Annotated in this window: 52 protein-coding genes, 1 tRNA gene and 1 riboswitch (2 of these 54 running past the window's edge); of the genes, 29 read left to right on the top strand and 24 right to left on the bottom strand. The window is 67.3% G+C overall.

What is annotated here, in order from left to right; all coding sequences use genetic code 11:
• Positions 1 to 686: the 5' portion of a DMT family transporter gene (locus ACN5KJ_RS08135; protein ID WP_418593216.1), read on the bottom strand. Its footprint begins 229 nt before the window's first position; only the first 686 of its 915 coding nucleotides appear in the window; the start codon lies at positions 684 to 686; the stop codon falls past the left edge of the window.
• 589 nt (positions 687 to 1,275) lie between these two features.
• On the opposite strand from ACN5KJ_RS08135, the gene ACN5KJ_RS08130 reads away from it, so the two are divergent.
• From ACN5KJ_RS08130 to ACN5KJ_RS08100, 7 genes are all read left to right on the top strand, one after another.
• Entirely contained in the window at positions 1,276 to 1,587 is a 312-nt protein-coding gene (locus ACN5KJ_RS08130; RefSeq protein WP_347165701.1) for a co-chaperone GroES, read from the top strand.
• 81 nt (positions 1,588 to 1,668) lie between these two features.
• Complete coding sequence (gene groL / locus ACN5KJ_RS08125; protein WP_418593215.1) at positions 1,669 to 3,312, top strand: chaperonin GroEL; 1,644 nt, start codon at positions 1,669 to 1,671, stop codon at positions 3,310 to 3,312.
• Between the two features lie 493 nt (positions 3,313 to 3,805).
• The gene (locus ACN5KJ_RS08120; RefSeq protein ID WP_418593213.1) at positions 3,806 to 4,117 is read left to right on the top strand and encodes a hypothetical protein; all 312 of its coding nucleotides are present in this window, start codon (positions 3,806 to 3,808) and stop codon (positions 4,115 to 4,117) included.
• A 56-nt stretch (positions 4,118 to 4,173) separates the two neighbouring features.
• Entirely contained in the window at positions 4,174 to 4,803 is a 630-nt protein-coding gene (locus tag ACN5KJ_RS08115; RefSeq protein WP_418593211.1) for a ribonuclease HII, read from the top strand.
• Positions 4,804 to 4,892: 89 nt separating this feature from the next.
• On the top strand, positions 4,893 to 5,990 hold the full coding sequence (locus ACN5KJ_RS08110) for a site-specific DNA-methyltransferase (protein WP_418593565.1): 1,098 nt from the start codon (positions 4,893 to 4,895) through the stop codon (positions 5,988 to 5,990).
• 187 nt (positions 5,991 to 6,177) lie between these two features.
• Positions 6,178 to 7,080, top strand: coding sequence for a DMT family transporter (locus tag ACN5KJ_RS08105; protein ID WP_418593210.1), 903 nt, complete (start codon positions 6,178 to 6,180; stop codon positions 7,078 to 7,080).
• Between the two features lie 178 nt (positions 7,081 to 7,258).
• On the top strand, positions 7,259 to 9,115 hold the full coding sequence (locus ACN5KJ_RS08100) for a methyl-accepting chemotaxis protein (RefSeq protein ID WP_418593209.1): 1,857 nt from the start codon (positions 7,259 to 7,261) through the stop codon (positions 9,113 to 9,115).
• 140 nt (positions 9,116 to 9,255) lie between these two features.
• Here the strand turns inward: ACN5KJ_RS08100 and aroC are convergent, their stop codons facing one another.
• On the bottom strand, positions 9,256 to 10,356 hold the full coding sequence (aroC, locus tag ACN5KJ_RS08095) for a chorismate synthase (RefSeq protein WP_347165696.1): 1,101 nt from the start codon (positions 10,354 to 10,356) through the stop codon (positions 9,256 to 9,258).
• 95 nt (positions 10,357 to 10,451) lie between these two features.
• Positions 10,452 to 10,606: riboswitch (TPP riboswitch) on the top strand.
• Between the two features lie 44 nt (positions 10,607 to 10,650).
• Here aroC and ACN5KJ_RS08090 point away from each other — a divergent pair.
• From ACN5KJ_RS08090 to ACN5KJ_RS08080, 3 genes are read left to right on the top strand one after another with little or no spacing between them, the layout of a single operon-like run.
• Positions 10,651 to 11,628 (top strand): thiamine ABC transporter substrate-binding protein, encoded by a 978-nt coding sequence (locus ACN5KJ_RS08090; RefSeq protein WP_418593207.1) that lies wholly within the window; start codon positions 10,651 to 10,653, stop codon positions 11,626 to 11,628.
• Positions 11,604 to 13,118: a thiamine/thiamine pyrophosphate ABC transporter permease ThiP gene (locus ACN5KJ_RS08085; protein WP_418593205.1), complete on the top strand. Its 1,515-nt coding sequence runs from the start codon at positions 11,604 to 11,606 to the stop codon at positions 13,116 to 13,118. Before ACN5KJ_RS08090 ends, ACN5KJ_RS08085 begins: the two co-directional genes overlap by 25 nt.
• A complete protein-coding gene (locus ACN5KJ_RS08080; RefSeq protein ID WP_347167936.1) occupies positions 13,105 to 13,803 on the top strand; it encodes an ATP-binding cassette domain-containing protein in 699 nt (232 codons plus the stop codon). The genes ACN5KJ_RS08085 and ACN5KJ_RS08080 overlap by 14 nt, the downstream gene beginning before the upstream one ends.
• Positions 13,804 to 14,140: 337 nt before the next feature.
• Here ACN5KJ_RS08080 and ACN5KJ_RS08075 read toward each other — a convergent pair whose 3' ends face one another.
• The 3 genes from ACN5KJ_RS08075 to petA are packed head-to-tail and all read right to left on the bottom strand — an operon-like array spanning position 14,141 to position 16,888.
• The gene (locus ACN5KJ_RS08075; protein ID WP_347165694.1) at positions 14,141 to 14,917 is read right to left on the bottom strand and encodes a cytochrome c1; all 777 of its coding nucleotides are present in this window, start codon (positions 14,915 to 14,917) and stop codon (positions 14,141 to 14,143) included.
• Positions 14,918 to 14,935: 18 nt separating this feature from the next.
• Complete coding sequence (gene petB, locus ACN5KJ_RS08070; protein WP_418593203.1) at positions 14,936 to 16,276, bottom strand: cytochrome b; 1,341 nt, start codon at positions 16,274 to 16,276, stop codon at positions 14,936 to 14,938.
• A 12-nt stretch (positions 16,277 to 16,288) separates the two neighbouring features.
• The gene (gene petA, locus ACN5KJ_RS08065; RefSeq protein WP_418593201.1) at positions 16,289 to 16,888 is read right to left on the bottom strand and encodes a ubiquinol-cytochrome c reductase iron-sulfur subunit; all 600 of its coding nucleotides are present in this window, start codon (positions 16,886 to 16,888) and stop codon (positions 16,289 to 16,291) included.
• A gap of 218 nt (positions 16,889 to 17,106) precedes the next feature.
• Here petA and ACN5KJ_RS08060 point away from each other — a divergent pair, with 218 nt between their 5' ends.
• Complete coding sequence (locus tag ACN5KJ_RS08060) at positions 17,107 to 17,754, top strand: outer membrane protein (RefSeq protein ID WP_418593199.1); 648 nt, start codon at positions 17,107 to 17,109, stop codon at positions 17,752 to 17,754.
• Between the two features lie 189 nt (positions 17,755 to 17,943).
• Here ACN5KJ_RS08060 and ACN5KJ_RS08055 read toward each other — a convergent pair whose 3' ends face one another.
• The 3 genes from ACN5KJ_RS08055 to ACN5KJ_RS08045 form a co-directional block, all read right to left on the bottom strand.
• On the bottom strand, positions 17,944 to 18,549 hold the full coding sequence (locus tag ACN5KJ_RS08055) for a glutathione S-transferase (RefSeq protein ID WP_418593197.1): 606 nt from the start codon (positions 18,547 to 18,549) through the stop codon (positions 17,944 to 17,946).
• 100 nt (positions 18,550 to 18,649) lie between these two features.
• Entirely contained in the window at positions 18,650 to 19,573 is a 924-nt protein-coding gene (locus ACN5KJ_RS08050) for a tyrosine recombinase XerC (RefSeq protein ID WP_347165691.1), read from the bottom strand.
• Between the two features lie 84 nt (positions 19,574 to 19,657).
• Entirely contained in the window at positions 19,658 to 20,365 is a 708-nt protein-coding gene (locus ACN5KJ_RS08045) for a DUF484 family protein (RefSeq protein WP_347165690.1), read from the bottom strand.
• Between the two features lie 194 nt (positions 20,366 to 20,559).
• Here ACN5KJ_RS08045 and ACN5KJ_RS08040 point away from each other — a divergent pair, with 194 nt between their 5' ends.
• Positions 20,560 to 20,877, top strand: a complete 318-nt coding sequence (locus ACN5KJ_RS08040; protein WP_418593194.1) for an antibiotic biosynthesis monooxygenase family protein — start codon at positions 20,560 to 20,562, stop codon at positions 20,875 to 20,877.
• 30 nt (positions 20,878 to 20,907) lie between these two features.
• Here ACN5KJ_RS08040 and ACN5KJ_RS08035 read toward each other — a convergent pair whose 3' ends face one another.
• The gene (locus tag ACN5KJ_RS08035) at positions 20,908 to 21,597 is read right to left on the bottom strand and encodes a winged helix-turn-helix transcriptional regulator (RefSeq protein ID WP_418593192.1); all 690 of its coding nucleotides are present in this window, start codon (positions 21,595 to 21,597) and stop codon (positions 20,908 to 20,910) included.
• A 336-nt stretch (positions 21,598 to 21,933) separates the two neighbouring features.
• Between ACN5KJ_RS08035 and ACN5KJ_RS08030 the strand changes: the two genes are divergently transcribed.
• From ACN5KJ_RS08030 to ACN5KJ_RS08015, 4 genes are all read left to right on the top strand, one after another.
• On the top strand, positions 21,934 to 22,485 hold the full coding sequence (locus ACN5KJ_RS08030; RefSeq protein ID WP_418593190.1) for a hemerythrin domain-containing protein: 552 nt from the start codon (positions 21,934 to 21,936) through the stop codon (positions 22,483 to 22,485).
• A 186-nt stretch (positions 22,486 to 22,671) separates the two neighbouring features.
• Positions 22,672 to 23,652: a glycosyl hydrolase family 8 gene (locus ACN5KJ_RS08025; protein ID WP_418593188.1), complete on the top strand. Its 981-nt coding sequence runs from the start codon at positions 22,672 to 22,674 to the stop codon at positions 23,650 to 23,652.
• A gap of 114 nt (positions 23,653 to 23,766) precedes the next feature.
• Positions 23,767 to 24,939: an HlyD family secretion protein gene (locus tag ACN5KJ_RS08020; RefSeq protein ID WP_418593186.1), complete on the top strand. Its 1,173-nt coding sequence runs from the start codon at positions 23,767 to 23,769 to the stop codon at positions 24,937 to 24,939.
• Positions 24,939 to 26,918 (top strand): glycosyltransferase, encoded by a 1,980-nt coding sequence (locus tag ACN5KJ_RS08015; protein ID WP_347165683.1) that lies wholly within the window; start codon positions 24,939 to 24,941, stop codon positions 26,916 to 26,918. The genes ACN5KJ_RS08020 and ACN5KJ_RS08015 overlap by 1 nt, the downstream gene beginning before the upstream one ends.
• A gap of 5 nt (positions 26,919 to 26,923) precedes the next feature.
• On the opposite strand, the gene ACN5KJ_RS08010 is transcribed toward ACN5KJ_RS08015, so the two are convergent.
• From ACN5KJ_RS08010 to ACN5KJ_RS07995, 4 genes are all read right to left on the bottom strand, one after another.
• The gene (locus tag ACN5KJ_RS08010; RefSeq protein ID WP_418593184.1) at positions 26,924 to 27,487 is read right to left on the bottom strand and encodes a hypothetical protein; all 564 of its coding nucleotides are present in this window, start codon (positions 27,485 to 27,487) and stop codon (positions 26,924 to 26,926) included.
• 68 nt (positions 27,488 to 27,555) lie between these two features.
• Complete coding sequence (locus tag ACN5KJ_RS08005) at positions 27,556 to 28,761, bottom strand: cache domain-containing protein (protein WP_418593182.1); 1,206 nt, start codon at positions 28,759 to 28,761, stop codon at positions 27,556 to 27,558.
• 477 nt (positions 28,762 to 29,238) lie between these two features.
• Positions 29,239 to 29,451, bottom strand: coding sequence for a hypothetical protein (locus ACN5KJ_RS08000; protein ID WP_418593180.1), 213 nt, complete (start codon positions 29,449 to 29,451; stop codon positions 29,239 to 29,241).
• A 349-nt stretch (positions 29,452 to 29,800) separates the two neighbouring features.
• The gene (locus ACN5KJ_RS07995) at positions 29,801 to 30,667 is read right to left on the bottom strand and encodes a LysR family transcriptional regulator (RefSeq protein ID WP_418593178.1); all 867 of its coding nucleotides are present in this window, start codon (positions 30,665 to 30,667) and stop codon (positions 29,801 to 29,803) included.
• Positions 30,668 to 30,772: 105 nt separating this feature from the next.
• Here ACN5KJ_RS07995 and ACN5KJ_RS07990 point away from each other — a divergent pair, with 105 nt between their 5' ends.
• A complete protein-coding gene (locus tag ACN5KJ_RS07990; RefSeq protein WP_418593176.1) occupies positions 30,773 to 31,447 on the top strand; it encodes an RraA family protein in 675 nt (224 codons plus the stop codon).
• Positions 31,447 to 32,130, top strand: a complete 684-nt coding sequence (locus ACN5KJ_RS07985) for a LuxR C-terminal-related transcriptional regulator (RefSeq protein ID WP_418593175.1) — start codon at positions 31,447 to 31,449, stop codon at positions 32,128 to 32,130. Before ACN5KJ_RS07990 ends, ACN5KJ_RS07985 begins: the two co-directional genes overlap by 1 nt.
• Here the strand turns inward: ACN5KJ_RS07985 and ACN5KJ_RS07980 are convergent.
• Positions 32,112 to 32,882, bottom strand: coding sequence for an HpcH/HpaI aldolase family protein (locus ACN5KJ_RS07980; protein ID WP_418593173.1), 771 nt, complete (start codon positions 32,880 to 32,882; stop codon positions 32,112 to 32,114). The two genes, ACN5KJ_RS07985 and ACN5KJ_RS07980, sit on opposite strands and share 19 nt — an antisense overlap.
• A 125-nt stretch (positions 32,883 to 33,007) precedes the next feature.
• On the opposite strand from ACN5KJ_RS07980, the gene ACN5KJ_RS07975 reads away from it, so the two are divergent.
• From ACN5KJ_RS07975 to catB, 8 genes are all read left to right on the top strand, one after another.
• Positions 33,008 to 33,913 carry a proline iminopeptidase-family hydrolase gene (locus tag ACN5KJ_RS07975; protein ID WP_418593171.1) on the top strand — a complete coding sequence of 302 codons (906 nt, stop codon included), beginning with the start codon at positions 33,008 to 33,010 and terminating at the stop codon, positions 33,911 to 33,913.
• Positions 33,910 to 34,740 carry a carbon-nitrogen hydrolase family protein gene (locus tag ACN5KJ_RS07970; RefSeq protein ID WP_418593169.1) on the top strand — a complete coding sequence of 277 codons (831 nt, stop codon included), beginning with the start codon at positions 33,910 to 33,912 and terminating at the stop codon, positions 34,738 to 34,740. The genes ACN5KJ_RS07975 and ACN5KJ_RS07970 overlap by 4 nt, the downstream gene beginning before the upstream one ends.
• Before the next feature lie 123 nt (positions 34,741 to 34,863).
• Positions 34,864 to 35,718, top strand: coding sequence for an alpha/beta hydrolase (locus ACN5KJ_RS07965; RefSeq protein ID WP_418593167.1), 855 nt, complete (start codon positions 34,864 to 34,866; stop codon positions 35,716 to 35,718).
• Positions 35,715 to 36,806 (top strand): ABC transporter substrate-binding protein, encoded by a 1,092-nt coding sequence (locus ACN5KJ_RS07960; protein ID WP_418593166.1) that lies wholly within the window; start codon positions 35,715 to 35,717, stop codon positions 36,804 to 36,806. The genes ACN5KJ_RS07965 and ACN5KJ_RS07960 overlap by 4 nt, the downstream gene beginning before the upstream one ends.
• Before the next feature lie 58 nt (positions 36,807 to 36,864).
• Positions 36,865 to 38,598 (top strand): ABC transporter permease, encoded by a 1,734-nt coding sequence (locus tag ACN5KJ_RS07955; protein ID WP_418593165.1) that lies wholly within the window; start codon positions 36,865 to 36,867, stop codon positions 38,596 to 38,598.
• Positions 38,591 to 39,664, top strand: coding sequence for an ABC transporter ATP-binding protein (locus tag ACN5KJ_RS07950; protein ID WP_418593163.1), 1,074 nt, complete (start codon positions 38,591 to 38,593; stop codon positions 39,662 to 39,664). The genes ACN5KJ_RS07955 and ACN5KJ_RS07950 overlap by 8 nt, the downstream gene beginning before the upstream one ends.
• A 10-nt stretch (positions 39,665 to 39,674) precedes the next feature.
• On the top strand, positions 39,675 to 40,304 hold the full coding sequence (locus ACN5KJ_RS07945; protein ID WP_347165670.1) for a GntR family transcriptional regulator: 630 nt from the start codon (positions 39,675 to 39,677) through the stop codon (positions 40,302 to 40,304).
• A 501-nt stretch (positions 40,305 to 40,805) separates the two neighbouring features.
• A complete protein-coding gene (gene catB, locus ACN5KJ_RS07940) occupies positions 40,806 to 41,441 on the top strand; it encodes a type B chloramphenicol O-acetyltransferase (RefSeq protein ID WP_418593161.1) in 636 nt (211 codons plus the stop codon).
• Between the two features lie 340 nt (positions 41,442 to 41,781).
• On the opposite strand, the gene ACN5KJ_RS07935 is transcribed toward catB, so the two are convergent.
• The 3 genes from ACN5KJ_RS07935 to ACN5KJ_RS07925 all read right to left on the bottom strand — a co-directional run bounded on the left by ACN5KJ_RS07935 (position 41,782) and on the right by ACN5KJ_RS07925 (position 43,311).
• A tRNA-Arg gene (locus ACN5KJ_RS07935) sits at positions 41,782 to 41,858 on the bottom strand.
• A gap of 50 nt (positions 41,859 to 41,908) precedes the next feature.
• Positions 41,909 to 42,394 (bottom strand): GNAT family N-acetyltransferase, encoded by a 486-nt coding sequence (locus ACN5KJ_RS07930; RefSeq protein ID WP_418593159.1) that lies wholly within the window; start codon positions 42,392 to 42,394, stop codon positions 41,909 to 41,911.
• Complete coding sequence (locus ACN5KJ_RS07925) at positions 42,391 to 43,311, bottom strand: MYG1 family protein (protein WP_418593157.1); 921 nt, start codon at positions 43,309 to 43,311, stop codon at positions 42,391 to 42,393. The genes ACN5KJ_RS07930 and ACN5KJ_RS07925 overlap by 4 nt, the downstream gene beginning before the upstream one ends.
• A gap of 378 nt (positions 43,312 to 43,689) precedes the next feature.
• Between ACN5KJ_RS07925 and ACN5KJ_RS07920 the strand changes: the two genes are divergently transcribed.
• On the top strand, positions 43,690 to 45,342 hold the full coding sequence (locus ACN5KJ_RS07920; RefSeq protein WP_418593156.1) for a thiamine pyrophosphate-binding protein: 1,653 nt from the start codon (positions 43,690 to 43,692) through the stop codon (positions 45,340 to 45,342).
• 166 nt (positions 45,343 to 45,508) lie between these two features.
• Here the strand turns inward: ACN5KJ_RS07920 and ACN5KJ_RS07915 are convergent, their stop codons facing one another.
• The 3 genes from ACN5KJ_RS07915 to ACN5KJ_RS07905 are packed head-to-tail and all read right to left on the bottom strand — an operon-like array spanning position 45,509 to position 49,398.
• Positions 45,509 to 46,624, bottom strand: coding sequence for a sensor histidine kinase (locus ACN5KJ_RS07915; protein ID WP_418593154.1), 1,116 nt, complete (start codon positions 46,622 to 46,624; stop codon positions 45,509 to 45,511).
• On the bottom strand, positions 46,621 to 47,064 hold the full coding sequence (locus tag ACN5KJ_RS07910; protein WP_418593152.1) for a response regulator: 444 nt from the start codon (positions 47,062 to 47,064) through the stop codon (positions 46,621 to 46,623). The genes ACN5KJ_RS07915 and ACN5KJ_RS07910 overlap by 4 nt, the downstream gene beginning before the upstream one ends.
• 12 nt (positions 47,065 to 47,076) lie before the next feature.
• Positions 47,077 to 49,398, bottom strand: coding sequence for a sensor histidine kinase (locus ACN5KJ_RS07905; RefSeq protein WP_418593150.1), 2,322 nt, complete (start codon positions 49,396 to 49,398; stop codon positions 47,077 to 47,079).
• 390 nt (positions 49,399 to 49,788) lie between these two features.
• Here ACN5KJ_RS07905 and ACN5KJ_RS07900 point away from each other — a divergent pair, with 390 nt between their 5' ends.
• Positions 49,789 to 51,036: a lytic murein transglycosylase gene (locus ACN5KJ_RS07900; protein WP_418593149.1), complete on the top strand. Its 1,248-nt coding sequence runs from the start codon at positions 49,789 to 49,791 to the stop codon at positions 51,034 to 51,036.
• A gap of 410 nt (positions 51,037 to 51,446) precedes the next feature.
• The gene (locus ACN5KJ_RS07895) at positions 51,447 to 52,091 is read left to right on the top strand and encodes a Pr6Pr family membrane protein (protein WP_418593147.1); all 645 of its coding nucleotides are present in this window, start codon (positions 51,447 to 51,449) and stop codon (positions 52,089 to 52,091) included.
• Here ACN5KJ_RS07895 and ACN5KJ_RS07890 read toward each other — a convergent pair.
• The 4 genes from ACN5KJ_RS07890 to rnc form a co-directional block, all read right to left on the bottom strand.
• Positions 52,033 to 52,362 (bottom strand): DUF1491 family protein, encoded by a 330-nt coding sequence (locus ACN5KJ_RS07890; protein ID WP_418593145.1) that lies wholly within the window; start codon positions 52,360 to 52,362, stop codon positions 52,033 to 52,035. The genes ACN5KJ_RS07895 and ACN5KJ_RS07890 overlap by 59 nt on opposite strands.
• Positions 52,363 to 52,598: 236 nt before the next feature.
• Positions 52,599 to 53,507: a GTPase Era gene (gene era / locus ACN5KJ_RS07885; RefSeq protein WP_418593143.1), complete on the bottom strand. Its 909-nt coding sequence runs from the start codon at positions 53,505 to 53,507 to the stop codon at positions 52,599 to 52,601.
• Positions 53,508 to 53,895: 388 nt separating this feature from the next.
• On the bottom strand, positions 53,896 to 54,777 hold the full coding sequence (locus tag ACN5KJ_RS07880; RefSeq protein WP_418593141.1) for a DMT family transporter: 882 nt from the start codon (positions 54,775 to 54,777) through the stop codon (positions 53,896 to 53,898).
• A gap of 181 nt (positions 54,778 to 54,958) precedes the next feature.
• Positions 54,959 to 55,007, bottom strand: the 3' portion of a protein-coding gene (gene rnc, locus ACN5KJ_RS07875; RefSeq protein WP_418593139.1) for a ribonuclease III. Its footprint extends 638 nt past the window's final position; the window shows 49 of its 687 coding nt (coding positions 639-687); its start codon lies beyond the right edge, outside the window; it ends in the stop codon at positions 54,959 to 54,961.

The raw sequence follows: 55,007 nt of genomic DNA, 5'->3' as shown, positions 1-55,007 counted from the left end.
GCGGCCAGCCCCGCCGCAACGGCCCATGACCGGGCGTCCGCGGGCCAGACCCAGACGAAGGGCAGCATGGATGTCGCGACGACGGTCGCGGTCAGCGAGGTATAGGCGATGGTCGTGCCGATGCCGTCCTCGCCCGACAGCCAGCGCGACAGGATCTGGCGGAAGGCGAACATGAAGGCGGCGACGACGATGAACAGGATCGCCGGATGAAAGACGCCCATGCCGGGGCGGATCACGATCAGCATGCCGCAAAAGCCCACCGCCACGGCGATCCAGCGCCGCGGTCCGACCGGCTCGCGCAGGAAGAGCGCGCCGAAGATGGTCACGAGGAAGGGCGCGATGAAGGTCACCGCCACCGCATCGGCCAGCGGCACGTAGCTGACCCCGATGATGAAGGAGATCGCCGAGACGGTCGCCGTCAGGCCGCGTCCGATCTGCAGCAGCGGCCGGGCGCTGCGCAGGTGGTGCAGCCCGCGCAGCCCGAGAAAGACCACCACGCCGAGAAACAGGCCCATCATGCGGAACCAGACGATCTGCACCGGGTGCAGCGTGTCGGTCAGGAACTTCGCCTGTGCGTCGCAGGCGGCGAAGAAGAAGAAGCCCAGCAGCATCAGGGCGATTCCGCGCAGGTTGTCGACATGCGGGGAAGGGGGCGCCGTACGGAAGGGCGCAGAGGGCTGGGGCATGAACGGGATCCGATAGTTTCGGCGCGACAGCGCGCCCGGGCCAAGGAACCAAAGTCCGGCGCGGATTGCACGCGGAAAATGCATGTTCAGGGCATGAATTTTCGCGAAAGCCGAAAGGATGACCGTCGGGGGGGGGGGCGGATGGGGCGGGCGCTGCGTGCATGGCGGGCGCCCGCGGTTCCGCCTGTCCCGTCGGCCTGCGTCGCGGTCCTTGCCTGCGCCGATGGGGGTGGGGTTGCCGCGATGCCGGATGCGGCTTCGGGTCTCGAAGAGGACCGTCGGGGGCCGTCTCCGTCTACGGGGCCGCCGCTGCCGGGGGCGCCGGGATGCAAGCGCGGCCCCGCCGCCCGGGAACAGGCGGCGATCCCCCGTGCCGGTTGCGTGTTCCGCGCGGCGTTCCCATGTTTCCCCTGCGCGTGCCGGGGCGGGGCCGGAGGCCATCGTCCGGCCCGAAAATTCCAGCGCCGCGCTGTTGACACGACTCACCGCGATCCCTAGCTAAAGGCCGTTAGCACTCGGGGAGCCTGAGTGCTAACGCCTCGCCCGACAGGGGAGGCGATGGAAAACTTTGAGCCAGGAGAACTCAGAGATGGCATTCAAACCGCTTCATGACCGTGTGCTGGTTCGTCGCGTTGAGTCCGACGAAAAGACGGCTGGTGGGCTGATCATTCCCGACAGCGCCAAGGAAAAGCCGGCTGAAGGCGTGGTCGTCGCGTGTGGCGAAGGCGCGCGCAAGGACAGCGGCGAGCTGATCGAGATGGCCGTGAAAGAGGGTGACAAGGTCCTCTTCGGCAAGTGGTCGGGCACCGAGGTCAACGTCGGCGGCGAAGAGCTGCTGATCATGAAGGAAAGCGACATCCTGGGCATCATCACCGATGACGCCGCGGCTGCCGCTGCCTGAAAGCCCACGGTGATCGACGGCGGGACGCCCTAGCGCCGCCGCGACCCCTTTGACACAAACGATCAGATCAGGAGAACGCAGATGTCTGCAAAAGACGTGAAGTTCGACACCGACGCCCGCAACCGCATGCTGAAAGGCGTGAACATCCTCGCCGACGCGGTGAAGGTGACCCTCGGCCCGAAAGGCCGCAACGTCGTGCTCGACAAATCCTTCGGCGCCCCGCGCATCACCAAGGACGGTGTGTCCGTGGCGAAGGAAATCGAACTGGAAGACAAGTTCGAGAACATGGGCGCGCAGATGGTGAAGGAAGTCGCTTCCCGCACCAACGACGAAGCCGGTGACGGCACCACCACCGCGACGGTTCTGGCCCAGGCCATCGTCAAGGAAGGCATGAAGGCGGTTGCCGCCGGCATGAACCCGATGGACCTCAAGCGCGGCATCGACCTCGCGACCGCCAAGGTCGTCGAATCGATCAAGAACGCGGCACGCCCCGTCGACAACTCCGACGAAGTTGCCCAGGTCGGCACCATCTCTGCCAACGGCGAGGCCGAAATCGGCCGTCAGATCGCTGACGCGATGCAGAAGGTCGGCAACGAAGGTGTCATCACCGTCGAAGAGAACAAGGGCCTCGAGACCGAGACCGATGTCGTCGAAGGCATGCAGTTCGACCGCGGCTACCTGTCGCCCTACTTCGTGACCAACGCCGACAAGATGATTGCAGACCTCGAAGACTGCATGATCCTGCTGCACGAGAAGAAGCTCTCCTCGCTCCAGCCGATGGTTCCGCTGCTCGAGCAGGTGATCCAGTCGCAGAAGCCGCTGCTGATCATCGCCGAAGACGTCGAAGGCGAAGCGCTGGCGACCCTCGTGGTCAACAAGCTGCGCGGCGGCCTGAAGATCGCAGCCGTCAAGGCACCGGGCTTCGGCGATCGCCGCAAGGCCATGCTGCAGGACATCGCGATCCTGACCGGCGGCCAGGTGATCTCGGAAGACCTCGGCATGAAGCTCGAGTCCGTGACCATGGACATGCTGGGCACTGCCAAGAAGGTCACCATCACCAAGGATGAGACCACCGTCGTCGACGGCGCAGGCGAGAAGGCCGAGATCGAGGCACGCGTGTCCCAGATCCGCACGCAGATCGAAGAGACCACCTCGGACTACGACCGCGAGAAGCTGCAGGAACGTGTGGCCAAGCTGGCGGGCGGCGTTGCCGTCATCCGCGTCGGCGGCATGACCGAAGTCGAAGTGAAAGAGCGCAAGGACCGCGTCGATGACGCCCTGAACGCGACCCGCGCGGCCGTTCAGGAAGGCATCGTGGTCGGTGGCGGCGTTGCCCTGGTTCAGGGTGGCAAGGCTCTCGACGGTCTGACCGGCGCCAACGCCGACCAGAACCGCGGCATCGACATCGTGCGCACCGCGCTCGAAGCACCGCTGCGTCAGATCGCGCAGAACGCAGGCGTCGACGGTTCCGTCGTGGCTGGCAAGATCCGCGAATCCGGCGACCTGAAGTTCGGCTACAACGCCCAGACCGACGAATATGGCGACATGTTCAAGTTCGGCGTCATCGACCCGGCCAAGGTTGTCCGCACCGCGCTCGAGGATGCCTCCTCGGTTGCCGGCCTGCTGATCACGACCGAAGCCATGGTTGCCGACAAGCCCTCCAAGGAAGGCGCAGCCGCCGGCGGTGGCATGCCCGACATGGGCGGCATGGGCGGCATGATGTAATCACCCTTCCCTCTGGGAAGCGTGAGGGTGGCTCTTGCGAGCCACGCCGCAGAAGCCAAAGCAAAGGCGCCCCCCCGGGGCGCCTTTGTCACGTTCGGGGGCATGGGCCGCGACCACACTGGCATCCCGGCCCGATGGGAAAACGCCCGGCCCGCCCGGCGGGATGTCGGCGACGGACACCGGGGAAGGGCCGTCGTCGGCCCCGGCACCGGTGCCGGCATCGGAGCGGCCACGGTGCCACCCATAGGTCAAGATCGCGTGCAGCGCGTCGGTGGTCGCGTCATGGCCCATGGCAGGCTGCCTTCGCCCTGAACGGCAGGTGTAGGCTGGCGGGCCATGTCCGGGATGCGGCCAGGTCGATGATTTCAGGCAGGGCAGGGGGCGGCCTGCGGGGGGCTTCACGGGCGCGCCATTGCGGGCAGGGCGCCTTTTGCTGTCGCTTCCCGGGGCAGGGTCGCGGTAGGGTGCCGCCGTAGTGCTGTCAGGGACCCCCATGAGCCGACGCGACCCCAGAAAGGCCCTGGCCCTCGCCATTCCCGGACCGATGCGCCAGGCGCTGGTGCGCACGACCGCCGCGCATCTGCCGCTGGCCTACCTGCTGCGCCAGAGCCTGCGGCGCGCATTGGATGCGGGGCGGGGCTGGGAGACGACGGTAGAGCCCGGCGGCACCCGGGCGATCCTGCTGCAACTCTCTCCGGAAGAGCAGGCGGGTCTGGATATGTGGCGGACCGCCCGCGATGTTCCGGCGGATGTGGCAATCCTGTCGCTGGTGCAGCGACAATTGCAGGACGAGGGCCTGCTCTGACGCATTCCGGCAACCGAATCCTTGCGACTCGGCAGGCTTTGCGCTTTCACCGCCGCATGGCACTGGGACTGGACCTGGAAGAGGCGCTTTGGGCGCAGGGCGCGACGCGGGTCGCGGGCGTCGACGAGGTCGGGCGCGGGCCGCTGGCCGGGCCGGTGGTGGCTGCGGCGGTGGTGCTGAACCGCGAGTCGATCCCCGAGGGGTTGAACGACTCCAAGAAGCTGACCGCCAGGCGTCGTGCCTTCCTTGCGCCGCTGCTGCGGCAGTCGGCAGAGGTTTCGGTCGGTGTCGCCTCGGTCGAGGAAATCGACCGGCTCAATATCCTGCAGGCCAGCCTTCTGGCGATGCGCCGCGCGGTCGAGGGGCTGCCCCATGCGCCGGACCACCTGCTGATCGACGGCAACCGGGTTCCACCGGATCTGAGTTGCCCGGCGACAACCGTCGTGGGCGGCGACGCGCGGTCCCCGTCGATCGCGGCGGCCTCAATTGTGGCAAAAATCTGGCGGGATGATGTCATGCGGGAGGCGGCGACACAGTGGCCGGGATATGGTTGGGAGACAAACGCCGGATATCCGACAAAGTGTCACAAATCTGCCCTCCGAGATCTGGGGGTGACCCCTTTCCATAGACGTTCGTTCCGGCCGGTGCGCGATATCTTGTGGCAAGGTGAAATCGCAAGTGACTGATTCAATTTAATAATTGACCGCGATTCCCGCATGAATCATCCTCTACTCAACCAATGAGTGCCAAAAAGGCACCGGGACTGAGGCAGATGATGAAGACAAAGACCAAAACGGGCGCAGCACCCACGCTGCCGCTCAACCAAATTGTTGCGGGTGACTGCATCGAGGTGATGAACAGCCTTCCCGAAGGCTCCGTCGACCTTATCTTTGCGGATCCGCCCTATAACCTTCAGTTGCGGGGTGATCTTCATCGCCCCGACAACTCTCGCGTGGACGCGGTTGACGACCACTGGGACCAGTTCAGCAGTTTCGCGGCCTATGACAAGTTCACCCGGGACTGGCTGAAGGCGGCGCGCCGCCTGCTCAAGCCCGACGGGGCGATCTGGGTGATCGGCTCTTACCACAACATCTTCCGGGTCGGCTCCGCACTTCAGGATGCGGGCTACTGGATCCTGAACGATGTGGTCTGGCGCAAGGCCAACCCGATGCCGAACTTCCGCGGCAAGCGCTTCACCAACGCGCACGAGACGATGATCTGGGCCTCGAAGGGCGAGGGCGCGAAATATACCTTCAACTACGAGGCGCTGAAGGCCCTGAACGAGGGCATCCAGATGCGCTCGGACTGGGTTCTGCCGATCTGCAACGGCGGCGAGCGTCTGAAGGACGAGAACGGCGACAAGGCCCATCCGACGCAGAAGCCCGAGTCGCTGCTGCATCGCGTGCTGGTCGGATCCACCAACCCCGGCGACGTGGTGCTCGATCCCTTCTTCGGCACCGGCACCACAGGCGCCGTGGCCAAGATGCTGGGCCGTGACTTCATCGGCATCGAACGCGAGGCCGCCTATCGCAAGGTCGCGGCAGAGCGCATCTCGCGCGTGCGGCCCTTCGAGAAATCCGCGCTGGAGGTCACGCAGTCCAAGCGGGCCGAACCGCGCGTGCCCTTCGGCCAGCTGGTCGAGCGCGGCATGCTGCGCCCCGGCGAGATGCTGATGAACGCCCGCGGCCAATCCGCCAAGGTGCGCGCCGACGGCACGCTGATCGGCGACGACATCAAGGGCTCGATCCATCAGGTCGGCGCCCATCTGGAAGGCGCACCCAGCTGCAACGGCTGGACCTACTGGCACTTCAAGCGCGAGGGCAAGGTTGTGCCCATCGACGTCCTGCGCCAGCAGATCCGGTCCGAGATGTAAGCGCGCCTCCCGCAACCCACTACAAAGTTCCTGAACGGACACCGCCGGTGCCCTTGCAGGCTTATGCCGCGGGCACCCTACTGGCCCCGTCTGCGCTGGTCGCAGGCGGGGCATTTTTGACTGTGGGCGCAGGACGGCCCTGAAAAACGCGCTTTCGTCCGGCGCCGTTTGAAAATATGCCTTTGGCATGGATATGCGCGCGATCTTGATGGGGCTGGCCTTCGCGGCCATGTGGTCTTCGGCATTTACCTCGGCGCGGATCATCGTCGCCGCCGCGCCGCCCCTGGGGTCGCTGGCCCTGCGCTTCCTGATCTCGGGGCTGATCGCCGTCGCCCTCGCAAGGGCAATGGGCCAGACATGGCGCCTGACGCGCGGCCAGTGGCGGGCGACGATCCTCTTCGGCATCTGCCAGAATGCGCTGTACCTCGGCTTCAACTTCGTCGCCATGCAATGGGTCGAGGCCTCGCTGGCGGCCATCATCGCCTCGACCATGCCGCTGGTGGTGGCGCTGGCGGGTTGGCTGGTGCTGCGCGAGCCGCTGAAGCCGGTGGCCATGGCGGGCCTTCTGGCGGGGGTCGTGGGGGTGGCGATCATCATGGGCACCCGGTTCGGCGGCGGCATGGACCCGCTGGGCGTCCTGTTCTGCACCATCGGCGTCATCGCCCTGGCGGTGGCGACGCTGTCGCTGCGGGGCGCGACCTCTGGCGGGAACTTCATGATGGTGGTGGGGCTGCAGATGCTGATCGGCTCCGCCGCGCTCTGGCCCTTTGCGCTGGCGCTCGAGGTGCCGCACCAGCCCGAGATCCTGTGGTCGGTCGAGCTGGTTCTGGCCTTCCTCTATACCACGCTGGTGCCGGGGCTGGCGGCAACCCTGGTCTGGGTGATGCTGATCGACCGCATCGGCGCGGTGCGCGCCGCGACCTTCCATTTCCTCAACCCCTTCTTCGGGGTGGCCATCGCGGCGCTGCTGCTGGGCGAGAAGCTGCACGCATGGGATGCCCTGGGCGTTGCGGTCATCGCGGCGGGCATCCTTGCGGTGCAACTGGCCAAGGTTCCCGCGACAGCGCCTAAAACTGTCGGAAACCCTTAGGCATTTGTGACCCTGCTTCGGTAGGGTTTGTTTACCTGCTCTGCGTATTTCCTGACCCTGAAGGGTCGGGCGCGTGGTCCGGCCCCGGATGATCGAGGTCGAGATGAGCAGGTTTTCCATCCGGGCGCAGGTTTTTTTTCTGGCGGGGGTATTCGTTGCGGCACTGGCTGCCACGGGCATGACATCCTGGCTGGTGAAACGCGACCTTGCCGCCAGCTATGCGCTTCAGGCGGCGACCAGCGCGGAAAACGCGCAGCTGATGGCGGTGATCCAGGATCTCAATGCAGCCGAAACCCACCTGCTGCTCTTCGCCCTGGGCGACGAGGCTGAGTGGCAGGGTTTCGAAGCAAAGCTGGCCTCGGCGCTTGGGGCGCTGGACAGCGGCGCGGCGGTCTTTGATGGCCAGTCGGATCGCGCCCGGGCCGCGCTGCGCGCGGAACTGGCCAGCCTGGCGCCGCCGCTGCGGGATCTGGAACAGCATTACGACAATGCCCACAGCGAGGCGCTCTTCGGGCAATACCAGTCGATCCGGAACGCCTTCCTGCCGGCGCTGGCCAAGACCCGCCACAAGATCACCGATCTCGGCGCCCGCCTGCGCGCGCGCGCCGAAACGGCCACGGCCCAGGCGCAGGCCAAGGGCCAGCGGGCAGACCTGATCCTCGGGGGCGTCTACATCGGCTCGATCCTTCTGGCGCTGGGGCTGGCCTATGTCGCGGGGGGGCTGCTGTCGCGTCCGGTCCGCGCTGTCGCGGAGGCCGTTTCGCGGCTGGCGGAACGGGATTTCGCCGTGGAGATCACCGGCACGCAACGGCGCGACGAGGTCGGCCAGATCGCCAGCCGGGTTGCGGCGCTGCGCGATCAGCTTGCCGCCGCCGACGCGGCAGAGGCCCGCGCGAAACGGGAAAACGGCCTGCGGGTCGATCTCTTCCAGGCCCTCGGGCTGGCCATGAGCCAGCTGAAATCCGGCGATCTTTCACACCGCATCCAGGCGGGGGACTGGGGGGACCTGGGCGAGAGCTATGCAAAGCTCTGCCATGATTTCAACGCGCTGGCAGAGGCGCTTCAGGGCCTCGTATCCTCGTTGCGCGGCAGTGCCGAGACGGTCGAGACCAGCGCCGCAGACCTGTCCGGCATGGCATCCGACATGTCGCGCCGGGCCGAGACACAGGCCGCGACGCTGGAGCAATCCGCCGCCGCGCTGGACGAGCTGTCCGAAAGCGTGCAGGCAGCGGCGGCGCGGGCGAAATCCGCGGACGAGGCGGTTTCCGACGGGCGTCGCCGCGCCGAAGAGGGGCGCGAGATCATGGAGCGGGCGACTTCGGCCATGGCCTCTATCGCGAAAAGCTCCGAGCAGATCACCCAGATCATCGACGTCATCGACGACATCGCCTTCCAGACCAACCTGCTGGCGCTCAATGCGGGGGTGGAGGCGGCGCGCGCGGGTGAATCCGGCAAGGGCTTTGCGGTCGTCGCCTCGGAAGTGCGGGGGCTGGCGCAACGGGCCGCCGCCTCCGCGACAGAGATCAAGGACCTTGTCTACGGCAGCACGCGGCAGGTTGAGGACGGCGAGGACCTTGTCAGGCAAACCGGGGAACGGTTGAGCGCCATCGTCGAAAGCGTCAGCGGCGTGTCCGAAATGGTCTCTGACATCGCCGCATCGGCGCTGTCTCAGGCCGCCGGGGTCAGGGAAATCAACGTCGGCGTGGCGGAACTGGACAAGGTCACCCAGCAGAACGCGGCGATGGTCACGCAGGCCAGCACGTCAAGCCGGCAGCTCAGCGCCGAGGCGACCCGCCTGACGGACCTGCTGGAGGCCTTCGGCGCCGGGCGCAGCCCCGCCGCCGAAACCATCCCGGCGGCCGAGCGCGGAAGGCTCTTGCATGGCAGCTGGGAAGGCGAGGAACCCGCCCCCGAGCCGATGCAGATCGAGGAGGCGACGCTGTCCGGCACGGCATGGCCCGACGCAGGGCCGCCCGATCCGCCGATGCCCCGGCGGGCGGTGGGGCAGGATGGGCCGGTCTGGGACGAGTTCTAGCGCAGCCGGTCTGTGGCCAGCGCCGCTGACGTGCTGGCCCGGTGGTGTTGAAGGCCCCGGGTTGACGCGGACACAGGCAGCCCCCCGAGGGGTTGGAAGGTGCCGAAGGGGGCAGGCGCTTTTGCCGAAGGCCCGGTGCGTCAGCCGATCACGCCGCCTGCATCGCCGACCTGACCACGGTGCAACAGCAGGTGGTCGAGGATCACGCAGGCCATCATCGCCTCTCCGACCGGGACGGCGCGGATGCCGACGCAGGGGTCGTGGCGGCCCTTGGTGACGATCTCGGTCTCTTCGCCCGCCACGGTGATGGTCTTGCGCGGGGTCAGGATCGACGAGGTCGGTTTGACGGCAAAGCGGCAGACGATTTCCTGCCCGGTCGAGATGCCGCCAAGGATGCCGCCCGCGTGGTTCGAGCTGTAGACCGGGCCATCGGGGCCCATGGCGATCTCGTCGGCGTTCTCGACGCCTGTCAGGGTGGCCGAGGCGAAGCCGTCGCCGATCTCGACCGCCTTGACGGCGTTGATCGACATCATCGCGGCGGCGATATCGGTATCCAGCTTGCCGTAGACCGGCGCACCAAGGCCTGCGGGCACGCCGCGCGCCACGACCTCGATCACGGCCCCGACCGAATTCCCGTCCTTGCGCAACTGGTCGAGATACGCGGCCCAGTCCTCGGCAGCCACGGCATCCGGCGTCCAGAAGGGGTTCTGGTCGATCTGGGCGCGGTCAAAGCGGCTGCGGTCGATGGCCTTCGGTCCCATCTGCACCATGTAGCCCTGCACCTCGATCCCCGGCGCCAGATGCGCCAGCGCCGCGCGGGCAAGCCCGCCCGCGGCGACCCGCGCCGCCGTCTCGCGCGCCGAAGAGCGCCCGCCGCCGCGATAGTCTCGCAGCCCGTATTTCTGGAAATAGGTGATGTCGGCATGGCCGGGCCGGAACTTCTGGGCGATGTCGCCATAGTCCTTGGACCGCTGGTCGGTGTTCTCGATCATCAGCTGGACCGAGGTGCCGGTGGTCCTCCCCTCGAACACGCCTGACAGGATCTTCACCGCATCGGGTTCCCGCCGCTGCGTGGTGAACTTGTTCTGCCCCGGCTTGCGCTTGTCCAGCCATTGCTGGATCTGCGCCTCGTCGATCGCCACGCCCGGCGGCACGCCGTCCACCGTTGCCCCCAGCGCGGGACCGTGGCTTTCGCCCCATGTGGTGACGCGAAACAGATGTCCGAAGGTGTTCAGGCTCATGGCGGGCTCCCCTTGATCGGGCAGGGGTTACCGCGCGTCGTGCCGCGCCTCAAGGGGTTTCCGGCTTGCCACTGTCCTGCCCCAGCCCTAGGGTGCCGCTTACCTCGGGGTGGCAGGGCGCCGGCCTCGACCCGGCGGGTCCGTTCCGCCGGTCTGGCCAAGCAAGACCTGCCTGAGATTTGCGTAAGCGCATCAACCCGTTGAACCTGAACCGGTTAACACCGGCGGAGGGAAGGTGAGCGCCGCGCGACAGCGGCCAAGCTGATCCCTCTCGCCGCAAATCTGGAGGATGCCATGAAGGCACCGATATTTGCCGCGGGACTGTTTCTTGCCACGGGCGCACTGGCGCAAGACAATGTCCTGACCGTCTATGCGGGCGACTACGTCGTGTCCGAATGGGGCCCCGGCCCGCGCATCGAGGAGCTCTTCGAGGCGCAATGCGGCTGCGACCTGCAATTCAAGCCCGGCGACCTCTTGCCCCGGCTGATGCTGGAGGGCGAGCGGACAGAGGCCGACGTGGTCTTTGGCCTGAACACCGACGTGACCAAGCAGGCCCGCGAAAGCGGCCTTTTCACGCCGCACGGGGTGGACCTTTCGGCGCTGAGCCTGCCCATTGATTGGACCGACGACGTCTTCCTGCCGTTCAACTACGGCCACACGGCTTTTGTCTACAACGCTGAGCTGACCCAGCCGCCCGCCTCTTTCGACGCGCTTCTGAACGCGCCCGACGATCTGCGGCTGGTGATCCAGGACCCGCGCACCTCGATCTCCGGCCTTGCGCTGGTGCTCTGGGTGCAGTCGGTCTACGGCGACGGGGCGCAGGCCGCGTGGGAGAAGCTGGCACCGAAGATCGTCACGGTGACAAAGGGCTGGTCGGAAAGCTACGGTCTGTTCACCGACGGCGAGGCGGACATGGTGCTGTCCTACACGACGTCGCCCGCCTACCACATCATCGCCGAGGAGGACACTACCAAGAAGGCGGCGATCTTCCCCGAGGGCCACTACTTCATGGTCGAGCTGGCCGCCAAGGTTGCAGGCACCGACCAGCCCGAACTGGCGCAGCAGTTCATGGACTTCATCTTGTCCGAGGACTTCCAGTCGATGATCGCGACCGGCAACTGGTCGATCCCCGCGGCCCTGCCAAGGGACAAGTGGCCCGAGGGTTTCCAGCAGCTCGACCTGCCGGAAAAGGTGCTGTTCTACTCCGAGGACGAGGCGGCGGACCTGCGGGACGAGGCCATCGAGGCATGGCGCGCCGGTCTTTCGCAGTAGTCGCGGGCGCGGCCCTTGCGGCGCTGACGCTGGGGCCGATCGCGCTGGTGCTCTGGCGCGCCGGGGGGCTGGGCGCGCTTGGCCCCGGCGACTGGCTGGCGTTGCGCTTCACGCTGGTGCAGGCGGTGCTCTCCGCCGGGCTCTCTGTCGCGCTGGCGGTGCCGGTGGCCAAGGCCTTTGCCCGCCAGCGTTTTCCGGGGCGCGGGCTGCTGGTGGCGCTGATGGGCGCGCCCTTCATCCTGCCGGTGATCGTCGCGGTCATGGGGCTGATCGCGGTCTTCGGGCGCAACGGGCTGGTGAACGGCGTGCTTTCGACGCTGGGCCTGCCGGTCTTCGACGTCTACGGGCTGCATGGCGTCGTTCTGGCGCATGTCTTTTTCAACCTGCCGCTGGCGACGCGCATGCTGTTGCAGGGCTGGCTGGCGATCCCGTCAGAGCGGTTCCGGCTGGCCGCCTCGCTGGGCCTTGGGCCGCGCGCGCGGGCGCGGGTGCTGGACTGGCCGATGATCCGCCGGGTCGCGCCGGGGGCCTTCGCGGTGATCTTCGTGATCTGCCTGACCTCCTTTGCCGTGGCGCTGACGCTGGGCGGGGGGCCGCGCGCCACGACGGTGGAACTGGCGATCTACCAGTCCATGCGCTTCGACTTCGACCTTGGGCGCGCGGCGGCGCTGGCATTGGTGCAACTGGCGCTGGGGCTGGGCGCGGGTGTGCTGGCGCTGAAAGCCAGCCGCGGGACGGGTTTCGGAACCGGGCTGGACCGGCCCCTGCCGCTGTCGGCGGGGGGGCTTGGCACTCGGGCGTGGGACGCGGGTTGGCTGATCCTCGCGGCGGCCTTCCTGCTGGTGCCGCTGGCCACGGTCGTGCTGCGCGGGCTGCCGGGGCTGGCCCAGCTTGGCCCCGACACATGGCGCGCGGCGGGACATTCGCTGATGCTGGCGCTGGGTTCGACCGCGCTGTGCCTGCTCTGGGCCTTGCCGCTGGCGACGCGCCGGGGCGAGTTGTGGGCGCTTTCCTCGATTGCCATCTCGCCGCTGGTGCTGGGCACGGGGCTGTTCCTGATGCTGCGGCCCTATGTCAACCCCTTCTCCATGGCGCTGCCCGTCACGGGGCTGATCAACGCGCTGATGGCGCTGCCCTTCGCCCTGCGCATCCTGACGCCAGAGGCCGAAGCGGTGGCGCGCGACTATGGCCGCCTCAGGGCCAGCCTGCGGATGACACCGCTGGCGTGGTTGCGGCTGGTCTGGATGCCGCGCCTGCGCCGCCCGCTGGGCTTTGCCGCCGGGCTGACGGCGGCGCTGGCGATGGGAGACCTTGGCGTGATCGCGCTGTTTGCGGACCCGGACCGGGCGACGCTGCCCTTGCAGGTCTACCGGCTGATGGGGTCCTACCGGATGGAGGCGGCGGCGGGTGCGGCGCTGCTGCTGCTGATGTTCAGCCTCGGGCTGTTCTGGATCTTCGACAGGGGAGGGCGCGTCGGTGCTGAGACTTGAGGACATCCGCCTGCCCATGGACCGGGGCGACCTGAGCGCGGATCTGGCGCTGGCCCCCGGCGCGCGCGTGGCCGTACTGGGGCCGTCGGGGGCGGGCAAGTCGACCCTGCTGGACGGGATCGCCGGGTTCCGGGCGCCGGTCTCGGGCCGCATGACATGGGAAGGCCGCGACCTGACCCGCACCCCGCCCGAGGCGCGGCCGGTCTCTATCCTGTTTCAGGACGGCAACCTCTTTCCGCACCTGAGCCTTTTGCGCAACCTGACGCTGGCGCTGCGCCCCGATGGCCGCCGCCCCGGCGCCGAAGAGCGCGAGCGTGTCACGGGCGCGCTGAGGCGCGTCGGGCTGGAGGGCATGGCCGATCGCCTGCCGGGGACGCTGTCCGGTGGCCAGCAAAGCCGCGCGGCGCTGGCGCGGGTGCTGCTGATGGCGCGGCCCATCCTGCTGCTGGACGAACCCTTCGCGGCGCTGGGGCCGGGGATGAAGCGCGAGATGCTGGCGCTGGTGCAGGAGGTGGCCGAGGCACTGGGCGCGCTGACCCTGATGGTCACCCATGACCCCGAGGACGCCCGCGCCTTTGCCCGCGCGGTGGTGCTGGTGGCCGGGGGCAGGGCGCATCCGCCGGTGAAGACCGGGGCCTTCTTCGACAACCCGCCAGAGGCCTTCCGCGCCTATCTGGGCCAGTAGTCCGCCATTGCGCTTTGTCCGGCAGGGGCGGCGGACAGGATGAGAGCGGCAGGCTCCGCTCAACCGAGCGGGGCCGACAGGCCCGCCCGGCAGGACCGGACGTCCGGGTGAAACCGCCCAGCAGGGTGACTGGCGCAAGATCGGACCAAGGGGGCAGGGCCGGTGCGGCCCGACCGGCAGGGTGAGAGAGGCAGGGTCCGACCAGCAGGGAAGGACCAGCGAGGCCGGACCGCCAGGTGCCGCAGGGCAGGACCCACCGGCACGCCCCCCAACAGACCCGAACACGAAAAAGCCCCGCCGGATTGGCGGGGCTTTTCCTGTTTCGAAGCAGCGGACCTTAGTCCTTGCGGTGTTTGATCGGGTACCAGAGGCGCTTGTTGACGAGGTACAGCAGCACCGACAGGACGACGAGGAAGAACACGCCGACGAAACCGGCCTGCTTGCGCTCCATCATCTTGGGTTCGGCGGTCCACATCAGGAAGGCCGCAAGGTCGGCGGACTCGTGGTGCAGGTCGTTGGCGTGGCCGTCGTCAAAGTCGACGTCCTCGCCCGCCAGCGGCGGCGCCATCGAGATCCAGCCGCCCGGGAAGGCGGTGTTCTCGTAGAGCGTTGCGCCTGCCTCGGTCTTGGTCTCGCCGGTGTAGCCGGTCAGCAGCGAGGCGATGTATTCCGCGCCGCCCATGCCGTTGAACAGCTGGCTGAGGCCGGTGCCGTAGGGGCCGTGGAAGCCCGCACGCGCCTTGGCCATCATCGACAGGTCCGGTGCGCCGACGCCGTTGTTTTCCGGGAAGTGGTCGGTCGGAACCGCCGTGCGGAAATCGTCCAGCTCGTCGTCGAAGACTTCGAACTGGCTGGCGTAGGCGATGACCTGCTCTTCGTTGTAACCCAGCGCTTCGAGGTCGCGCAGGGGAACGTATTTCAGGCCGTGGCAGGCCGAGCAGACCTCGGTGTAGACCTTGAGACCGCGCTGCAGCTGCATCTGGTCATAGGTGCCGAAGGGGCCTTCGAACGAAAACGCGAAGTCCTCGATGTGGGCTTCCCCTCCGGCGGCATAGGCGCCGCCGGTCATCAGGCCAAGGGCCGTCAGGGCCGAGAGGGTGAGTTTCCTGAACATCTCAAACGGTCCTTTCTCTTACTCGGCCGGGTTGACGGCGGTCTTGGTGCCGCCGGACTTCGCGTAATGCGCGTCGAAGTCGGCCTCGATGGTGTCGGGCTGGGCCAGCGGTTTCTCGATCACGCCAAGCAGCGGCAGGATCACCAGGAAGTAGGCGAACCAATAGGCCGAGGCGATCAGCGAGAAGGTCGCATAGGGCTCTTCCGCGGGCATGGCACCCAGCCACATCAGCGCGAAGAAGTCGATGACCAGCAGCCAGAACCACCACTTGAACATCGGGCGATACCGGCCCGAACGCACCGAGGAGGTATCCAGCCAGGGCGCCAGCGCCATGACCGCGATCGCACCGAACATCGCCAGCACGCCGAAGAACTTGGCGTCGATGATGCCGCCGGTCACGAAGGACGCGATCTGCACGACCCAGACGTCACCGGTGAAGGCGCGCAGGATGGCGTAGAAGGGCAGGAAGTACCATTCCGGCACGATGTGCGCGGGGGTCACCAGCGGGTTCGCCTCGATGTAGTTGTCGGGGTGGCCCAGGTAGTTCGGCATGAAGCCGACGATGGCGAAGAAGACGGCCAGGATCACAGCAAGGGCGAAGAGGTCCTTGATCACGTAGTAGGGCCAGAACGGAACGGTGTCCTTCTCGGCCTCGGCCTTCGAGCCGCGACGCACTTCGACACCGGTCGGGTTGTTGTTGCCCGTGGTGTGGAAGGCCCAGATGTGCACGGCAACCAGCGCCGCGATCACGAAGGGCAGCAGGTAGTGCAGCGAGAAGAAGCGGTTCAGCGTGGCGTTGTCCACCGCCGGTCCGCCCAGCAGCCAGGTCTGGATCGGCTCGCCGACCAGGGGGATGGCGCCGAAGAGGCCGGTGATCACGGTCGCGCCCCAGAAGGACATCTGACCCCAGGGCAGAACGTAGCCCATGAAGGCGGTGCCCATCATGCAGAGGTAGATCAGCATGCCGATGATCCAGGTGATCTCGCGCGGGGCCTTGTACGAGCCGTAGTAGAGGCCGCGGAAGATATGCGCGTAGACTGCGACGAAGAACAGCGAGGCACCGTTCATGTGCAGGTAGCGGATGAAGTGCCCGCCGTTCACGTTGCGCATGATGTGTTCGATCGAGGCGAAGGCCAGATCGACATGCGGCGTGTAGTGCATCACGAGGATGATCCCGGTGATGATCTGCAGGGCAAGGCAGAAGGTCAGGATGATGCCCCAGATCCACATCCAGTTCAGGTTCTTGGGTGTGGGGATCATGATGGTGTCATAGAGAAGACCAACCACCGGAAGGCGGGTGTGCACCCACTTCTCGATGCCCGACTTCGGTTCGTAATGATCGTGCGGAATACCGGCCATTGTGCGCGCTCCTTAACCCAGAAGGATGGTCGTATCGTCGAGGAACTCGGCCGGCGGAACCGGCAGGTTCTGCGGCGCGGGTCCGCGACGGATGCGGCCAGCGGTGTCGTAGTGCGAGCCGTGGCAGGGGCAGAACCAGCCGCCCTGACCGCTGTCCAGCGCGAAGTCGCCGGCATTGCCGATCGGCACGCAGCCAAGGTGGGTGCAGACGCCCATCATGACCAGCCAGGGGCTGTCGGCGCCCGGCTCTGCGCCCGGCGGCAGCAGGCCGCGGTTCGCATCCGAGGCGTCAGAGCCCGCGGGAATGTTGGCGTTGCGGGCATCTGTATCGACCAGCTCGGACATCTCGACGCCCTTGGCGGCCTCGATTTCCTCGGGGGTGCGAAGGCGGATGAAGACCGGCTTGCCCAGCCACTTGACCGTCAGCTGCGTGCCTTCGCCGATGCCCGAGACGTCGACGCGGATCGTCGACAGGGCGCGCACGTCGGCCGAGGGGTTCATCTGATTGACGAGCGGCCAGACCGCCGCGCCCGTGGCGACTGCCCCGGCGCCTGCGGCGGCATAGTAGAGGAAGTCCCTACGGGTGCCTTCGTGGGTATCTGCGTTTGACACGAGGTTCTCTCCGTTTTTCTTGGGGCGCGTGAGACCCACAACAAAACCTGTAGCCGCAGAGAGATTCTGCGACCCGTTCCGGTGCCGGTGTGTAACGGCACGCTTGTATGTGGTAAAGAACACAAAAGCCTCGCTTTGGGCGCAGCGCGGATGTGTCGCGGTTGAAACACCCCCATGCGAGTGATTATGTCCGCGTGACACTCACTGGAGCGCCCTTCATGCGCAAACTGATTCTGACTTCGGCGCTTGTCGCCGCCTGCGCCGCCCCCGCGGCCGCCGAGATGGAACTGTCGTTCTATTCCGGCTGGCAGACCTCGCCGCACAGCCGCGCCACCGGCACCTTGCCGGGCGGCGGCGACTACAATGCGCTGATCGGCTGGGAAGGCAATTCCTTCGAGATGCCGCCCTACTACGGCGTGCGCGGCACCTGGTGGCGGAGCGAGACGCTGGGCTTCGGGCTCGAATTCACCCACGCCAAGGTCTATGCCGACAAGGGCGACCGCGAGGCTTTGGGCTTCTCGGCGATGGAATTCACCGACGGCCACAATATCATCACCGCCAACGTGATGCGCCGCTGGCCGAACCAGTGGGGCGCCGCGACGCCCTATGTCGGCGGCGGCATCGGCTTTGCCATGCCGCATGTGGACGTGGAGCATCCGAACGGCAAGACCTTCGGCTATCAGGTCACCGGACCGGCGGCACGCGCCACGGCGGGTGTGAGCTATCCGATCAACGATCGCTTCTCGGTCTTCGGCGAATACCAGTTCACCTATTCGTGGAACGAGGCGGATCTGGACGGCGGCGGCTCTTTGAAGACCGACATCAAGACCAACGCGGTCAACTTCGGCCTGTCGCTGAACTTCTGACCGGGGCAGGGCGCGCGGGCCCGCCCCGCGTCTGGACTCACTGCTGTTCCGACCTGTGCCTTGGCTTCTCCGGCGCAGACCGACGAGCAAAGCCCCACATCGGTATCGTAAGCAAGAGGCGGCGCCCGTCCCGCGGGCGCGACCCATACCGCCCTGCGGCAGGGTGGGTTTGCGGCCCACCCGCTATCGTCAGCCCTGCGGCGCGGTCGCGACCATCGAGGGCCGGGCCGCGAAGCCTTCGAACCATTTCGCCAGCGTGGCGTGCCCGGCGCGCCAGTCGCGGTCGCCGTGGCGGAAGTCGATATAGGCCAGCGCGCAGCCGACCGAGATATGCCCCATGGTCACCGGCCCGGACAGAACGCCCATCCACATGGCCTCCAGCGCGCCCATGGTGCGGTCGGCCTTGGCCCATTGCGCCTCGATCCAGTCCTCGAACTGCTTTTCCTGCGGGCGCAGGCGCATCTCGTAGGACATGGCAACGGTCGAATCCATGATGCCGTCGCCGGTGGCCTCCAGCGTCAGCACGTCCCAGAGCCGCGAGGCGGGGTAGAGGTTCGCCCCGGCCCGGTCGTCGAGAAAGCGGCAGATCACCCGGCTGTCATACAGCGTCGGGCCGTCGTTTCGTTCCAGCGCGGGGATGCGGCCGGTGGGATTGGCGGCCAGCACGCGCGGGTCCGGGTTCAGCGCTGTCGTGGTCACCTTGACCATCTCGACATCGTCCTGCTGCCCGGTCTCGTGCAGGGTCACGCGGACCTTGCGGACAAAGGGCGATGCGTCGGATTGCAGCAGTTTCATGGGCCGTTTCCTCCCGGGCTTTGGCGCGCGCACAGTCGGACGGGGACCGGGGCGCGTCAAGGGGCGGCGAAGGCCGGTGGCGGGGCCGGACCGGACCGCGTCACGCCTTGGGGTGCGTCGCCTCGTAGACCTTCATCAGGTGGACCTCGTCGACCGCCGTATAGGCCTGCGTGGTGGACAGCGAGGCATGGCCCAGCAGTTCCTGTATCGCGCGCAGGTCGCCGCCCGCGCCCAGCAGATGCGTGGCAAAGCTGTGGCGCATGGCGTGCGGCGTGGCCGTGGCGGGCAGGCCAAGCTGCATGCGGGCCTGTTCCGTCGCCTTGGCGATCAGGCGCGGGTTCAGCGGCCCGCCGCGCGCGCCGCGAAACACCGCCGCGTCCGGCTCCATGGGGTAGGGGCACAGGGCCAGATAGCTCTCTACCGCGCGCCGCGCCACCGGCAGGACCGGCACGATGCGCTCTTTGCGGCCCTTGCCGAGGATGCGCAGCGACTCGCCCAGCGGCAGGTCGCGCCCGGTCAGCCCCAGCGCCTCGGAGATCCGCAGTCCGCAGCCGTAAAGCAGGGTCACCACCGCCATGTCGCGCGCGCTTTGCCAGGTTGTCTGCGACTGCATCCCGACGGTGTCGATCATCGCGCGGGCGGCGTCCTCGGTCAGCGGGCGGGGCAGTTTCTTCTGGAACTTCGGCGCCCGGGCGGACAGCACCGCCGTCGGCTCGAACCCCTCGCGCTGCGCCAGCCAGCGGTAGAAGCTTTTCACCGCCGACAGCTTGCGTGCGACCGACCGGGCGGCCAGCCCCTCGCGGCGCAGATGCGCCATCCAGGCCCGCATGTCCGGGGTGGTGACGCGCGCCAGCGGCGCCAGCCCCTGCGGTTCGGCGTGATGGGCGGTCAGGAAGGCGACGAATTCCACCGCGTCGGCGCGATAGGCCTCCAGCGTGTTGGCGGAGGCGTTCCTGAGCGCCTTCTGGGCGTCAAGCCAGCCGGACAGGGCGTCACGGGCGGCGGGGGAAATGGTCAGGGTCATGGCAGGGTCCTTCGCGCGCGGCGCGGTCCAGAGCGGGTCCCCCGAAACCGGGCGCGGGGCAGGGGCGCGCCCGGGTCGTGCGTCTCAGCCAAGCCAGCGGCGCATGGCGCGCTCGAAGACACCGGCGAAGAAGGCCAGCAGGTCGGTGCCCTGCTGCGGCGTGAACTGGTGCGGATCCTCGGACCCCATGACCAGCAGGCCGGGCAGGCGGCCCGGGCCGAAGTCCAGCTTCAGGCAGGCCTCGGAGCGGATCCAGCTGCCGTCCTCGCCGTAGATGCGGGGGTCGCCGCGTTCGACCTGCCGCAGCGTGACCGTCCGCACCGGGGCCGAGCGGCCCTCGGACACGAAGCGGTCGGCAAAGCCCGGCGCGGCCACGGTCAGCACCTCGCCGAGACGGTCGACCACGGTGTCGTTGCCGTCCTGCGCGGTTTCCAGCACAAGGCGGATGCGGTCGACGCGCAGGATCTGCGCGACCTCGCCGCCAAGGTCCTTCAGGAAGGGTTCGAACTCCAGCGGGTCCAGCATGCGCAGCACGGCGCGGTGGATCTGGTTGGTCCCGGCAAGGTTCTCGTAGGCGGCGGCGATGACGGACCGGTGCGTATCCTCCAGCCGGTCGAGCCGGGTTTCCAGCCGCTCCATCGCGATGCCGCGCAGGTCGACGATATTGCCGCCCATGGCGCGCTCGTTGGCCGAGATCAGCGCCTGCATCAGGTCCTTGTCGTCCAGAATCATGTCCGGACGCGAGATGATCGACTCGCGAAGGGACTCCTCGATTCGCTTGGTACTGGTCATGTCGGTCCTGTGTGCTGCGCTGCTCGCCCCGGCGACATTGTTGCGCCGGCTACCATTTTTGGTTTCATCCTGTTTGGCCCCCGCGGCGGTCCCCTGTCAAGGCAATCCGCCCGGCGGGGCGGACGGCGCCACGCAGGCGCGGAGGTTTGGACACGCCCGCGTTTCGTGGCAATGTGGGCGGAGGAGGAGCCGCCATGCCACAGATTTCAGCCCAGAGCAGCCACCAGACCGTCCTGACCACCTTCGAGACAAGCCCGGGCAATTGCCAGGACCTGCTGGAGGCCCTGCAAGAGGCCTATTCGGGCTTCATCTCGCAGCAGCCCGGCTTTATCGCGGCCGGCCTGCATGTGAACGACGCCCAGACCCGGATCGCCAATTATTCCCAGTGGGAGCGGCGCGAGGATTTCCTTGCCATGCTGCGATCCGACCGGATGCGAGAGACCAACCGGCGGCTCAACACCCTGTGCCGCAGTTTCGAACCGGTGCTCTATGAGGTGGCGGCGACCTTCTGACGCCCGCGCGGCTGCCCCGCCGACAGGCGGTCAGGCGGCGATGACGGCGTCCTGAGGGCGGACGGCAAGGCGGAACCCGGCGCCGCGCACGGTTTCGATGTCCAGGCAGTCGGCCACGGCGGCCAGGCAGGCGCGCAGGTTGCAGATATAGACGTCGAAGACCCGCGGATCGGGCTCTTCCTCCAGCCCGTAGATGTGGCTCAGCAGCGCGGCGCGGGTCACAAGCCTGCCGGGGCGCAGGGCGATGTATTCCAGCAGCTCGTACAACTTCGGGCTCAGCTTCATCGGGCAGTTCAGCACATAGGCCTGACGGCGGTTCAGGTCGAGCCGCAGGGCGCCGTAGTCGATCTGCGGCTGGGGCAGGCCATGGGCGCGCCGCGCCACCGCCTCCAGCATGACCACCGCCTCTTCGAGGGGCCGGTCGGTGGCGATGACCGTGTCGGCTCCGGCCTCCAGCCACAGGGCGACCTGCGCGGCAGAGGCCCCGCGCGCGATCAGGACGATGGGCATGCCGGCCGCCGCGCGCCGCAGGATCGGCAGCGACAGGCCATGCGGGCCGATCTGGCCGGCGCCAAGGATCAGCAGGTCGGCGCCGCCAAGGCCGAGGAAATGCGGGATGTCCTCGATCCGGTCGGTCCGCGTCAGCAGGGTGCCGGTGCCGAGGATCCGGGCGGCGAGGCTCATAAGGGTCCAGTCGGTTTCTGCGATCAGGTAGCGCATTCGTCGATCCTCACGCTCTGAGGCGGGGCCAGCGGCGACCCGGGCGGGCCACGCGCATGGCGGTCTCGGGCCCTGGGTTCCGGCCTTCTGGCGGTGCGGACCGTTGCGGCGCATTCTGTCGCTGGGCCAGAGGGGTAGCGGCGAAATGTGGTCAGACTGTGACAGCCCCGCTGCGCGCGCCCTCTGTAGGGGGCAGACTATCCGGCGCATTTGACCGGCTTTGTCCGTGTCGCTGTTGTCCGCCGGGCCGACAGGGGCCCGGTCTTTGTGCGCCAGCCGCAGGGGCCTGTGCGCGGGCGGCGTTGACTTCATCCGCGCCCTGACCACCTTTGCGCCATGACCGACGATCTTGACCTTCTCAGCCGCGAGGGCCTTCCCGAGGCGCTGCGCATCCTTCTGGCCGACTACCCGCGCACGGGCTGGCAGGCGCATCCGAATTTTGCCGGGCTGGTCGAGTTCTGGCTGGACCGGCACATGATGTTCCGCCGCCTCTGCGACGCGCTGCGCAGCGATGCCGAGCAGGCGGTGGACGGGCGTCTGGACCCCCAGGCCATGCAGGGGCGCCTGTCGCGCTACGGCGGGATGCTGGTGCAGCAGCTGCACGGCCATCACCAGATCGAGGACATGCACTATTTTCCCGTGCTGGTGAAACGCGAGGCGAGGCTGGAGCGCGGCTTCGAGATCCTCGACCGCGATCACCACGCGCTGGACGGGCTGCTGGAGCGGTTCACCCGCTCTGCCAACGGTGTCCTGCAAGGCCGGACCGAAGCCGGGGCCTTCCGCGAGGAAGTGCTGTCGTTCGAACGCTTCCTGAACCGCCATCTGGAAGACGAGGAAGAGCTGATCGTTCCGGTCATCCTGCGCGACGGTGCCGAGGGGCTGCACTAGGGGCGCGCGCCCCGGCGCGATGCGGCTGTTCGGACGGCGGTTCGACACTCAGACGTCAGCGTCCAAACATTGCGTTTGAAACGTGGAACTTCAGCCGGACGCGTGGCAGCATCGGGATGGGGACGGGTCCCGCAGGGGCGGGTCGTCAAAGGCGCCACCGGGTTGCCGCATATCGTCGAGGGCCAAATGAAAAGACGCAATGTTATACTGGCCTTGCCGAGTTTTGCCGCCCTGCCAAGCTGGGCGCAGCCGCAGGGGGATGCCTGGAGCCAGTGGAAGGCGGCGTACCTCGCGGACGACGGGCGCGTGGTGGACAATGGAAACCGCGGGATCAGCCACTCCGAGGGGCAGGCCTACGGGCTTGTGCTGGCGCAGGCCCTGGGCGACCGCGCGGCCTTTGACCGGATCGAACGCTGGACCCGGGCCAACCTTGCGGTGCGGTCCGATGGGCTGCTGGCCTGGCGCTGGCCGGTGCGGGGGCCGGACGACCTGAGAGTGGCGAGCGACGGCGACCTGCTGCGCGCCTGGGCGCTGCTGCGCGCCACCCGGGATTCCGGGTGGCGGGACCATGCGGAGAAGCTTGCGCAGATTTGCCGGGCCCTTGTCGCAGAGTGTCTGGTCCCCGACCCGCGAGCGCCCGACGAGCTGCTGCTGCGGCCCGCGCTTCACATGACGGCCACCCGCGACTCCGTCATCGTGAATCCCTCGTATTACATGATCCGGGCGCTGATCGAGCTGGGCGAGGCCACGGGCGCGGACGAACTCTTGCGCACGGCGGCCCATGGCGAGCGTCTGCTGCAGGATCCGGACGCCCTGCGGGACTGGATCAACGTCACGCCGCAGGGCATCGAACCCGCGCCGGATCTGTCGACCGCCTTCGGCTGGGACGCGCTGCGCATTCCGCTTTACCTTTTCTGGTCCGGGCGCGCGGACCATGCCGCACTGGAATTCGCCGGCACCCGTTTCGCGGCGGCCACCCTGGACCGCCATGTGGCGACGGTGACCGACCCCTCGGGGAGGATGCTGGAGCAAAGCGATGCGGCGGGCTTTCGGGCCGTGGCGGATCTTGCGGCAGGCAGGCCGCCGACCGCACCGCGCCCCGGTCAGGGGTATTATGCCGATACGCTTGCGCTTCTGGCGCAGGTCGCCTGGCGCGAAGGGGGATGATCGCCACCCCGTAACGCCTTGGTGCCCGCCACAGATTCCCGAAGAAGGGGTCGCTTTCCAATCCGATCAGCAATACAACCCAAGGCAGAGTAACTGTGGGAGGGGAGACCCAGCATGAAATTGCTACGTCTGATGCTCAGCATCGTGCTGATTGCGGGTGCCCTGTGGGTCATTGTCATCGAGCAAATGGCCGGGGCGAGTGCAAATGCCTTCGTCAATGCGCCGATGGTGACCATTCGCGCCAATACGGCCGGTGATCTCAGCCTGCCCGACACTCCTTTCGGTGCGCGGGTTCACAAGGGAGAGATCATTGCCACGATTGACGATCCGCTGGTCGATACCGTCCGGCTGAACGACCTGCGGATGGAGCGGGCGTTCACCGAGGCAGAGATTGCCCGCATCGAGGACGACCTGAACAGCACCCGGGACATGCAGAACAGCCTGTTGGCGCGTTCGGAAACGTTCCGCGCCGCGCGGCTGAAGGAACTGACCACCCGTCTCGAACATGCCCGCCTGCGGCTTGCCATCCTTGAGGGCGGCGATCTGCCGGAGAACATCGATCAGGACGTGCTCTCGCTGGTTGGCGAACTGCCGGGCCGCATTCCCATGGAGCCGGGGCTGGCGCCCCTTGTCCTCGATCACGCGCGCGAACGCGTCGAGGTGCTGGAGATCGCCCTCGCAACAGCGCAGGACGGTGTGTTTCTTGGCGACGGCTACAACGATTCACCCAATGCCGAGCAGCGCGCAACAGAGCTGGAAGGCGCCATCCTGCAGCTTGAGAACGCGCTTGCAGAGGCGAAAAGCAGACTGAACGCGATAACCACGCGAAGCCAGCGCGAGAACCTGCGTGTGAACACCGCCAATGGCGGTGAAATCGCCTCGCCGGTCAACGGGCTGTACTGGGAGCTTCTGCAAGCCGATGGCGTCAACGTCCAGCGGGGCGATCCGATCCTCAGGCTGGTGAACTGTGATGCAACCTTTGTGTCGCTCTCCGTGACGGAACGGATTTTCAACTCGCTGCAAATCGGCGAGCCCGCCTCGTTCCGCCTGACCGGCAGGGAAAAGGTCTACGAGGGCACGGTGGCCCGTCTGGCCGGTGCGGGGGCGGAAAGGATTTACCAGAACCTCGCCGTGTCGCCTTCGACGAAGCACCTCGAACGCTATGACGTATCCCTTTTGGTGCCGGAGCTGACCGCCGACAGCGAGCGCGGCTGTTCTATCGGTCGCACCGGGCGTGCCTTCTTTGACGAGCGCCCCCTCGATTGGGTCCGGGCCCTGCTGAACTGATGCTGCCCTTTCCGCATCTCGGGGAACTGGGCTCTGCCGCCATGCATCTGCTTCTGGTGATCGGTGTCGGGTCTTTGATGCCCTTTGTCATCGATTCCCGGCGGCCCCGGCACCGCGCGCTGCTGCTGGGCATCGCGGGTCTGCTTGCGCTGCGGTACATGTGGTGGCGCGCGACACAGACGCTTGCGCCTGCCGAGCTCAGTTTCGACATGGTTGGAAGCTGGCTGCTTTTCGCCCTCGAAGCCTTTTCGGTTCTGGGGTCCTTGAGTGCCTTCGTGATCCTGTCGCGCTACAAGCTGCGCAGCAAGGAGGCCGACGCCCATGCCGGTTGGTGGGGAGAGCGGGATCCGCGGGTCGCGATCCTGATTGCGACCTACAACGAAGACAGGGACGTGCTGGAACGAACCATCGTCGGCGCCAAGTTCCTGCGGCATCAGAACAAGGAAATCATCGTTTGCGACGACAATCGGCGGGATTGGCTGCGCGACTTCTGCGCCGAGCTGCAGGTGCGCTACATGTGCCGCCCGACCAACGAGGGCCAGAAGGCCGGGAACATCAATCACGCGCTGGACCGGCTGGCCGAGGATGCGGTTCCGCCTGACTTCGTCGCGGTGCTCGACGCCGATTTCGTCCCGCACCGGGGCTTCCTGTCGCGGTCCCTGGCGCTGTTTCACGACCCCGAGGTCGGACTTGTCCAGACGCCGCAGCATTTTTTCAATCAGGATCCGATCCAGCACAACTTCAATCTGGGGCGGTCCTATCCCGACGAGCAGCGGTTCTTCTTCGACCACATGCAGCCCTCGCGCGATGGCTGGGGCATTGCCTTCTGCTGCGGCACATCCTCTGTGGTCCGCTGGACCGCGCTGCGGGAGATTGGCGGGTTCAACACCGAGTCCGTCACCGAGGACTTCATGCTGACCCTGGCGCTGCAAAACGCGGGCTGGCGGTCCGTCTACCTGGCAGAGCCGCTGTCCGAAGGGCTGGCACCGGAGGGCCTGAAAGAATACGTCACGCAGCGCGCGCGCTGGTGCCTTGGCCTGATGCAGATTGCACGGTCGTCGCTGGGACCGCTGTCGGCCAACAACCTGCGCCTGCGCGACCGCTGGAGCGTGGTGGATTCGATCCTCTACTGGACAACCACCTATCCGTTCCGCATCGCGGCCATCGTCTTTCCGCTTCTGTACTGGTTCTTCGACGTCGTCGTCGTGAATGCGCGGTTGCCCGATGTGATCAGCTATTTCGGCGCCTATTACCTTTGGGTCCTGTTCACGCTGAACTTCCTGACCCGTGGCATGGTCGTGCCGATCCTGAACGATGTCAGCCAGCTTCTGGGGGCGATCCCGATCACCCGCGCCGCCTTCACGGGATTGTTCAAGCCGCATGGGCACCCTTTCTCGGTCACGGCAAAAGGCGGAGACCGATCACGGGTCGTGGTGCAGTGGCGCCTGATGATGCCGTTCCTGATCGGCTTCGTTCTGACGCTTGCCGGGTTGCTTCTGGGCATCGTCTTCGACCACTACGCGACCTTTTCCGCCGGCGACGGAAAATGGGTCATCCTGTTCTGGAGCCTGTACAACCTGGCCGTGCTGGCCGTGACCTGCCTTGCCTGCATCGAGCGCCCGCGCAAGGAACTTCATGTCAGCGACAGGCCGGAACGCGCGGTCTTTTGGAAGGACGGGGAGCAGCACGACCTGTGGATCACCTCGCTGACAATGGACACGGTGCGCATCCGCGGCTTGAAAATCCCGGTTCAGGCGCGCGGTCAGCTGCTGGTCGAGGACATCCCCGGGCCGATTGAAACCTATGCGATTGCCGAAGTGTCGGACGGTCTGCGCCTTCAGCTCCTGCCGACGGATGCGCAACGGGAAGCCTTGTTCGTGAAGTTCTACGCGGAAGGCCACGAGCCCGGGGTGACCGAGGTCAGACTCAAGCGGCTGACCCGGGACATCGTTCGGGGCTTCGGTATCTGGCGCAGCTGACGCGCCTAGTAGGTGTTGACGGACAGCCCGACGAAGACCTGCTGCGCGTCAAAGCGGTAGCCCGCGCGAAGGCGGACAGGCCCCTCGTCGTCGAGGCGATAGTTCACCGCGACGGCCTGCTCGGAATAGGTCTCGCTGCCACCCGCCGTCAGGTCGACCGACAGGCCCGACGCATTGCCGAACTGGGCCAGCGCGAACCAGTCGTTCTGGTAGGTATTGTACTGGGCCGACAGGAACATGAACCCGAAGTCGGTCGGCTGATAGCGCTCCACGATCACCTTGCCGCCCAGCGACCAGCCGTCCGTGTCGTCACTGCGGCCAAGGCTGGGCCCGATCTTGACCGTCGCGATGTTCTCTAGGACGAAATCGCGCGTGACATGGAGGCCGGCGCTCCAGCCGCTGTCATAGGTCGAGTAGTTGGCGCCGAAGCTCATCTTGCCGCGTGTGGTCGCCAGCACGGAATCCGACGTCTCCGGGCCCAGGTCAAACTGCAGAAAACTGCCATCGGCCCCTGCTTCGAGGCTCGACAGGCAGAGCAGGGGAAGGGCCAGTACGATCGGTCTTGTCATGTTGGGCTTGGTCCGTCTGATGTATCGGGGGAAGGCGGGGGTGGCCCGCGCCGCGTGTCGGGGTCCGCTCATTTCTGTCCGCTTGTCTGCCTGGGCTGCCACGTTGCGTCCTGCGGGTGGTCCGGGGCGTCGCCCTCGTTCGGCCGGGGGCCGTCGCCACCCTCCCCGCCATCCCGCAGGGAAGGGGTGTCCCGGCCCGCTTTCCGTTTCTGAAGCAAGGCCAGGGTGCCCTGAATTCGCGTAAGGGCCTGTGACAGTGTGATCGCCTCGCGAGAGCTTCGGCTTTCGCGGGGATAGCTGAATTCGCCCTCGGCCATGGCCGCGGCGGTGCCGACCAGATCCTCGATGGGACGCAGGACAATACGGGCAGCGATCAATGTCACGATCAGCACGAAGCCCGCCGCGAGTGAGACGGCAAGCACAGAGGTCCTTAGCAGTTGCGGCATCACATTGATCAGGCTGCTGGAGTCCAGCACGGCAAAGACCCGCCAGCCGAAGTCGGGCAGATCGTCGCTGATGAAGTTGGGAGAAAACGCATATATCCCGTCCGTCTGGTCGAGCAGGTAGAAGTTGCCGGCCAGATCGCGACCCAGCCTGGCCTGCGCCACTGCGGCCTCGGGAAGGCTGCGCGCCACGTCCCGGGTATCCACCAGCGTCTCGCCCTCGCGATTTTGCACGACCACGTCGATTTTCAGCTGTTCACGCGCAAGCGTGAGAAAGTTCTCGACCCAATCCATCCGCAGGCTGTAGACCAGCACGCCCGTGACCTCACCGCTGTCCTTGTCCCGAACCGGGGTCGAGAGATTCAGCAGGGACTGCTGAAGGGAATTGCTGGCATAGACATTCCCGACACTGGGATGGCGGAGGCCCTCGCGGTACCAGCGGCGCTGGCTGACGTCCTCTCCTTCACGCGCACGGCCCGAGCCGGACAGAATGCGACCGTCCAGATCGGCGACACCCGCCCAGGCGACCTGTCCCCCGGCCTGCGGCACGGCATCCATGAAGTCATTGGTCTCGGACTTGCTGGCATTGCTGATATTGCCTGCCACGGCGTGAAGGCTTCCCCATTCACGCTTCAGGGCCGTGTTGAAGCTGAGGGCGACCGCGTCAGCGCCGCGCAGGACCACGTCATGCCGCAGGTGTTGCTGCGCCAGGGTGCTGCGTTGCGTGACGATAAAAGCCACGAACAGGGCGGCACAGAGCACGGATAGCAGAAGGGCTGTCGCGATCCAGGTGATGGCACGGGGCGACGGGTTTTTCTGTGCTCTGCGCATTCTGCGTTTCCTCCTTGACGCCTGCCTGGAAAGTCCCGCCCTAAATCAACCCTGGGGCGAAACTTTGGAGTGAGGCAAATCTGTGTAAAGGCGTTCCATTCTGAAGTGGGGATATGACGGGCCGGCACAGGCCGAGATCGGGTTGGCCATTTTCTTGCGGCACCAAAGACCCTTGTTCAGAGGCGTTGCGTGGCTGCCGCCCCTGTACCCTACATCGATCGGCTGTGAGGTTCGAGGCCAATGCTGGCGCGTTCTGCAATTTTAAGCTGATTGTGCATTTGCGGCCTCTGCGGCCACCGCCGCGTCCTGTCACGGGGCGTCGACGTGCCGGTTCTGGCGCGAGAGCCGATTGTGAAGACCCGCGCGCGCCGGCCTTTCTGTGCCGGGTCCGTCTGCGCGATGTCAGAGCCAATGTACCATAGGCTTGCACGGCCGGATGGTTCCGGATCGCAGTGCCTTGTATATTCACCAGCCACTTCAATGTGTTGCTGGATGTCGTTTTTCGCCGCAGGGCATAGCCATGCACGGTGACCTGCCACCTGCCAGGTTATGATGAAGGCTGCGCCAGACATGGGTTGTCGCTTCCGCGATCCAGCGAAGCTCTGCATGAAGCGCCGCCGCGATCTCGTCGATATGATGCGCCGAGCGCAGGTCGAATGTATCGGCACCGTCGCGGCATCCTTCCTGCATCGCGCGGTCTTCTTTGGAAAGTCGGGTTGGCTCGACTTCCATCAAACGGCGGCGGTGGGTCAGCGTCGCGAGCGAAGCTTGCGGGGGCTGTTTTGCTGCGCTGACGGCCTGCGTGGTCCTGGGCTTCCGTGACGAACTTGTCCCACAGGGCATCCTTCCATGCCTTCGAAAGGATCACGGCATCAAACCGTCGGAGCAAACACCTAGCCCCCGGGGGCACCTGAAAATCCGGGAAAAACGCTCCTGACCGGTGAGGGGGGCGACGTTTTCATGCGCGGCCAATTGGAGAAAAAGCCCACCCTCAAGTAAGGCTTGAGTGCATCATTGAGCCGCAGGAGCCCGGATTCGGTTATCGCGGCGGCATGGCACGACACGCGAATGTCAGGGCGTCCTGGGCCGGGGGAGAAAGGGTCTCGCGGCGGTAGGCCGCGCATACTTCCAGCGGGGCAGGGTGGCGTTCAACGGTGATCCGGACCAATTGGCCGCTTGCCAGTTCCTGCTGGACCGCATGCTCCGGCACAAGTGCCAGGCCCATGCCGTTCACCGCAAGGCGTATCATCATAAAGAGGCTGTCTGAGTGGGCGAAACGATGGTGCCGTCCTGGGCCGAAGGCCGGGGTACGGGTGCTGTCGTGAATCGGGGATTCCCAGTTGTAGCCGATGATGGGGGAGCGGGAGAGGGCCTCGTCGTCGAGCCTGTCGCCATAGCGGGAAGGGGCGCCGACCCAAATCATGGGGAACTTCCCCAGCGGGGTTAGCTTCAGGTCGGGGTGCGGCGTATCGGTCGAGAGGATTGCAAGGTCGAGCTGACCGGTCGCGAGGTGCTTGAGCAAGGTCGCGCTCTGGTTCACTTCGATCTCCAGCCGCAGGGTGGGATGCTGCGCCTCCAGGTGGTCGACCAGGGCCATCAGCCAGGTGGCGGCCACAGGCCCGTTGGCTCCTAGCCGCAGTCGGCTCGCCCGGGATTGCGGTGCATTTTGGAACGAGAGGTCGTCGGTCAGGCGAAGCACCTGGCGTGCGTAGCCCAGCAACTCTTCGCCCTGCGGAGTAAGGCAGAGGCCCGCATCGCGCAGCATCAGGGGCACGCCCAGCTCGTCCTCCAGCCCGCGGATCCTGGCCGAGACGGTGGGCTGCGAAATGTTCAGCACCTCTGCCGCCTTGCGGAAGCTGCCGAGGCGATTGACCCAGTAGAAGGTGCGCAGGCTGTGGATCTGCATGGGGGCTCCGCATTGATCGAAAAATTCTATCGGATGGATCAGGCAATTCAAGTGGACCGCTGATGCTTGTCTGTTGCGTGATAGGGAAAACGAGTTGGAGATCCCATGACCTATTCACTTGCCGCCATGCCCACCGCGATCTCTGCCGAAAGGCTGAAACGGCTGGCTCGGTTCGAAACCGTCCTGCTGGGGCATTTCCTGGATCGCGGGGTGATGGAGCCGGGGGTCCGGCCCGTGGCGCCGGTGCCGCGTCTTGCGGGCACCGCGGTGACGCTTTGCCTGCCCGGGTTCGATTCCACGCTGTTGCACCATGCCGCAGGCCTGCTGAGGCCGGGGGACGTGCTGGTGATAGACCGGCGCGGCGACAGGCAAGCGGCCTGCCTGGGCGGTGGCGTGGCCCGGGCGATCCGCAATGCCGGGGCGGCCGGGGTGGTGATCGACGGCTGCCATACCGATACCCGGGAGCTGGCCGAGCTTGGCTTGCCGGTCTTCAGTCGCGGGGCGGCGGTGCTGACCACGCGATTGACCGGGCAGGGTGGCGCCCTGAACTGTCCCGTCTCGGTCGGCGGCGTGCCGGTCCTTGCTGGCGACGCGATCCTCGCCGACGACCTGGGAGTCGTCAGCCTGCATCCGGCAGAGCTGGACGGCGTGCTGGCGCAGGCCGAGGCGCTTCAGGCGCTGACCGATCGCACCCTCGCCGGTGTGGCAGAGGGCCGTCCCATCGGAGAGATGTCGGGTGCAAGTGCCATGGTCGCCGCCCGGATCGAGGCGATCACCTGATGGGCGCGGCGGGGTCACAGGTAGACCAGGTCTTCGCCGCCCTCGGGGCCGGGGTGCGGGGGCTGGTCTATGACTACTCTCCGCTTCCCTTCAGCCCGGACCCGGCACGCTTTGTCCTGCCGGAGTTGATCGAGGCCCGCGGCAGCGCCGAGCAGCTGGTGGCCGATTGGTGTGGGCGGTCGCTTTACCGGGCCGATCCGGTGCAGGGGCGGGCGGCGCGCATGCTGCAACCCTTTGCCTGGAGCTATCATGCCGGAGAGCCCTCGCGCATCGCCGACGACCTCGAGCGGCCGGAGGTGGGCGAGGTGCGCGAGCGGCTTCTGTCCTGGGGGCTGGGGCGCGGCATGACGATGCCGTTGCACCTACCCGGGCGCGGCTTCGCCACGCTGACGGCCTTCGTGGAGGCAGAGGTGGGGGAGGCGGCGCTGGCGCAGTTTGCGGTGATGGCCCTTGGCTTGCAGGACCGGATCGGCGCCGCCCCGGCACGGGGGCCGCTGTCCCCGCGCGAGGCGGAGTGCCTGGGACATACCGCCGACGGGCTGTCGGCCAAGCAGATCGCCCATGTGCTGGGCCGGTCCGAAAGCATGGTGGTGAAGCACCTGCAGGCGGCGGCGGCCAAGCTGGGCGCGCGCAACCGCTCTCATGCGGCGGTGCTGGCCACCCGTCAGGGCTGGATCACCTGAACCGCCCGCTGGGCCGCCTCGCGCAGCAGGCTTACGTCGGAGGTGGAGGAGACGAGGACATGGCCCCGCGCGAAGAGGTCCCGCGCGGTTTCTCCGGGCAGGCAGGCGCCCCCCAGCATCTTGCCGCTGGCCAGGGTCGCCGCCTCGGCCCGGCGCAAAGCGCCCGCCAGTTCAGGCGAGGCGAGGTCGCCGAAGGTGCCGTAGTCCGACGTCAGGTCCAGCGGGCCGAGAAACAGCAGGTCGATGCCGGGCACGGCTGCGATCTCGGGGATGGCCTCCAGCCCGGCGCGGCTTTCGATCATCACGGCCAGCAGCAGTCCGGCGTTCGCCCGCGCCGGGTGGTCTTTGTCGGTCCCGTAGGCCGCGGCCCGCGACACGGTGAATTGCGCCCCGCGGCGGCCAAGGGGCGCATAGCGGGCGGCCTCGGCGATGGCGCGGGCCTGCGCGGCGCTGCGCACGTCGGCCACCATCACCCCGTCAAAGCCTGCATCCAGCAGCGGCTTTATCGCCCCGGGGGATCCGTCGCGGGCGCGGGCCATCACGAAGGCGTCCGAAACAGAGCGGATCGCGCGCAACTCGTGCAGGGCGCCGGAAAGATCGGCCGCCGCATGTTCGCGGTCGACGATCAGCAGGGGCAGCCCGGCACTGGCCATCACCTCTGCCACGTCCGGGGCTCCGAGGAAAAGGAAAGCGCCCGCAAGAGGCGTGCCGCCCAGCAGGGAGAGGCGCAGGGATCTGTCGGTAAGAGGCATCGTATCGCACCGTTTTCGCGGCAGGCTAGTGGCAGGGCCGGGGCGCGACAGCCTGCAAGATCTTGCAGCTTACGCGGCGGCGGCGGGTTCGCGAAGGATCTGGGAATGGAACGAGGGAGGGTAGCATGCCGCAGGAGATGATCAGCCAGGAGGGCCATTGCCCCTTTCGGGGGCATCGGACCTGGTATCGCGTGACGGGCGACCTGCGCGCCGGCCCGCCGCCGCTGGTCGTCGTTCACGGTGGGCCGGGCTGCACCCATGACTACGTCGATGCCTACCGCGCCATCGCCGAAACCGGCCGTGCCGTGGTGCATTATGACCAGTTGGGCAACGGGCGCTCCACCCACCTGCCCGACGCAGGCGCGGATTTCTGGACGGTGGAGCTGTTTCTGGAAGAACTCGATACGCTGCTGGATCACCTGGGTCTGCGCGACCGCTATTGCCTGTTGGGGCAAAGCTGGGGCGGGATGCTGGCGGCGGAACATGCGGTCCTGCAGCCGGAAGGCCTGCAAGGGTTGGTGATCGCCAATTCCCCCAGCTCTTTCCCGACCTGGGTCGAAGAGGCGCTGCGCCTGCGCCGTGAACTGCCCGGCGGCGTGCATGAGGCCCTGCTGGCCCATGAGGCAACTGCCGATTTCAGCCACCCCGATTACCTCGCCGCGACCGAGGTTTTCTACCGCGCCCATGTTTGTCGTGCGGATCCCTGGCCGGCGGAGGTGGTGGCCACATTCGATGCGATCGAAGCCGATCCGACCGTCTATCACACGATGAATGGCCCGACCGAGTTCCATGTCATCGGCACGCTGAAGGACTGGACCATCGAGGACCGCCTGCACCGGGTCAAGGCCCCGACGCTGGTGTTGACCGGGCGGTTCGACGAGGCGACGCCGCGCGCCGCCGAGGCCTATGCCCAGAAGATCCCAGGCGCCCAGTGGGTGATCCTCGGAGGGTCCAGCCATATGCCCCATGTAGAAGAACCCGCGCTTTGCATGCGCAGCGTCTCCAGCTTCCTCGACGAGGTGGCCGCATGACACGCTTTGCCGCCATCCAGATGTGTTCGACGGCCGATGTCGCGGCCAACAATGCCGAGATCGACAGGCTGGTCCGGGAGGCCGCCGCGCAGGGCGCACAGGTCGTCAGCCTGCCGGAAGCCGCCAATCTGCTGCTGCGCGATCAGTTCGACTACCCCGCGACCTGCCGCACCGAGGCAGAGGACAGCACGCTGGCCCTGTGCCGCGCACTGGCGACAGAGCTGGGGATCTGGCTGCACACAGGCTCGCTTCTGCTGCGGCAGGACCAAGGCGCGCGAATTCATAACCGGGCGCACATGATTGCTCCTGACGGTCGTGTCACCGCCCGCTACGACAAGCTGCACACCTTCGATGTGGCTCTGGGCGGGGCCGGGGATTTCATCGAAAGCCGCGTGGTCGCTCCCGGAGAGCGGGGCGCCATCACCTGCGAGGCGGCGGCACACAAGCTGGGGCTGGCGATCTGCTACGATCTGCGGTTTCCCTATCTTTTTCGGGCACTGGCCAGCGCCGGGGCAGGGGTGCTGATGATCCCTGCATCCTTCTCGCCCATCACCGGACCGCTGCATTGGGAGCCGTTGCTGAAGGCGCGCGCCATCGAAACCGGCTCTTACGTGGTGGCGGCGGCGCAATGCGGCACCCGTGACGGGGTGACGACCTTCGGCCAGTCGCGGATCATTTCTCCGCTGGGAGAGGTATTGGCCGCTGCCGAGGACGATCCGGCAGTGATCCTGGCCGAGATAGACCAGGCCGAGATCGAGGCAACCCGTAGGCGCATTCCTGTCCTGCGGCAGACCCGGCAGCTGGAGGGCGTGACTCATGAAGCCTGAAACCCAAGACGCAAGGGCGCGACGAAGCCGGGAAATTGACAAGGCTAAAATTGGCGCCAATGTAGGCGGCAAAAATGTTGCGGCACCGCAAAGCCCCGAAATCAACTGTCTGAAAGCCTCTGAATGACACTGCCCGCTGCTTCCAATCCCCTGACGACCCTTGATGCACGGCTGGACGGGCTGCCGGTGCGCGTGCTGCCGCAGGGCAGTTGGCGCTACGTTTTGCGTCCGGCCCGGCAGCCCGGCGCGCCGCTGCTGATCGCCGCACATGGCAGCGATCGCGACCTGCGCGGCCTGCTGGAAGGACTGGACCTGGACGGGCAGGTCAGCCTGCTGCTGCCCTACTTTCCCGAAAGGGTGGAGGGGGCTGATGTGGCGGACGACTACAAGTTCCTGCGCGGCGGCGGCGAAGATTACCTCAAGCTGATGGACTCGATCCTGGACGACGCGGTGCGGCAGCTCGGACAGGCGCCCCGGGCGCTTTGGCTCTTCGGGTTCTCGGGCGGCGCACAGTTCGCGCAGCGCTATGCGCTGGTGCGGGCCGGTCGTCTTGACGGTCTGATCCTGGCAGCGCCCGGCGGGGTCACGCTGCTGCGCGAGGATGTGGGCTGGTGGCCGGGCCTGAAGGGCATAGAGGACGCCCTTGGAGAAGCGCCGGATCTCGCGGGTCTGGCGCAGCTGCCCACCGCCATCCTGATCGGGGCTGACGATCGCGCGGCAGGGTTGGTTTCGCGCGCGCCGGGCACCCGCTTCGGCTCTGCGGATGCGGATCTGGCGGGGCTGTCCCGGCAGGACAAGGCCCGCAGCCTGAAGGCCGACCTGGCGGCCCATGGCACCCCGGTCACCTACACGGAAATTGCCGGCGTGGGGCACAAGCTTGCCCCCTGCGCCGGGGCCGCCGCGCAGATCCTGCGCGGCTGGCTCGACGAAACCCAAGATGCAAGCCAACCTCGAACAACCAACAGGAGTGACACATGACCCGTTACTGGATCGCCGGGGCTGCGGCCCTGCTGGCCGCCGGCGCCGCTCAGGCGCAGGAGGTCCCCGCGGGCTACCCCGCCGACTACGCAGAACTGATTGCCCAGGCCAGGACCGAAGGGTCTTTGCTGATCTACACCAACCTGTCGAACACCAATCTCGGCCCGGTGGTCAAGGCCTTCAACGAGGTCTATCCCGGGATCGAGGTCCAGTCGGTCGAGATGGGCCCCTCCGAGGCCTTCTCGCGCTACGAGGCAGAGATCGGCACCGGTGTCGACAGCGCCGACCTGGTCATCGCCAATTCGATCCCCGACTGGATCCGCGCGGTCGAGGCAGGCACCCTGGCCGACTACGCCTCGCCCGAGCAGGCCAACCTGCCGGCCTGGTCCTACCCCCAACCGGGCCTCTATACCTTCTCGGCTGACCCGATGGTGACGGTCTACAACAAGATCACGGTGCCGGAAGAGCTGCAGGTCAGTTCGATGGAAGAGTACTTCGGCAATATCGCGGCCCATCCAGAGGTCTTCGAGGGCAAGGTCGGCACCTATGACGGTCGTTATGCCTTCGGCGGCTCCATCGGCTATGCCTTCGCCAAGTTCCACGGTGATGCGGCCTGGGACTGGTTCGCGTCTGCCGGCCCGTTGACCCGCCCGGGCGGCGGCGCAGGCGGGATGATCGAACGCACGCTGACGGGTGAGCTTTCGTCTTCCTTCTTCGTGTCCGGCCCGGTGGTCTTCGGCAAACTCGACGATGGCATCGGCCAGGTGCTGGGCTGGACCTTCCCCTCTGACGGAACGCCGGTGTTCCTTCGCGGCATGGGCATCACCGCCGAGGCTCCGCACGGTGCCGCCGCACGCGTCTTCCTGGACTTCGTTCTGTCCGAGGCGGGCCAGTACGGGGTGGCTGACGGCAAACTGACGGCCTATCGCCCGGGCGTCCAGCCGGAGGGCGAGACCACCTTCTCGCTTGATGATGTGATCGAGGCGATCGGTGGAGAGGAGAACCTGATCCTGGTCGACTACGACACCGAGATGGTCGCGGGTTTCGAAGCCTTCAACGCCCGTTGGGGCGAGGCCTTCAAGATGTGAGCTGCACGGGGCCGGCGCAGCGCTCCCCGCGCCGGCCCCGTCCTGAAAGGAAGTACCCATGGCCCACCTGTCCCTGACCAGGTCCGACCCGGACCCGGGCTCTGCGGCGCCCTTCGACCGCGCCCGACTGGCGCAATGGCTGATCTTCGCGATCACCGCCGCCCTGATGCTGGCACCGGCGCTGCCGATCCTGCTGCAGGTCTTCGTCGACCGGCCGCTCTATTCCGATGGCTGGCAGTTAACGCTTGAAAACATCGGCCAGCTTGTCAGGGATGAGCGGATCGGCCGCATTGCCCTGACCACCGGTCTCTTCGCGCTGTTCAGCGTGGTCATCGCCGAGGTTCTGGGCATCGCTGCCGCCCTGCTGATCGGGCGCACCGACATGCCGGGCCGCAAGGTCATGGGCGATGTGCTGATGTGGCCGCTCTACCTGTCGCACCTGATCTTCGCTCTGGGATGGGTGGTGATGTACGGCCCCTCGGGCTTCATCACACAGTCCATCGCGCAATCTACCGGGGGCGCGCCGTGGAACCTCTATTCCATCGCGGGCATGTCGGTTGTGGCCGGTGTCAGCCAGGCGCCGCTGGCCTATCTCTACTGCCTCTATGGCGCGGTGCGCTCGGTCGACTCGACGCTGGAAAGCGCGGCACGGACCGTCGGGGCGGGGCCCCTGCAGGTGCTGCGCAAGGTGACGCTGCCGCTGATGATCCCCTCGATCATCACCTCCACGGCGCTGAACCTGGTGATCGCGGTGGAAACCCTGTCGATCCCGCTGTTCCTGGCGCGCCCGGCCCGTATCGATACCCTCTCGACCTTCCTCTACGGCGAGGGCATCGCCGCCTCGAACCCGAACCACGGGCTGGTCGCGGCCTCGTCGCTGCTGCTGATGGCGCTGGTTGGCTCGACCCTGATCGTGCAGCGCCTGCTGCTGCGCCAGGGCCACCGCTACGAAACGGTCAAGGGTAAGGGCACCCGCCCGATGACGCTTGGCCTCGGGCGCTTGCGCTGGCCGATAGCCGCGGTCTTCGCCACGCTGCTGCTGGCCACCGTCGTCGTACCGGTGGCGGGGATCATCCTGCGCGCCTTCACCTCTTTCCTGTCGCCCCTCGTGCCGATCACCAAGGTCCTGACCCTCGACAACTTCGCCAAGCTCTTCGCGGATGAGGCAAACGTGCGGGCGATCTGGAACACCGTCGAAATCTCTCTGCTCTCGGCCAGCCTTGGCACGCTGCTGGCGGTGGCAGTGGCGCTGGTGATCCAGCGCTCGGATTTCCGCTTCTCCGGCACGCTGGAGGCGCTGGCCTATTCACCGCGCATCGTGCCGGGCATGATCACCGGCCTCGGCGTCTTCTATGCCGCCGTCCTCCTGCCGCCCATGGGCTGGCTGCGCGGAAACATCGGCATCATCGTCGTGGCCTATGTCATGGCGACCCTGCCGCTGGCGCTTGGGGTGATCCAGCCCGCCATCGTGCAGATCGGTCGCGACCTGGACAAGGCCGCCCGCACGGTCGGCGCGGACTGGCTGGGGGCCATGCGCATCGTGCTGCTGCCACTGCTGAAACCCGCGCTTCTGGGCAGCTTCATCCTGCTCTTCGTTTTTCACCTGAAGTCCTACATCATCGCCATCTTCCTGATGGCTCCGGGGCTCGAGGTGATGGGCGTGTCGATGCTGTCACTCTGGACCAACGGGGACGTGGGCCCGCTGGCTGCCTTCGCCTCCTTCCAGATCGTGCTGGTCGCCGTGCTGCTGATCCTCGCCCGCGTCCTCTTCAAGGTTAAGATCTATGACTGAACTTGTTCTCTCCGACCTCTCGCGCCGCTACGGCCAGGCGCTGGCCATCGACGGTATCAACCTGACCGTGCAGGAGGGCGAATTCCTGACCCTGCTCGGGCCCTCCGGTTGCGGAAAGTCCACGACGCTGGCCTCTGTCGCCGGTCTCGATCAGCCGACCGGGGGGCGCATCACCTTCGGTGAGCGCGTGCTGGCCGATGCCGCCACAGGCGCCTATCTGCCGCCCGAGGCACGCGGCTTCGGTGTGGTCTTCCAGAGCTATGCGCTCTGGCCCCACCTGACGGTTGAGGACAACGTCGGGATGGCGCTGAAGCTGCGCAAGGTCCCGGCGGCCGAGCGGGCAAAGCGCACGTCCGAGGCGCTGGAACTGGTCGAGCTGGGCCCGCTGGCCAAGCGCTACCCGGGCGAGCTGTCGGGCGGGCAACAGCAGCGCGTGGCGCTGGCCCGTGCCATCGTCTTCCGCCCGCCGCTGCTGCTGCTCGATGAACCGCTGTCGAACCTCGACGCGCAGCTGCGCCAGCAGGCACGGGTCTGGCTGAAGGACATCCAGCGCGAACTGGGCCTGACCACGATCTACGTCACCCACGACCAGGACGAGGCGCTGGCCATGTCCGACCGCATCGTCGTCATGCGTGGCGGCAAGGTGGTTCAGCTCGGTACGCCGCAGCAGATCTATACCGATCCTCGGCATCCCTTCGCGGCCAGCTTCATCGGCAATGCCAACCTGCTGGCGGTCACCGGTTCGGCGGTCTCCGAACCGGGGGCCTGCACCGTGACCCTGCCCGACGGGCAGGCGATCCGGGCCCGTACTCCCACGGGCGATCTGGCGGCCGGAGACCAGCTTCTGGCCGTGCGCCCCCATCTCGTCAGTTGCACCCCGTGCGAAAATGCGTCTGAAATCAACGTGGCGTTCGGGGCTGAAAGCTATCTTGGCGATCACTTCGAGCAAGAGGCCCACGTGGCCGGCACGGCGATCCGGCTGAACGTTGAAACGCCGCAGCCGTGCGGGGCGGGGCGGATCTGGATCCGGCAACAGGATGCGGTGGTTTTCACCGCGGATCAGTGAGGGCAGGGCGGTGAGCAAGCCAGAGACCATCGTCGCCGCGGATGTGACCGAGCGGTTGCGCAACGACATCCTGCTGGGCGCGCTGCGCCCGGGGGAATGGCTGCGCCAGATCGACCTTCAGGACCGCTACCGATGTACCCGCGCCTCGGCGCGCTCCGCCCTTGCGACGCTGGCAGCGGGGCAGATGGTGCAACATGTGCCCAACCGTGGTTTCCGCGTGGTACAGCCCTCGACCGAGGTTCGCGAACAGATCACCGAAATACGGCTGATGCTGGAGCTCCCGGCGGCGGAGGCGATTGTCGCCTCTGCCACGGAGCAGGACGTGGCAAGCATTCAGGAGGCCGCGGAGGCCTTCGACGCGGGGGTGGACCGGTTGCCCTATCCTGAGATGAGGGCCCTCAACCATGCCTTTCATCGCGCCCTCGTCGCGCCCCTGGCCAACCACCTGCTGGCCGATACGATCAACGACCTGCGCGAACGGGATCTTCCTGGGGACTGGTCCAGTTGGTCGATAGGCGCCAATGTCCGCCGGTCCAGCCAGGATCATCTCGATATGGCCAGGGCAGTTGCAATCCGGGACGCAGAGGCGCTCCGGCAGTTGACAGGACAGCATCTGACCCGGTGGCAGGATCCTTCGTGATAGCGCGTCCCGGCTGGCCGAAGTCGCGAAGCGGTGCGTGTGTGACGCGTTGGGGACCCAGATCGGTGAACAACAACATGCGCCGCAATCGAAGCGTCTGGTGCCCTTGAAGCGCAGATGGCGCAGACCGTGCCCAAGCCCCTGGGTGGCCCCTTTGCGCAGGAAGCGGGCTTTGCAAAGTTGCGGTGCCCGGCAAGATCTCGGTCGATCTGTGCCGCACGCGCAGTGCAAAAAATCCGACTTTCGCAAGGCGTGAGGCCACGAATGAGGTCGGGCCTCACCCTTGGCGCCATTGAACGGGCTTGCGTTCGGGGGCGGAAACGCTAGGTCTGACGACAGTTCGACATGGCAAGAAACGCATGGCAAGAAACGCAATGAAGTCAGCGGAACGAACCAACTGAATAACGCCCTGCGCCAAAGCGCCGGGTAATCGTGCGCCGCAAGTTGCGGTCGCACTCTGTTCGCATGGTCGCGAACGACAAGATTATTCAGAGGTTTCAAATGGAAAACTACTTCGAGAGCCCGTTCCGGGGGATCACCTTGGACAAGCAGGTCACCAATCCAAACATCCTGGTCGGACGCTACAGCTACTACTCCGGCTATTACCACGGTCACAGCTTCGAGGATTGCGCCCGCTATCTCCTCCCTGAGGAGGGGGTTGACCGTCTTCTGATCGGAAGCTTCTGTTCCATCGGATCGGGTGCGGCGTTCATTATGGCTGGCAATCAGGGCCATAGAAATGACTGGGTCAGCACGTTTCCATTCTACTGGATGTCAGATGTCCCTGCCTTCGAGGGCGCTGCGAACGGCTATCGCCCGGCCGGTGACACGGTGGTCGGAAACGACGTTTGGATAGGATCGGAAGCTATCGTTATGCCGGGGGTCCGGATCGGCGATGGGGCCGTAATTGGCACGCGCGCAGTGGTGACGCGAGATGTTGAGCCTTACACCATCGTCGGCGGGAACCCGGCAAAGGAAATCCGAAAGCGTTTCAGCGCGCACCACATCGACCTCTTGCTTGAATTGAAGTGGTGGGAGTGGCCAGAAGACCGCCTGCAAACCGCGATGCCTATCCTGACCAGCGGCGATATCGAAGCGCTACATGGGTTTTGGAGAACCCCTATCTGCACCTCGTAGGCCTAGGCACTCGCTATGTTTTCTATAGCGAGTGCTTACCACCGACGGCTATGGGCCCACAGCTGGCTTGCGGCGATGCGGCAACTGAGGAGCGGGGAAATGCCCCCGACGGTGACGCCTGGCCGCCCGATCACGACTTGCCTGCCGCACCTGAAAAAGATGGCCCTGCCCACTGCGGCCCAATCCGGCCCCCCGACTCGATGGTCATCGCCGTAACGCAGCTTCCCCGAACCGGTTATTCATGCAGGCCGCAGCATTTTGAACGGTCCGAGATTGGCTGTGCGGGACCTTGCTGCCGTTCGCTGCGGGCGCATTATCTCGTTGGCAACAAGATGTTCATTGGCGATCCCTTGAGGACTCGAACCCCAAACCTGCTGATTAGAAGTCAGCTGCTCTATCCAGTTGAGCTAAGGGACCGCTGCCTTGCTTTTGCAAGCTTTCGCGAGGCGGCGCAAGCGGTCTGCGGGTTACAGGCGCCGCATCATGAAAACGCTCAGCGGATCGAGGCGGTAGTCCGCGAAGGGCGGGCATTCGGTGAACCCGGCCCCGGCGTAGAGCTCCCGTGCGGGCAGGAAGGCATCTTGCGTGCCGGTTTCAAGGCAGGCGCTGGTCGCGCCACCCTCGCGGGCGCGTCCCAGCAGGTGCCGCAGCAGGATGCCGCCCAGCCCCCGACCCCGGCAGGCGCGGGCGACGTGCATGCTTTTCAACTCGACCGCCGGACCGGGCAGCGGGCCATCGGTCAGGGGTTTCAGCGCCCCCACCGCGCAGACCGCCCCCGCCTCGTCGCGCAGCGCGTAGACCTGTGCCCCGGCAGCCCGCAGGGCCGAGGCGGTCATGACGTGGCAGCTTTCGGGTGGCGACCCGGCGCGCATGTCCGCATGGTGGCGTGCAAGCAGGTCATCCACCGCCGCATCCGCGTCGGTCACCGGATCCAGGGTCCAGGGCGCGCTCATGCCAGGGCCTCGGCGACGGCCTTCTCCGCCAGCGCCATCACGGCCTCGCGGGTGGCCGCCACGGCGATGAAGCGGGCGTTGTGGCAGAAGCGCGCGCCCGGCACGCCGCTGGCCTGTTCCAGCGCCGCGTCGGTCAGACCGGCCCAGGCAGCGGGCAGGTCGGCGCGGCTGTCGAAGGTTCCGGCGCTCTTGCGGATGGTGTTCAGCGCCCAGTCCCCGTCGCGCGGGTGGACGACGAACAGCAGGTGATCCGCCCCGGCCTTCTCGATCGCCGAGAGGTGCGGCATCCCCTGCGGCAGTTCCAGCACCCGGCGGTTGCCGGTTTCGGCGATGGCCGCCAGAACGCGCCCTTCCGCCCGTGCCCGCGCGGCGAGCGTAGCGACAGAGGCCTCCAGCACGGTGCGCGCAAGGCCAAGGGCCGTTTCGAAGGCCGCCTCTTCCGCGTCGGGGCCACCGGCGTCGAAGGCGGGCTTCATGCGCTCCAGCAGGGCGGGCAGGGTCAGACCGGCCAGCGGCCCCGCGGCAGAGGGATCGAGCGCGCCGTTGTCCATCAGGTCGATGGGGCGGACAAGGCTATCGTCCAGGTCCGCATGCAGCGTCGCGAGATCGGCCTCGGGCACGGCAAGCGCGCGCAGGTAATCGGTGCCGAAATGGTGCCAGATCAATCCGAAAGAGCTGTAGGGCGCGCCGTCGGGACGCAGCGGCGCCGGTTTCTGATGGTGATCGAACAGCCCGGCGGCGGCGTCATAGGCCCGGCCCACGTCGTAGACGATGCGCCCGGGGGCCGAGGAGGTCAGGGCAGGGGCGCGGCTGCGCAACCGGCGTGCCTCGGGGTAGAGGCGGCTCAGAACAACCGTCGACAGGATCTCGTCGGCGTGAAAACCGCCGGAATGGGTGACAAGTTCGGTGACGGTCATCGGGGGGCCTGTCTGGGTCCGGGCAGGCCGCATCGGGCCTGCGGGGCGCTGTGGATCGGGGCCGGGTTCGGGCCGGTTCGCGGCTGTTGTCCCGCAGTTTCAGATGCCGACAACGACCCCAAATGCGCATCGGAGTCAAGCCGTGGCCAGATCGGGCGCCAGATCGGGCGAACGGCCGGGCGGACCCATCCGGGGGCGAAAGCTCCGCCCGGGGGCGCGGCTTTGGCGGGGCTGCCCCCCCGGCCTGTCCCTTGGTCTGGTCCGGCTTGGACGGGGGCGGGCGGGCTTCGGCCCCCGATGCTGCTCCCCCGGCAAGTTTCCGGTTGCCCTCGGGGGCGCGGGGTGGTCCGGTGCCCTGCGGCAACCGCGGAGGACGATATGCGCAACGGTGGACAGCTTCTGGTCGAAAGTCTTGTGGGCCTTGGGGCGACGAAGGCCTTCGGGGTGCCGGGCGAAAGCTATCTTGCGGTGCTCGACGCGCTGCACGACACGCCGGGCGCGCTGGACTACGTGCTGTGCCGCCAAGAGGGCGGGGCGGCCTTCATGGCGGCGGCCTGGGGCAAGCTGACAGGACAGCCGGGTATCTGCATGGTGACGCGGGGACCGGGGGCGACCAATGCCTCGATCGGGGTGCATACGGCGATGCAGGATTCCGCGCCGATGCTGCTGTTTGTCGGGCAGGTGGCGACCGACATGCGCGGGCGCGAGGCCTTCCAGGAAGTCGATTACCGCGCTGTCTTCGGCACCATGGCGAAATGGGCGGTCGAGATCGACCACGTCGACCGCATCCCCGAAATCCTGTCGCGCGCCTGGAGCGTTGCCACCAGCGGGCGCCCCGGCCCGGTGGTCATCGCCCTGCCAGAGGACATGCTGGTCGACACCTCGGACATGGCGCCCCTGAGCGGGCCGGTGCCGCTGGCGCAGCCCGCGCCGGACGCCGACGCGATGGACCGGCTGGCAGAGCTTCTGGCGGGCGCCGCGCGCCCGGTGATTCTGATGGGCGGCAGCGGCTGGAGCGACGAGGGTCGCGCCGATCTGCAGGCCTTTGCAGAGGCCGCGCGCATCCCGGTCGTCGCGGCCTTCCGCTTTCAGGATCGTTTCGACAACCGTTCCGATGTCTATTGCGGCGAGGCCGGTGTCGGCATGCCGCCCCACGTCAAGGCGGTGCTGCAGGGCGCGGACCTGATCCTTGCGGTCAACGTCCGGTTCGGAGAGATGACGACGGATGGCTACACGCTCTTCGATCTGCCGGAGATGCGGCAGGCTCTGGTGCATGTCCACGCCGATGCGGCCGAGATCGGCAAGATCTATCGGCCCGCGTTGGGGATCGTGGCGGGTGTGAACGCCTTTGCCGCCGCGCTAAAACCCTGCGAGGGCCCATGGGCTGACTGGTGCGCCGAGGGGCGCGCGGCCTACCTGGCGGGACTGGAACTGCCGGACCAGCCCTCCCCCGTGGACATGGGCAAGGTGACGGCGCATCTGCGCGCAGTGCTGCCCGAGGACGTGGTGCTGACCAACGGCGCCGGAAACTTCAGCGTCTGGCCGAACAAGTTCTTCCCCTTCGGGCCGAAGGCGCGGCTGCTTGCGCCACAGTCCGGGGCCATGGGCTACGGGTTGCCGGCGGCCATCGCCGCCAAGGTTGCGGACCCGGGGCGCTGCGTGGTCTGCTTTGCCGGGGACGGCGATTTCCAGATGACCTGCCAGGAACTTGCGACAGCGGCGCAGGCGGGGGCGCGGCCCATCGTGCTGATCCTCAACAATGGCGTTTACGGAACCATCCGCGCCCATCAGGAACGGCAGTTCCCGGGCCGGGTCTCTGGCACCGATATGGTCAGCCCGGACTTCGTCATGCTGGCACAGGCCTATGGTTTCCATGCCGAGCGCGTGACGACGACCGAGGCCTTCCCCGAGGCCTTTGCCCGCGCCATGGCCTCGGATACCGGCGCGGTGCTGGATCTCGAGATCGCGGCAGAGGCAATCACCCCGCGGCAGACGCTGAGCCAGATGCGGGCCGCCGCGCTGAAAGGCTGAGCCCGCGAAGCCGGAAGGATCCGTGGGGGCGGAGCGTGCGGCCTGGGCATCCGCAGGGCATCCCGGCCCGCACTGTCCCTTTTGAGAAAGGGGCAACCCCTTGGTCGGATGCCGCTTGCGGGTTTCAAGCCGCTGTCGCCCGCCTTCTGCCTCGGCCCGTGCCGCCTCACGGTGGTTCCGGCGCGGCGGGCAGGGTGAAGCGAAACAGCGTGCCCTGCGGCTGGGGTTCACACCAGATCCGTCCGCCATGGCGGCGCACGATCTTTGCGCAGGTGGCAAGCCCCAGCCCGGTGCCGGGAAACTCCTCTTCGCGGTGAAGGCGGCGGAAGGGCTGAAACACCTGCTCGGCATGTTCGGGCGCGATCCCGATGCCGTTGTCCCGGACTGAAAAGACCCAGCGCCCGGCATGGGTCGGCGCGGCGCTGACGTGAATGTCGGGCGGGTGGTCGCGGCAATACTTGATCCCGTTGCCGATCAGGTTCTGCAACAGCTGGATCACCTCGCTGCCAGCGCAAAGGACCACCGGCAGGGGCCCGGCCCGCAGTGCCGCGCCGCTTTCGGCGATCTCGGCGTGCAGGTTCGCGGCGGCGGCGCGCAGAAGCGCGTCCGCCGGTTCCGGGCGGTGGGCATCACCCTGACCCGGGTGCAGATGCGCGGCGAGGGTATCGATTGTGCGGTGCAGGCGCGCGACGAGGCCCGCAATCTCTGTATGGTCCGCCGTCATCGCGTGACTGTCGCCTGTGGCGATGGCCTCTGCCAGCGACAGGGTGAAGTAGTCCAGCGCCCGCAGCGGCGCCTTCAGATCGTGGGCGAGCGTATGGGCGAAAGTGTCGAGTTCCTGCCGCTGCGCCTCTATCTGGTGGCGCAGGCGCGTGACCTCCAACCCGTTCTGCACAAGGCGGCGCAGGGACGCGGGGGCGATGTGGCGCTTCGGGATATAGTCGATGGCGCCTGCCTTGATGGCGGCGGCGGCGATGACCTCGTCCCCCTGTCCGGTGACCACGGCCACGGCGGCTTCGGGCCATTGCCCTAGAACCGTGTCGATATTGACCAGCCCGTCGGCGTTGGGCAGGCCGTAGTCGAGGAAGACGAGGTCGATGGCATCTTCGCCGTGGTTGCCAAGGGCCGCCTGCATGGATCGGGCGCGGCGCAGGGCGCAGGACAGGCCGCTTTCGCCCAGCGCGCGGCAGAGCAATTTCGTGTCGCCGGCATCGTCGTCGATGATCAGGATGACAGTCGGCCGGTCGGGGCCCGTTCCCGGACAATCCTGGGATGGGGTCATGGCATGTCCGGCAGTTCGACGAGGCGCCAATAGGCGTTGAGTGTTCCGATCAGGTCGAGAAAATCGGCACCGGCGGATTCCTTCACGATGTAGCCCGCGACATTGTTGTCATAGGCGTGGTCGACATCGTCGCGCATCTTCGAGGTGGTCAGCATGAAGACCACCAGCTTGCGCAGATCCGGATCGGCGCGCAGGGCGGCGACGAATTCATGGCCGTTCATGCGGGGCATATTGACGTCGACAAGGCAGATGAAGGGGGCCTCGGGCATGTCGGGGCGCTGTTTGTGCAGGATCTCCAGTGCCTCGCGGCCATCGCGCGCGCGTACGATGGGGTTGGCGATCTGCGCGCGCTTGAAGGCGCGTATGACCGCCTTGGCGTCGCCGTTGTCATCCTCGACCAGCAGGATATTGATGGGCATGGATTTCTGTCCCGTGATCATCGGCTCCGCTCCTCAGGCTGCCTTGTCCGGCTGCGCCGCCGCAGGGGCCGCGGCGCGGGGCCAGGTGACGACGAAGCGGCTGCCCTTGCCGGGGGCGGAAGTCAGGGCAATCTCGCCGCCGACGGTGACCAGCGTCTTGCGCACCATGGCCAGCCCCATGCCGCTGCCTTCGACCTGATCGCGGGGGCGCAGGGTGGTGAACATGCCGAAGATGCGCTCGTGATATTCTGGCGCGATGCCCGGCCCGTCGTCGGCGACGGTGAAGATATAGGCCCTTGGCGTTTCCTCGACCGAGACGCGGACGGTGCCATCGGTGCGGTCGTGATGTTTGATGGCGTTCGAGACGAGGTTCAGAAGCACGTTCTGGATCGGCATGCGGGGCAGCGAGATCCGGGACAGGCTTTCGTCGAACCCTATGGTGAAGCCCTCGGGCGGGTTGGTCAGGCCACGGACCGCGGCCATCAGCTCGTCGCCGTCCACCGGCGCATGAACCCGGTCGTCGCGCCCGATCCGCGAGTGGATCAGCAGGTCGTCGAGCAGCCGTTCCATGCGGGCCACGCGGCTGCGCATCAGGCCGATGTTTTCCAGCGAGTCCTCGTCGAGGGTTTCGCCGAGATCCTCTTCCAGCCAGCGTGAGGCGTTGTCGATCACCCGCAGCGGCGCCTTCAGGTCATGCGAGGCGACATAGGCGAAACTGTTGAGCTCGTCGTTGGAGCGTTCGAGATCGGCTTTCGCCCGGCCCAGATCGGCGATCAGCGCCTCGCGCTCTGCCTCTGTCGCGGCCCGGATCGAGATGTCCCGGATCATCGCGACGAACTGGGTCTCGCCGCGATAGTCCACCGGGCTTATGGTGATTTCGATCGGGAAGGTCGAACCGTCGGCGCGCACACCGTGGATCGGGCGCGTCCCGGCCATGCGGCGCCCCTGCGGACCGATGTCCGCCTCGTGCACAAGCGCGCGGTGGGCGATGCGGGATTCCGGTGGAACCAGCATTTCCAGCGTGACGGTATCGTCCCGGCGATAGCCGAACATGGCCAGAGCAGAGGGGTTGATATCGGTGAGGGTGCCATCGCGCCGGACCATCATGACGCCGTCGGCGGTGCCCTGGAACATCGCCCGCGCGCGGTCGCTGGCCTCGGACAGATTGTCCAGCACGGCCACCAGAGACCCCTTGAGGTCATTGATTGCATCCCCCGTCGTATCCAGCGCCACGGCCTTGCCCGAGGCGTGGCGGGACAGCGCCTGTTCCGTCAGGGCCAGAAGCGGCTTGATCGGCCGCGTGGTCAGGCGCCAGACCGCGAAGCTGAGTGCCAGGGCCAGCGCCCCGGCAAGGACGGACAGCACTACGGTGTGTTTCAGCAGGTCGTGCACCGGGGCCAGCAGGCTGGCCAAGGGCGTGGTGACGACAACGGTCAGGGGCATCGGCCCGGCGGCGCCCTGCATGGGCTGCGTCAGCGCATGGGCGACGATACCGCCGGCGTCGAAGCGCTGTCCCTCTGCCGACAGCGTATGCCCCGCACCGGGCCAGTCGAGCGGCTGGAAATCCGGGGCGCCGTGGAACCGGAGGGTGTTTTCCGGCCCCTCGGGCCCCAGCGTGATGTGATCGCCGCTATCGGTGACGATGTGCAGCCGGTGATCGGGGGCGAGGTGCGGCGTGACGGCCCCGAACAGCCGGGTCATGTCCGCGTTCAGCACGATGGCCCCGAAGATGCGCCCCCGGCTGTCGCGCACCGGCTGGACGTAGCGGATCGTCACCGCGGCATTGTCCTGCACGCGCCCGTGTTCTCGGTTCAGGGTGACGGCAGAAAAATACCCGTGGTCCACCAACCCCTGCATGAGCGGCACCATGTAGGGTTCGGCCCCCTTCCGCTGCAGCGCGTCACCCGCAACGGGCTGCGCGCCGCCCGGGCCGACGTCGATGCGCACGATCTCGCGCCCGCCATCGGCCAGCGTGATCAGGCGGGCCTGGAAATAGGCGGGACGCTCGCTGAGCAGGGTGGAGAAGACCAGCGCCAGCCGGTGTTTCAGATCCTCGCGCTGTGCCTCGGGAAGGCCGGACCCGGGGGCCATGCGTCCGACGATCGGCAGACGGGCAAAGATCTCCGTCTCGGTCCGCATGGTATCGAGGGGCGCCATGACGCGTTCCGCGTTCAGCCGTGCCTCGGCCGCCAGAAGGGCAGAGGCACCGTCGCGCGCCGCATGGTCGGTGGCGCGGTAGCCGATCGTTCCCACCATCAGCGCCGCCAGCAGCGAAGCCAGCAGGCCCAACAGGATCAGGCGCCCGCGAAAGCCGATGCGGGTAAAGGGGCTTCGGTTCTGGTCCCAGCGTGCCACGCGTGTCCTTCCCGGTCCAGGGCTCGGCGCCGGGCAATCCTGTCGCCCGGTCCCTGTAAAGAGTGGGGCAGCCTTCTTAACGAACCGTGAAAGAAAGTGGAAAAGGCACTGCCTCGGCAGGGGGAAATGCACCGCGTTTGTCCTTTCCCCCGCATCTCCCGAGCCCATTCGGAGGGCCGAACCGTGCCTGACCGGACGCAGAAGAGCGTGTGGTGCAGGCGCCGGATGCGCTGCGGCCCGTCCCTCTTCCAAGGGGCTGCCGCGATCCGCGCCCTGCCGCAGGGACCGGCGCGCTGGCGCCGCGTGTTGCGCGCGCCGGTTGTGGGCCCCGGGCTCCCTGCGGTAGATTGGCGGCGAGGCACTCAAGAACACCACGGCAGGAGACGAACAATGACACTCAACAGGCGTCTGGTCATGATGGCGCCCGCGGCCCTGTGGCTTGCGGGATGCGGGGCGGGGATGGCGATCCCCGACGTCGCACGCCCCGACCCGGAGCTGGATCCGGGCCTGCGCCCGCAGCCCAATGCGGACTACGATGCCTGGGTGCTGGCCTTCAAGGACCGCGCCCGGCGGCGCGGGATCAGCGATGCGGTGCTGACGGCGGGCTTTCGCGGGCAGGGCTACCTGCCCGGCGTGATCGAACGCGACCGCAACCAGACCGAGTTCAAACGCTCGCTGGAAGATTACCTTGCCATCGTCGCCCCCGAGGAGAAGGTCACCTTCGGGCGCCGCATGGTCGGGGCGCAACGCGCGGCGCTTGCGCAGGTCGAAGCCCGCTATGGCGTCTCTGCCGATATCCTCGGGTCGATCTGGGGGCTGGAAAGCTACTTCGGCACACGGCGCGGCAAGATCCCGGTGATCTCGGCCACCTCGACGCTGGCCTGGGAGGGGCGGCGCGGCGCCTTCTTCGAATCGAACCTGATGAATGCCCTGCGCCTTCTGCAGACCGGGGACGCGCGGCCCGAGCAACTGGTCGGCAGCTGGGCCGGGGCCATGGGGCACACGCAGCTGATCCCGGATGCCTACCAGCGCCATGCGGTCGATTTCGACGGCGACGGCAAGCGGGACATCTGGTCGGACAATCCCATCGACGCCTTTGCCACGACGGCGCGCTTCCTGTCGGACGCGGGCTGGCGCCGCGGTCAGCCCTGGGGGCTGGAAGTGCGGCTGCCGCAGGGCTTCGACGCCGCCATCGGGCGCGGAAACCGGCGGTCGGTGGCGCAGTGGCAGGCGCTGGGCGTGACCGCTGCCCGGGGCGGAGCGCTGCCCGACGCCGGTCCGGCGGCGGTGCTGGCGCCGATGGGGTTGGGCGCACCCGCCTTCCTGGTCTTCCACAACTTCAACATGATCCTGCGCTACAACCCGTCCGAGAACTACGGCCTTGGCGTGGGCTACATGGCCGGGCGCCTTGCCGGGGGCGGTCCGCTGGTCGCGTCCTTCGGCCCGGATGCCAACGGGCTGACGTTGCAGGACCGCAAGGCCCTGCAGGCCGGTCTGACGCGCGCGGGCTATGACGCGGGCACGCCGGACGGGGTCATGGGCAAGAAGACCGAGGCCGCGATCTCGGCCTATCAGGCGGCCAATGGGCTGAGCGTCACCGGCCAGCCCTCGCGCGCCTTGCTGGAGCGCCTGCGCTAAGGGCGCGGGGCCCATGGGAGTGCGTCGGAATGGCCTGCCTGTCCTGACGCGAATGCAAACCGGGGCCGGGCGGGTAGAGAACCGGCCCGGCCCCGTGCTTTTCCAGGCCGCCTTGTTGGCGGCTCTGGCGAAAGAGAGGGCGCGCCGAGGGCTGCGGAGCGGGCGTGCCGGGCCGCGTGGTGACGGGCTGATGAATGCCGGGTGCCGACGGTTGGCCGTAGCGGGCTTTGCCAGCCGGGCAGAGGGGCAGCTGCAAGCCCTGCGAGGCAGGTCGCCGGTGCGCCGGGCGGCGCGGCGCCGAACCGCTGAGGAGCGGGAGCGGGCGGTGGATCAATGCGGCAGGCGCAAGGGGCGTGAGAGGAGGTCCGGGCAGGCTTGCCGATGCGTCGGGCAGGCGGCATGCTGGGGCAATGTCGCGCTCTGCCCGCCTCTTTGCCCTGCTTCTGGCCCTCTTGTGCTGGGTCGTTCTGGTGACCCATGTCCGCCTTGGGCTGGCCCGCGCCCCCGAGGCCTCGCTTTGGCAGGAACTTTGGCGGACCGGGCGCTATTTCACCATTCTCACCAACGGGTTGACGGCTGTGACCATGACGGCGGTGGCCCTGGGCTGGCGGGTTCCGGCGGCCTGGGCGGCGGGGCTGACCCTGTGGATGGCGATCGTGGGCATCGTGTATCACGCGCTGCTGGCGCTCGACTTCGACGGGCTGCGCTGGTGGACGGACCAAGGCCTGCACACCGCCGTGCCCATCGCCCTGTTCCTGTGGTGGCTGGCCTTCGCGCCCCGGGCCGGGCTGGCCTGGCGGCATGCGCTCTGGTGGATCGGCTGGCCGGGGCTTTACATGCTCTACGCGCTGATCCGCGGAGAGATCGACGGGCGGCATCCCTATTTCTTCATCGATCCGCCGAAGATCGGCTGGGGGCCGGTGCTGCTTTGGATTGTCGCGCTGGGGGTGGTCTTCTGGCTGGCGGGGCTGGTGCTGGTGGCGCTGGCGAAGAGTCTCAGCCGAGACCGTCCTCGTCCAGAAGATGCCGTCCCTGACGGTCTTCCACCTCGATGACCCAGAGATCCGGGTCGAAACCGCGCTGACGCGCGATGGCGGCATCGACCTCGGCTTCGGGGCCGGCGGCGAGTTCCGTCCACTGCCGCGCCCCGGTCATCAGGTCGAAGCCCCGGGTGAAGGCGCGGGCCTGCCCATCGAGCGTGGCGAGCTTCACCAGAACGGCGCCCGCCGTGTCGTCGCCATGGGCGGTGACGAAGGCCGGGATGTCCTGCAGCGCAAGGCGGCGGCGGTAGGCATCGATCCAGAAGCGGGTGCTGAGGCGGGTCATGGTCTTCCTGTCCCATGGGGGCGGTTGGCGCGCCCCGCGGTCCCTGGCGGCCTGCCTTTGACCGGCACGAGGAGGGGGCGGGGAGGGGGCTCTGCCCCCCCCCGGCCCTAACGGGCCTCCCCCCGAGGTATTTGGAGGACCAAAGAAGCGGGGAGGGGCGGTGGTCGTCTGGCGCAGGCGGGTCCGTCGGGCGGCGGGTCCGCTTCAGGTGCGGGGCGGCGGGCAAGCCTTTGTCGTCAGCTGTTTCCGTCCTTGAAGTCGAGGCCCATCTCGGAATAGCGCTCGGCCTCTTCGAGCCATTTCTCGCGCACCTTGACCTGCATGAAGAGGTGGATCTTGCGGCCGAGGAATTCCTCGAGCTCCTCGCGGGCGGCCTTGGAGATCGCCTTGACCGTCTCGCCCTTGTGGCCCAGCACGATGCCCTTGTGGCCGTCGCGGGCGACGTAGATCACCTGGTCGATGCGGGCGGAGCCGTCGTCGCGTTCCTGCCAGCTTTCGGTCTCGACCGTCAGCTGGTAGGGCAGTTCCTGATGCAGGCGCAGGGTCAGCTTTTCGCGCGTCATCTCGGCGGCGATCATGCGCAGGGGCAGGTCGGCGATCTGGTCCTCGGGGTAGAGCCAAGGCCCCTCGGGCAGCTCGGCGCCCAGCCAGGCCTTCAGATCCTCGGTGCCGTGGCCCTTCTCGGCGGAGATCATGAAGGTGCGCTCGAAGGGGTAGGCGTCGTTCAGCGCCTTGGAGAGGCTCAGCAGGGTCTCGGCCTGCGTGCGGTCGATCTTGTTGATCGCCAGCGCCACGCGGGCGGTCTTCGGCAGGTCGGGCAGGCGGTCGAGGATGGTCTTGACGCCGGCGGTCATGCCCCGGTGCGCCTCGACCAGCAGCACCACGATATCGGCGTCGGCGGCGCCGCCCCAGGCGGCGGCGACCATGGCGCGGTCGAGCCTGCGGCGCGGCTGGAAGAGGCCCGGCGTGTCGACGAAGACGATCTGGGCCGTGCCCTCCAGCGCCACGCCGCGAATGCGGGCGCGGGTGGTCTGGACCTTGTGGGTCACGATCGAGACCTTGGCCCCCACCATGCGGTTGGTCAGGGTCGATTTGCCCGCGTTGGGCTCTCCGATAAGGGCGACGAAGCCCGCGCGTGTGGTCATTTCGGTCTCGGTCTCAGAGGTGGTCAGGATGCGGTCGAAGCGGTTCGATGCAGTCTACAGGAAAAAGCGGCGGCGTGTTGCGTTCGGCCGAAGCGGGAGGCGGCGCGCAACCGATCCGGGTCCGAACCGGACCGGCATAGCGGGTTCGGGCGGGTTTCGCCATAGTGCAAAGGGGGTTTGTCCGTGACAGGGCGCGTTGCCGGGGGCGGGCGCAGGCCGGCGACGCGCTGTCCCGCGGTATTTGGTCCGGGGCTTCGGGCCGGGGGTGCCTGTGTGGTTCCGTGGCCATGGGGGCGAATCGGATTGGCTTAGAGGAGACGGCGGAGCTGCGGATGCGGGCCGGTTTCGGAAATCGCAGATGTCGGTGCCTGCGCGGAGCGGTGACGGGTCAGGGTTTCGCCGCGCGGCGGCGGTTGTCGCGGATCAGCGAGTAGGTGCCCGCGGCGACGATCAGCGCGGCGCCGGTCAGGGTCAGCGCGTCGGGGCGTTCGTCGAAGAGCAGGTAGGCGAGGACCAGCGCCACGATCAGGCGGGAATAGCGGAAGGGGGCGACGACGCCCACCTCTCCGGTGCGCATGGCCAGCGTCATGGCGGTATAGCCGAGGACCCCGGACAGCGCCGTGCCGGTGACAAGCGCGGCGGCGGCCGTTGTCGGCAGGGTCGGCGCGCCGGGTTCGAAGGCGAGGATGATCCCCCCCGCGACGGTGACCACGGCAAAGCCCAGCACGCCCATCTGCACGGTGTGGACGCGGGGCGGCGCGACGCGGGTCATCAGGTCGCGCCCTGCGAAGCCGATCATGCCGAGCAGGGCGAGGATGGCGTTGGGCTGGAAGGCGGCGGGCGTCGGGCGGACGATCAGCAGGACGCCGACGAAGCCCACCGCCATGGCCGCCCAGCGGCGCGGGCCGATCTTTTCCTGCAGCACCAGCGCGGCGCCCAGCATGACAAAGAGCGGTGCGGCCTGAAGGATGGCCGAGGTCGTCGACAGGGGGGTGTAGGCAAGCGAGAGCGCGAAGAAGAGCCGTCCGGTGATCTCGAAGCCGGTGCGGATCAGCAGCGGGCCGCGCAGGTAGTCGCGGGTCCAGAGCGGCACATTCCGGGCGCGCGCGTAGCCCGCGTAGATCAGCATCGCGAAGAGGCCGAACTGCAGGGTGGCCATGCCTGCCGTGATGCCGCCGGTGCCGGTGGCGGCCTTGAAGAAGGCATCCTCGATCCCGAAGCCCAGCATGGCGAGGATCATCCAGAGGGCGCCGCGCAGGTTGTCTGTCATCGGGGGTCGTCCTTTGGGGCAGCTGTAGCGCGGCGCGGGGGCGGGGGGAAGACGGCCTTTCGAAAGGTCGTCTGCGGACCGCAACTGGAAACCCGGTGCCTTGGGGGGCAGGGGGCCTCAGAGCGGCGCGCGCGGTGCCGGTTGTGGCAGGGGGAACGGGCTTCGAAGCCCGTTCCCCGCCTCAGTCCAGCCGCTCGAGCAGGGCCTTCGCCGCCGCCTGTTCGGCCTGT

The organism is Ponticoccus sp. (in: a-proteobacteria) (assembly GCF_048381735.1).
The sequence above is the reverse complement of the archived record's forward strand: the minus strand, read 5'-3'. Positions and strand labels throughout refer to the sequence as shown.

Coding starts and splice junctions, on each gene's coding strand:
- catB (WP_418593161.1), top strand. CDS start 40,806: ATGGAAAACTACTTCGAGAGCCCGTTCCGGGGGATCACCTTGGACAAG.
- ACN5KJ_RS08085 (WP_418593205.1), top strand. CDS start 11,604: ATGGCGCGCCGGTCTTTCGCAGTAGTCGCGGGCGCGGCCCTTGCGGCG.
- ACN5KJ_RS08020 (WP_418593186.1), top strand. CDS start 23,767: ATGAAATTGCTACGTCTGATGCTCAGCATCGTGCTGATTGCGGGTGCC.
- ACN5KJ_RS07975 (WP_418593171.1), top strand. CDS start 33,008: ATGCCGCAGGAGATGATCAGCCAGGAGGGCCATTGCCCCTTTCGGGGG.
- ACN5KJ_RS08015 (WP_347165683.1), top strand. CDS start 24,939: ATGCTGCCCTTTCCGCATCTCGGGGAACTGGGCTCTGCCGCCATGCAT.
- ACN5KJ_RS07890 (WP_418593145.1), bottom strand. CDS start 52,362: ATGACCCGCCTCAGCACCCGCTTCTGGATCGATGCCTACCGCCGCCGC.
- ACN5KJ_RS07965 (WP_418593167.1), top strand. CDS start 34,864: ATGACACTGCCCGCTGCTTCCAATCCCCTGACGACCCTTGATGCACGG.
- ACN5KJ_RS08005 (WP_418593182.1), bottom strand. CDS start 28,761: ATGCGCAGAGCACAGAAAAACCCGTCGCCCCGTGCCATCACCTGGATC.
- ACN5KJ_RS07925 (WP_418593157.1), bottom strand. CDS start 43,311: ATGACCGTCACCGAACTTGTCACCCATTCCGGCGGTTTTCACGCCGAC.
- ACN5KJ_RS08115 (WP_418593211.1), top strand. CDS start 4,174: ATGGCACTGGGACTGGACCTGGAAGAGGCGCTTTGGGCGCAGGGCGCG.
- ACN5KJ_RS08055 (WP_418593197.1), bottom strand. CDS start 18,549: ATGAAACTGCTGCAATCCGACGCATCGCCCTTTGTCCGCAAGGTCCGC.
- ACN5KJ_RS08035 (WP_418593192.1), bottom strand. CDS start 21,597: ATGCGCTACCTGATCGCAGAAACCGACTGGACCCTTATGAGCCTCGCC.
- ACN5KJ_RS08130 (WP_347165701.1), top strand. CDS start 1,276: ATGGCATTCAAACCGCTTCATGACCGTGTGCTGGTTCGTCGCGTTGAG.
- ACN5KJ_RS08100 (WP_418593209.1), top strand. CDS start 7,259: ATGACATCCTGGCTGGTGAAACGCGACCTTGCCGCCAGCTATGCGCTT.
- ACN5KJ_RS08090 (WP_418593207.1), top strand. CDS start 10,651: ATGAAGGCACCGATATTTGCCGCGGGACTGTTTCTTGCCACGGGCGCA.
- ACN5KJ_RS07985 (WP_418593175.1), top strand. CDS start 31,447: ATGGGCGCGGCGGGGTCACAGGTAGACCAGGTCTTCGCCGCCCTCGGG.
- ACN5KJ_RS07980 (WP_418593173.1), bottom strand. CDS start 32,882: ATGCCTCTTACCGACAGATCCCTGCGCCTCTCCCTGCTGGGCGGCACG.
- aroC (WP_347165696.1), bottom strand. CDS start 10,356: ATGAGCCTGAACACCTTCGGACATCTGTTTCGCGTCACCACATGGGGC.
- ACN5KJ_RS08060 (WP_418593199.1), top strand. CDS start 17,107: ATGCGCAAACTGATTCTGACTTCGGCGCTTGTCGCCGCCTGCGCCGCC.
- ACN5KJ_RS08045 (WP_347165690.1), bottom strand. CDS start 20,365: ATGACCAGTACCAAGCGAATCGAGGAGTCCCTTCGCGAGTCGATCATC.
- ACN5KJ_RS08110 (WP_418593565.1), top strand. CDS start 4,893: ATGAAGACAAAGACCAAAACGGGCGCAGCACCCACGCTGCCGCTCAAC.
- groL (WP_418593215.1), top strand. CDS start 1,669: ATGTCTGCAAAAGACGTGAAGTTCGACACCGACGCCCGCAACCGCATG.
- ACN5KJ_RS07920 (WP_418593156.1), top strand. CDS start 43,690: ATGCGCAACGGTGGACAGCTTCTGGTCGAAAGTCTTGTGGGCCTTGGG.
- ACN5KJ_RS07910 (WP_418593152.1), bottom strand. CDS start 47,064: ATGATCACGGGACAGAAATCCATGCCCATCAATATCCTGCTGGTCGAG.
- ACN5KJ_RS07895 (WP_418593147.1), top strand. CDS start 51,447: ATGTCGCGCTCTGCCCGCCTCTTTGCCCTGCTTCTGGCCCTCTTGTGC.
- ACN5KJ_RS08075 (WP_347165694.1), bottom strand. CDS start 14,917: ATGTTCAGGAAACTCACCCTCTCGGCCCTGACGGCCCTTGGCCTGATG.
- ACN5KJ_RS07915 (WP_418593154.1), bottom strand. CDS start 46,624: ATGACCCCATCCCAGGATTGTCCGGGAACGGGCCCCGACCGGCCGACT.
- ACN5KJ_RS08105 (WP_418593210.1), top strand. CDS start 6,178: ATGGATATGCGCGCGATCTTGATGGGGCTGGCCTTCGCGGCCATGTGG.
- ACN5KJ_RS08000 (WP_418593180.1), bottom strand. CDS start 29,451: ATGCAGGAAGGATGCCGCGACGGTGCCGATACATTCGACCTGCGCTCG.
- ACN5KJ_RS08010 (WP_418593184.1), bottom strand. CDS start 27,487: ATGACAAGACCGATCGTACTGGCCCTTCCCCTGCTCTGCCTGTCGAGC.
- ACN5KJ_RS08120 (WP_418593213.1), top strand. CDS start 3,806: ATGAGCCGACGCGACCCCAGAAAGGCCCTGGCCCTCGCCATTCCCGGA.
- ACN5KJ_RS07930 (WP_418593159.1), bottom strand. CDS start 42,394: ATGAGCGCGCCCTGGACCCTGGATCCGGTGACCGACGCGGATGCGGCG.
- era (WP_418593143.1), bottom strand. CDS start 53,507: ATGACCACACGCGCGGGCTTCGTCGCCCTTATCGGAGAGCCCAACGCG.
- ACN5KJ_RS08050 (WP_347165691.1), bottom strand. CDS start 19,573: ATGACCCTGACCATTTCCCCCGCCGCCCGTGACGCCCTGTCCGGCTGG.
- ACN5KJ_RS07900 (WP_418593149.1), top strand. CDS start 49,789: ATGACACTCAACAGGCGTCTGGTCATGATGGCGCCCGCGGCCCTGTGG.
- ACN5KJ_RS08030 (WP_418593190.1), top strand. CDS start 21,934: ATGACCGACGATCTTGACCTTCTCAGCCGCGAGGGCCTTCCCGAGGCG.
- ACN5KJ_RS07950 (WP_418593163.1), top strand. CDS start 38,591: ATGACTGAACTTGTTCTCTCCGACCTCTCGCGCCGCTACGGCCAGGCG.
- ACN5KJ_RS07995 (WP_418593178.1), bottom strand. CDS start 30,667: ATGCAGATCCACAGCCTGCGCACCTTCTACTGGGTCAATCGCCTCGGC.
- petB (WP_418593203.1), bottom strand. CDS start 16,276: ATGGCCGGTATTCCGCACGATCATTACGAACCGAAGTCGGGCATCGAG.
- ACN5KJ_RS07990 (WP_418593176.1), top strand. CDS start 30,773: ATGACCTATTCACTTGCCGCCATGCCCACCGCGATCTCTGCCGAAAGG.
- ACN5KJ_RS08025 (WP_418593188.1), top strand. CDS start 22,672: ATGAAAAGACGCAATGTTATACTGGCCTTGCCGAGTTTTGCCGCCCTG.
- ACN5KJ_RS07960 (WP_418593166.1), top strand. CDS start 35,715: ATGACCCGTTACTGGATCGCCGGGGCTGCGGCCCTGCTGGCCGCCGGC.
- ACN5KJ_RS07880 (WP_418593141.1), bottom strand. CDS start 54,777: ATGACAGACAACCTGCGCGGCGCCCTCTGGATGATCCTCGCCATGCTG.
- ACN5KJ_RS07970 (WP_418593169.1), top strand. CDS start 33,910: ATGACACGCTTTGCCGCCATCCAGATGTGTTCGACGGCCGATGTCGCG.
- ACN5KJ_RS08040 (WP_418593194.1), top strand. CDS start 20,560: ATGCCACAGATTTCAGCCCAGAGCAGCCACCAGACCGTCCTGACCACC.
- ACN5KJ_RS07955 (WP_418593165.1), top strand. CDS start 36,865: ATGGCCCACCTGTCCCTGACCAGGTCCGACCCGGACCCGGGCTCTGCG.